At 60.7% G+C, this 55,030-nt stretch carries 53 protein-coding genes, 2 tRNA genes and 1 pseudogene (2 of these 56 running past the window's edge); 26 read left to right on the top strand and 30 right to left on the bottom strand.

Features of this window, described 5'->3' with window-relative positions:
- On the bottom strand, window positions 1-398 hold the 5' portion of the coding sequence (locus DM813_RS10270) for an FMN-binding glutamate synthase family protein (RefSeq protein WP_128323289.1). Its footprint begins 1,267 nt before the window's first position; only the first 398 of its 1,665 coding nucleotides appear in the window; the start codon lies at window positions 396-398; its stop codon lies beyond the left edge, outside the window.
- A 223-nt stretch (window positions 399-621) separates the two neighbouring features.
- Here DM813_RS10270 and DM813_RS10275 point away from each other — a divergent pair, with 223 nt between their 5' ends.
- On the top strand, window positions 622-1,818 hold the full coding sequence (locus DM813_RS10275; protein WP_128323290.1) for an MFS transporter: 1,197 nt from the start codon (window positions 622-624) through the stop codon (window positions 1,816-1,818).
- Window positions 1,819-1,878: 60 nt separating this feature from the next.
- Window positions 1,879-2,910, top strand: coding sequence for an ADP-glyceromanno-heptose 6-epimerase (gene rfaD / locus DM813_RS10280; protein ID WP_128323291.1), 1,032 nt, complete (start codon window positions 1,879-1,881; stop codon window positions 2,908-2,910).
- Here the strand turns inward: rfaD and DM813_RS10285 are convergent.
- The gene (locus tag DM813_RS10285; protein ID WP_128323292.1) at window positions 2,907-4,286 is read right to left on the bottom strand and encodes an NAD(P)-binding domain-containing protein; all 1,380 of its coding nucleotides are present in this window, start codon (window positions 4,284-4,286) and stop codon (window positions 2,907-2,909) included. The genes rfaD and DM813_RS10285 overlap by 4 nt on opposite strands.
- Before the next feature lie 588 nt (window positions 4,287-4,874).
- Window positions 4,875-4,950 (bottom strand) — tRNA-Thr (locus DM813_RS10290).
- Window positions 4,951-5,399: 449 nt separating this feature from the next.
- Between DM813_RS10290 and DM813_RS10295 the strand changes: the two genes are divergently transcribed.
- The gene (locus tag DM813_RS10295; RefSeq protein WP_128323293.1) at window positions 5,400-5,759 is read left to right on the top strand and encodes an SMR family transporter; all 360 of its coding nucleotides are present in this window, start codon (window positions 5,400-5,402) and stop codon (window positions 5,757-5,759) included.
- A complete protein-coding gene (mdtI, locus tag DM813_RS10300) occupies window positions 5,753-6,082 on the top strand; it encodes a multidrug/spermidine efflux SMR transporter subunit MdtI (protein ID WP_128323294.1) in 330 nt (109 codons plus the stop codon). The genes DM813_RS10295 and mdtI overlap by 7 nt, the downstream gene beginning before the upstream one ends.
- A 242-nt stretch (window positions 6,083-6,324) precedes the next feature.
- Here mdtI and DM813_RS10305 read toward each other — a convergent pair whose 3' ends face one another.
- From DM813_RS10305 to DM813_RS10325, 5 genes are read right to left on the bottom strand one after another with little or no spacing between them, the layout of a single operon-like run.
- Complete coding sequence (locus DM813_RS10305) at window positions 6,325-7,545, bottom strand: methyltransferase (RefSeq protein ID WP_128323295.1); 1,221 nt, start codon at window positions 7,543-7,545, stop codon at window positions 6,325-6,327.
- A gap of 46 nt (window positions 7,546-7,591) precedes the next feature.
- Window positions 7,592-8,281, bottom strand: a complete 690-nt coding sequence (locus DM813_RS10310; protein WP_128323296.1) for an ABC transporter permease — start codon at window positions 8,279-8,281, stop codon at window positions 7,592-7,594.
- Entirely contained in the window at window positions 8,278-8,973 is a 696-nt protein-coding gene (locus DM813_RS10315) for an ABC transporter permease (protein ID WP_128323297.1), read from the bottom strand. Before DM813_RS10315 ends, DM813_RS10310 begins: the two co-directional genes overlap by 4 nt.
- A 57-nt stretch (window positions 8,974-9,030) precedes the next feature.
- On the bottom strand, window positions 9,031-9,792 hold the full coding sequence (locus DM813_RS10320; RefSeq protein WP_128323298.1) for an ABC transporter substrate-binding protein: 762 nt from the start codon (window positions 9,790-9,792) through the stop codon (window positions 9,031-9,033).
- Window positions 9,793-9,805: 13 nt separating this feature from the next.
- The gene (locus DM813_RS10325) at window positions 9,806-10,579 is read right to left on the bottom strand and encodes an ABC transporter ATP-binding protein (RefSeq protein WP_128323299.1); all 774 of its coding nucleotides are present in this window, start codon (window positions 10,577-10,579) and stop codon (window positions 9,806-9,808) included.
- A 609-nt stretch (window positions 10,580-11,188) separates the two neighbouring features.
- Here DM813_RS10325 and gabP point away from each other — a divergent pair.
- A complete protein-coding gene (gene gabP, locus DM813_RS10330) occupies window positions 11,189-12,583 on the top strand; it encodes a GABA permease (protein WP_128323300.1) in 1,395 nt (464 codons plus the stop codon).
- Window positions 12,584-12,660: 77 nt separating this feature from the next.
- On the opposite strand, the gene DM813_RS10335 is transcribed toward gabP, so the two are convergent.
- On the bottom strand, window positions 12,661-13,101 hold the full coding sequence (locus tag DM813_RS10335; protein WP_128323301.1) for a hypothetical protein: 441 nt from the start codon (window positions 13,099-13,101) through the stop codon (window positions 12,661-12,663).
- Window positions 13,102-13,185: 84 nt separating this feature from the next.
- Window positions 13,186-14,208, bottom strand: coding sequence for a polyphosphate kinase 2 (gene ppk2 / locus DM813_RS10340; RefSeq protein WP_128323302.1), 1,023 nt, complete (start codon window positions 14,206-14,208; stop codon window positions 13,186-13,188).
- A 255-nt stretch (window positions 14,209-14,463) separates the two neighbouring features.
- Here ppk2 and DM813_RS10345 point away from each other — a divergent pair, with 255 nt between their 5' ends.
- The 3 genes from DM813_RS10345 (at window position 14,464) to DM813_RS10355 (ending at window position 18,598) form a co-directional block, all read left to right on the top strand.
- On the top strand, window positions 14,464-15,939 hold the full coding sequence (locus DM813_RS10345; RefSeq protein ID WP_128323303.1) for a DUF3300 domain-containing protein: 1,476 nt from the start codon (window positions 14,464-14,466) through the stop codon (window positions 15,937-15,939).
- Between the two features lie 26 nt (window positions 15,940-15,965).
- Entirely contained in the window at window positions 15,966-16,853 is an 888-nt protein-coding gene (locus DM813_RS10350) for a DUF2950 domain-containing protein (protein WP_128323419.1), read from the top strand.
- Window positions 16,854-16,933: 80 nt separating this feature from the next.
- Complete coding sequence (locus tag DM813_RS10355) at window positions 16,934-18,598, top strand: phosphoethanolamine transferase (protein ID WP_128323304.1); 1,665 nt, start codon at window positions 16,934-16,936, stop codon at window positions 18,596-18,598.
- Between the two features lie 102 nt (window positions 18,599-18,700).
- Here DM813_RS10355 and DM813_RS10360 read toward each other — a convergent pair.
- The 4 genes from DM813_RS10360 to DM813_RS10375 form a co-directional block, all read right to left on the bottom strand.
- Window positions 18,701-18,776, bottom strand: a tRNA-Phe gene (locus DM813_RS10360).
- A gap of 91 nt (window positions 18,777-18,867) precedes the next feature.
- Window positions 18,868-19,140 (bottom strand): oxidative damage protection protein, encoded by a 273-nt coding sequence (locus DM813_RS10365; RefSeq protein WP_128323305.1) that lies wholly within the window; start codon window positions 19,138-19,140, stop codon window positions 18,868-18,870.
- Window positions 19,137-20,204: an A/G-specific adenine glycosylase gene (mutY, locus tag DM813_RS10370; RefSeq protein WP_128323306.1), complete on the bottom strand. Its 1,068-nt coding sequence runs from the start codon at window positions 20,202-20,204 to the stop codon at window positions 19,137-19,139. The genes DM813_RS10365 and mutY overlap by 4 nt, the downstream gene beginning before the upstream one ends.
- Window positions 20,201-22,453 (bottom strand): AsmA family protein, encoded by a 2,253-nt coding sequence (locus DM813_RS10375; RefSeq protein ID WP_128323307.1) that lies wholly within the window; start codon window positions 22,451-22,453, stop codon window positions 20,201-20,203. The genes mutY and DM813_RS10375 overlap by 4 nt, the downstream gene beginning before the upstream one ends.
- Before the next feature lie 380 nt (window positions 22,454-22,833).
- Here DM813_RS10375 and DM813_RS10380 point away from each other — a divergent pair, with 380 nt between their 5' ends.
- The 6 genes from DM813_RS10380 to hisF all read left to right on the top strand — a co-directional run bounded on the left by DM813_RS10380 (window position 22,834) and on the right by hisF (window position 27,705).
- Complete coding sequence (locus tag DM813_RS10380) at window positions 22,834-24,495, top strand: OFA family MFS transporter (RefSeq protein WP_128323308.1); 1,662 nt, start codon at window positions 22,834-22,836, stop codon at window positions 24,493-24,495.
- A 157-nt stretch (window positions 24,496-24,652) separates the two neighbouring features.
- Window positions 24,653-25,246: an imidazoleglycerol-phosphate dehydratase HisB gene (hisB, locus tag DM813_RS10385; protein ID WP_128323309.1), complete on the top strand. Its 594-nt coding sequence runs from the start codon at window positions 24,653-24,655 to the stop codon at window positions 25,244-25,246.
- Window positions 25,246-25,884, top strand: a complete 639-nt coding sequence (hisH, locus tag DM813_RS10390) for an imidazole glycerol phosphate synthase subunit HisH (protein WP_128323310.1) — start codon at window positions 25,246-25,248, stop codon at window positions 25,882-25,884. The genes hisB and hisH overlap by 1 nt, the downstream gene beginning before the upstream one ends.
- On the top strand, window positions 25,884-26,144 hold the full coding sequence (locus DM813_RS10395; RefSeq protein WP_128323311.1) for a DUF2164 domain-containing protein: 261 nt from the start codon (window positions 25,884-25,886) through the stop codon (window positions 26,142-26,144). Before hisH ends, DM813_RS10395 begins: the two co-directional genes overlap by 1 nt.
- Window positions 26,145-26,186: 42 nt before the next feature.
- Window positions 26,187-26,924: a 1-(5-phosphoribosyl)-5-[(5-phosphoribosylamino)methylideneamino]imidazole-4-carboxamide isomerase gene (gene hisA / locus DM813_RS10400; protein ID WP_128323312.1), complete on the top strand. Its 738-nt coding sequence runs from the start codon at window positions 26,187-26,189 to the stop codon at window positions 26,922-26,924.
- A 10-nt stretch (window positions 26,925-26,934) separates the two neighbouring features.
- Window positions 26,935-27,705, top strand: a complete 771-nt coding sequence (gene hisF / locus DM813_RS10405) for an imidazole glycerol phosphate synthase subunit HisF (protein ID WP_038605774.1) — start codon at window positions 26,935-26,937, stop codon at window positions 27,703-27,705.
- A 79-nt stretch (window positions 27,706-27,784) separates the two neighbouring features.
- Here the strand turns inward: hisF and choV are convergent, their stop codons facing one another.
- The 3 genes from choV to DM813_RS10420 form a co-directional block, all read right to left on the bottom strand.
- Window positions 27,785-28,963 carry a choline ABC transporter ATP-binding protein gene (choV, locus tag DM813_RS10410; RefSeq protein WP_128323313.1) on the bottom strand — a complete coding sequence of 393 codons (1,179 nt, stop codon included), beginning with the start codon at window positions 28,961-28,963 and terminating at the stop codon, window positions 27,785-27,787.
- Window positions 28,960-29,808 (bottom strand): choline ABC transporter permease subunit, encoded by an 849-nt coding sequence (gene choW, locus DM813_RS10415; protein ID WP_197877513.1) that lies wholly within the window; start codon window positions 29,806-29,808, stop codon window positions 28,960-28,962. The genes choV and choW overlap by 4 nt, the downstream gene beginning before the upstream one ends.
- Window positions 29,809-29,873: 65 nt before the next feature.
- Complete coding sequence (locus tag DM813_RS10420; protein ID WP_128323315.1) at window positions 29,874-30,821, bottom strand: choline ABC transporter substrate-binding protein; 948 nt, start codon at window positions 30,819-30,821, stop codon at window positions 29,874-29,876.
- 450 nt (window positions 30,822-31,271) lie between these two features.
- Here DM813_RS10420 and DM813_RS10425 point away from each other — a divergent pair, with 450 nt between their 5' ends.
- Both DM813_RS10425 and DM813_RS10430 read left to right on the top strand, forming a co-directional pair.
- Window positions 31,272-32,648, top strand: coding sequence for an L-serine ammonia-lyase (locus tag DM813_RS10425; RefSeq protein ID WP_128323316.1), 1,377 nt, complete (start codon window positions 31,272-31,274; stop codon window positions 32,646-32,648).
- A gap of 400 nt (window positions 32,649-33,048) precedes the next feature.
- Window positions 33,049-34,155: a GlxA family transcriptional regulator gene (locus DM813_RS10430; RefSeq protein ID WP_128323317.1), complete on the top strand. Its 1,107-nt coding sequence runs from the start codon at window positions 33,049-33,051 to the stop codon at window positions 34,153-34,155.
- Between the two features lie 117 nt (window positions 34,156-34,272).
- Here the strand turns inward: DM813_RS10430 and DM813_RS10435 are convergent, their stop codons facing one another.
- From DM813_RS10435 to choX, 5 genes are all read right to left on the bottom strand, one after another.
- A complete protein-coding gene (locus DM813_RS10435) occupies window positions 34,273-34,530 on the bottom strand; it encodes a hypothetical protein (RefSeq protein WP_128323318.1) in 258 nt (85 codons plus the stop codon).
- Window positions 34,531-34,663: 133 nt separating this feature from the next.
- A complete protein-coding gene (locus DM813_RS10440; RefSeq protein ID WP_128323319.1) occupies window positions 34,664-35,131 on the bottom strand; it encodes a thioesterase family protein in 468 nt (155 codons plus the stop codon).
- A gap of 13 nt (window positions 35,132-35,144) precedes the next feature.
- On the bottom strand, window positions 35,145-36,110 hold the full coding sequence (locus DM813_RS10445; protein ID WP_128323320.1) for an L-carnitine dehydrogenase: 966 nt from the start codon (window positions 36,108-36,110) through the stop codon (window positions 35,145-35,147).
- Between the two features lie 15 nt (window positions 36,111-36,125).
- The gene (locus DM813_RS10450; RefSeq protein WP_128323321.1) at window positions 36,126-37,010 is read right to left on the bottom strand and encodes a 3-keto-5-aminohexanoate cleavage protein; all 885 of its coding nucleotides are present in this window, start codon (window positions 37,008-37,010) and stop codon (window positions 36,126-36,128) included.
- Window positions 37,011-37,126: 116 nt separating this feature from the next.
- On the bottom strand, window positions 37,127-38,071 hold the full coding sequence (choX, locus tag DM813_RS10455) for a choline ABC transporter substrate-binding protein (RefSeq protein ID WP_128323322.1): 945 nt from the start codon (window positions 38,069-38,071) through the stop codon (window positions 37,127-37,129).
- 170 nt (window positions 38,072-38,241) lie between these two features.
- Here choX and DM813_RS10460 point away from each other — a divergent pair, with 170 nt between their 5' ends.
- A complete protein-coding gene (locus tag DM813_RS10460; RefSeq protein WP_128323420.1) occupies window positions 38,242-39,201 on the top strand; it encodes a GlxA family transcriptional regulator in 960 nt (319 codons plus the stop codon).
- On the opposite strand, the gene DM813_RS10465 is transcribed toward DM813_RS10460, so the two are convergent.
- From DM813_RS10465 to DM813_RS10480, 4 genes are all read right to left on the bottom strand, one after another.
- Window positions 39,188-39,607, bottom strand: coding sequence for a DUF3010 family protein (locus DM813_RS10465; protein WP_128323323.1), 420 nt, complete (start codon window positions 39,605-39,607; stop codon window positions 39,188-39,190). The genes DM813_RS10460 and DM813_RS10465 overlap by 14 nt on opposite strands.
- A 7-nt stretch (window positions 39,608-39,614) precedes the next feature.
- Complete coding sequence (locus tag DM813_RS10470; RefSeq protein WP_128323324.1) at window positions 39,615-40,022, bottom strand: lysozyme inhibitor LprI family protein; 408 nt, start codon at window positions 40,020-40,022, stop codon at window positions 39,615-39,617.
- A gap of 137 nt (window positions 40,023-40,159) precedes the next feature.
- Window positions 40,160-40,786 (bottom strand): hypothetical protein, encoded by a 627-nt coding sequence (locus DM813_RS10475; RefSeq protein WP_128323325.1) that lies wholly within the window; start codon window positions 40,784-40,786, stop codon window positions 40,160-40,162.
- Window positions 40,787-40,854: 68 nt separating this feature from the next.
- Entirely contained in the window at window positions 40,855-41,571 is a 717-nt protein-coding gene (locus DM813_RS10480) for a hypothetical protein (RefSeq protein ID WP_128323326.1), read from the bottom strand.
- 312 nt (window positions 41,572-41,883) lie between these two features.
- On the opposite strand from DM813_RS10480, the gene DM813_RS10485 reads away from it, so the two are divergent.
- The 6 genes from DM813_RS10485 (at window position 41,884) to DM813_RS10510 (ending at window position 49,551) form a co-directional block, all read left to right on the top strand.
- Window positions 41,884-42,861 (top strand): dipeptidase, encoded by a 978-nt coding sequence (locus DM813_RS10485; RefSeq protein ID WP_128323327.1) that lies wholly within the window; start codon window positions 41,884-41,886, stop codon window positions 42,859-42,861.
- A gap of 75 nt (window positions 42,862-42,936) precedes the next feature.
- Complete coding sequence (locus tag DM813_RS10490) at window positions 42,937-43,467, top strand: DUF5943 domain-containing protein (protein ID WP_110972473.1); 531 nt, start codon at window positions 42,937-42,939, stop codon at window positions 43,465-43,467.
- Window positions 43,468-43,482: 15 nt separating this feature from the next.
- Window positions 43,483-45,543, top strand: coding sequence for a dimethylglycine demethylation protein DgcA (dgcA, locus tag DM813_RS10495; protein WP_128323328.1), 2,061 nt, complete (start codon window positions 43,483-43,485; stop codon window positions 45,541-45,543).
- Window positions 45,544-45,592: 49 nt separating this feature from the next.
- Complete coding sequence (gene dgcB / locus DM813_RS10500) at window positions 45,593-47,542, top strand: dimethylglycine demethylation protein DgcB (protein ID WP_128323329.1); 1,950 nt, start codon at window positions 45,593-45,595, stop codon at window positions 47,540-47,542.
- Window positions 47,542-48,765, top strand: a complete 1,224-nt coding sequence (locus tag DM813_RS10505) for an electron transfer flavoprotein subunit alpha/FixB family protein (RefSeq protein WP_128323330.1) — start codon at window positions 47,542-47,544, stop codon at window positions 48,763-48,765. The genes dgcB and DM813_RS10505 overlap by 1 nt, the downstream gene beginning before the upstream one ends.
- A 15-nt stretch (window positions 48,766-48,780) precedes the next feature.
- Window positions 48,781-49,551, top strand: a complete 771-nt coding sequence (locus tag DM813_RS10510) for an electron transfer flavoprotein subunit beta (protein ID WP_128323331.1) — start codon at window positions 48,781-48,783, stop codon at window positions 49,549-49,551.
- Between the two features lie 631 nt (window positions 49,552-50,182).
- Here the strand turns inward: DM813_RS10510 and gbcA are convergent.
- Window positions 50,183-51,475 carry a glycine-betaine demethylase subunit GbcA gene (gene gbcA / locus DM813_RS10515; protein ID WP_128323332.1) on the bottom strand — a complete coding sequence of 431 codons (1,293 nt, stop codon included), beginning with the start codon at window positions 51,473-51,475 and terminating at the stop codon, window positions 50,183-50,185.
- A 143-nt stretch (window positions 51,476-51,618) separates the two neighbouring features.
- The gene (locus DM813_RS10520) at window positions 51,619-51,762 is read right to left on the bottom strand and encodes a hypothetical protein (protein ID WP_197877506.1); all 144 of its coding nucleotides are present in this window, start codon (window positions 51,760-51,762) and stop codon (window positions 51,619-51,621) included.
- On the opposite strand from DM813_RS10520, the gene gbcB reads away from it, so the two are divergent.
- Window positions 51,761-52,858, top strand: coding sequence for a glycine-betaine demethylase subunit GbcB (gene gbcB / locus DM813_RS10525; RefSeq protein ID WP_128323333.1), 1,098 nt, complete (start codon window positions 51,761-51,763; stop codon window positions 52,856-52,858). The two genes, DM813_RS10520 and gbcB, sit on opposite strands and share 2 nt — an antisense overlap.
- Here the strand turns inward: gbcB and DM813_RS28985 are convergent, their stop codons facing one another.
- Both DM813_RS28985 and DM813_RS28990 read right to left on the bottom strand, forming a co-directional pair.
- On the bottom strand, window positions 52,859-53,731 hold the full coding sequence (locus tag DM813_RS28985; protein ID WP_420066456.1) for a methyl-accepting chemotaxis protein: 873 nt from the start codon (window positions 53,729-53,731) through the stop codon (window positions 52,859-52,861). It abuts the gene before it with no gap.
- Window positions 53,714-54,544 (bottom strand): annotated as a pseudogene (locus DM813_RS28990) (MCP four helix bundle domain-containing protein); the annotation flags it as partial. The gene DM813_RS28985 and the pseudogene DM813_RS28990, both read right to left, overlap by 18 nt.
- 214 nt (window positions 54,545-54,758) lie before the next feature.
- On the opposite strand from DM813_RS28990, the gene DM813_RS10535 reads away from it, so the two are divergent.
- Both DM813_RS10535 and DM813_RS10540 read left to right on the top strand, forming a co-directional pair.
- Entirely contained in the window at window positions 54,759-54,986 is a 228-nt protein-coding gene (locus tag DM813_RS10535) for a hypothetical protein (protein ID WP_128323335.1), read from the top strand.
- Window positions 54,983-55,030: the beginning of a cell division protein ZapA gene (locus tag DM813_RS10540; RefSeq protein ID WP_128323336.1), read on the top strand. 255 nt of this gene lie beyond the right edge of the window; only the first 48 of its 303 coding nucleotides appear in the window; it begins with the start codon at window positions 54,983-54,985; the stop codon falls past the right edge of the window. The genes DM813_RS10535 and DM813_RS10540 overlap by 4 nt, the downstream gene beginning before the upstream one ends.

Consider the following 55,030-nt stretch of genomic DNA (forward strand, 5'->3'; position numbering starts at 1 on the left):
GGCAGCATCGAATGGCTGATGAACTCGAAGCCCGGGCGGTAGACGTCATTGAGCGTGCCGAAGGCTTTTTCCGCGCTTTCATTCTTGGCGCGTGCGTACACCAGCGAGCGCTGGGCACGGGAGAAGGGCAGCTTGTCGTCATCGCCCTCCAGCAGGTACTGGCGAATTTCCGGGCGGATGGTTTCGATCAGGTAACGGATATTGCCCAGGATCGGGTAGTTGCGTCGCACTGCGTGGTGGCTTTGTCGAAGGTCATTGAGCCCCACCAGGCTGAGCAGGGTGCTGATCAGGGTGAAGGGCCAGAGCCAGGCGTGGCTCGACAGGTAGTTCAGGCTGATACCGGTAAAGAGCAGACAGCCGACCAGACAGGCGTAACGGCTGGGAAGCGAAGCTTTCATGAATCTTCCGCTGACATAAGAGATTCGCCCTAGGATAGGGTAAGCGTGCGCGCGGAAAACCCGTGAAATCGGTAAAAGACTTTTATCCCCGACGTGCTTGCAAAGGCGCGTTGCAGCGCGTTAGTTCGCTGTTGACTGAACCCAACTCCGGCAGTTGCATAACAGCCGCTCGGCAGCCCCGTGTTACAAGGCTTCTCCCGTAATTTTCAAGTGAATCCGCACGATGTCCGCACCGCGCACCGAAAACGCCGGGCAGGGGTTCGGCCTGCTCTGCCTGGCCAGCTACCTGCTGTCGTTGTCCTATGGCTCGACCTTTTTACTGTCACTGCTGGTCAGTAGCCGGGGCGGCAATGAGCAGGACGCCGGCCAGATCATTTCCCTGGCGATGCTCAGCACTGTGGTTGCAGTGCTCGGCAGCGGGCATCTGGCCGATCGCCTGGGGTCGGCCAGGGCCATCGCGCTTTCTGCGTTGTGTCTGGTTGGCGCCTGCCTGGGCTTTGCCCTGGTGCCCGGCACTGGCGGAGGGTTGATGCTGTGTGGCCTGGTTCTGGGGCTGGGGTGGGGCGCGTTCTATACCCTGGGGCCGATTCTGGTGGCCGAACGGGTCGATGCGCAGCGCCGCACCCACAGCTTTGCCCTGCTCTCGGGCAGCATGATGAGCGGTATCGGTTCCGGGCCCTTGGTGGGCAAGCTGGCCAGCTTCTTCGCCCTGCCTGTACAAACGGCGTTCTACACGGCGGCATTGGCTGCATTGATCGGTTTGGTGATATTCAACCACCTGGCACGCCAGCAGCGTCCGGCGAGCAGCCGGGTCAGCATCAGCCGTCGGGCAAGCATCCTGGTGCTGGGCTCGAAAGCACGCTGGCCGATTCTCATGGTGGGCCTGGGCGGCGCCATCTTTGGCGGTCTGGGCAGTTTTCAAACGTCTTATGCCGCCGGTCGTGGGCTGGACTACTCGCTGTTTTTCATCGGCTTCATGAGTGCTGCGATCAGCTGCCGTCTGCTGATCGCCGGCTGGGTGGTCAAGTGCGATGCTTATCGCGCCTCCTGCCTGCTTTCGGGGTTTATCGTGCTGGCGGTCGTGGCTTTGGGTTGGCAGGTGCAGGGTAATCTCGGCTACCTGCTGGCTGCAGCACTGCTGGGTGTGGGTTACGGCTTGAACTACTCGGTGATCAACGGCCTGGCCGCCAATCAGGCACCGCTCGGGCACACGCCGCAGGCGCTGTTGCTGTTCAGCCTGTCGTACTTCCTTGGTGTGTTCGGCTTTCCCTGGCTGGCCGGGCACCTGATCGTCAGTGGCGGCACCGAAGCAATGATGGTCTGTTTGCTGGTGGTCGCCCTGCTCAACTGGGCAATCAGCCTGAGTCGACTGCTGGGGCGCCGATTGGGGAAAACCAGTGGAATTATTGATCCTGGTTAATAGTTGTACAAAAAACACTCCCTAGAATGGTCGCTTCGCACCCTTACAGGGGGATTTGGCATGACGATTATCGTGACCGGCGCCGCCGGGTTTATCGGTAGTAACCTGGTTCAGGCCCTTAATCAGCGCAACGAAACCGACATCATCGCCGTCGACGACCTGACCGATGGCGACAAATTCAGCAACCTTGCCGACAGTGACATCGCTGACTACCTGGACAAGGATGATTTTCTTGACCGCTTCAGTCGCGGCCAGTTCGGCAAAGTGCGCGCCGTGTTGCACCAGGGCGCCTGCTCAAGCACCGTCGAAGGCGACGGGCGCTTCATGATGGACAACAACTACCGCTTCAGCCGCGACCTGCTCGATGCCGCCCAAGGCCTGCAGGTACCGATGCTTTATGCGTCGTCGGCGGCGGTGTACGGCGCCGGGCAGGACTTTCGCGAACAGCGCGAATGCGAGCGTCCGCTGAATGTCTACGGCTACTCCAAGTTTCTGTTTGACCAGCGTGTGCGCCGGCAGCTGCCGGTGGCGCGCAGCCAGATCGTTGGCCTGCGTTACTTCAACGTCTACGGGCCTCACGAGCAGCACAAAGGTGCCATGGCTTCCGTGGCCCTGCATTGCTTCAATCAGTACCAGGCCCATGGCAAGGTCAGCCTGTTTGGCAGTTATGGCGACTACCCCAGCGGCGGGCACCTGCGTGATTTTGTCTCGGTTGAGGACGTGGTCAAGGTCAACCTGTTCTTCCTTGACCGCCCGCGGTTGAGCGGCATTTTCAATGTGGGCAGCGGCCGGGCCCAGCCCTTCAACGATGTCGCCCTGGCGGTGATCAACCGCCTGCGTGAACAGCAGGGCCAGCCCCCGCTGTCACTGGAAATGGCCTTGCTCGAAGGTATTCTGGAATACAGTGAATTCCCTGATCACTTGCGTGGCAAGTATCAGTGCTATACCTGCGCCGACCTTGAGCGCTTGCGCGCTGCAGGTTTCATGGCACCAACACTGACAGTCGAGCAAGGCGTTGCCCGCTACTGCGACTGGTTGCAGGGAATACAAAGCCCGCCACCTGCTCCGTTCAAGCAAGCGGCGGCCGCTTAATTTTTATGCAGGGCTTTCACATCGCTCTTGGCTGAGGTCTCGCGCAGGTACTCCTCCAGCGAGTCATCCATGGCCTTCAGCCAGCGCGTGTGGTGGGGCACCGCTGCCGTCCCGGTAATCACCGAGCGGTAAGACTTGTCGCGGTAGCCCATGATGTCCTGCTTCTTGTCCGTCTTCCATTTCAGGAAGATGCGGTTTACTGCATCGATATCGAAGCGTGGATAGTCGGTCTGCTCGATCAGGTGCGCGATGTAACGCCCCTGGAACTCATACATCGATGCAGTGGTTTCCAGCGCTTCTTCTTGCGCGCGCCATTGGGCGTTGTCAGCCTGCATGTCGGCAGTAGTGGGCAGCGTGATGCGCCCGAACATGTAGTCGCGGGCAAACCAGGCCTGTGCGTCGAACAGGTTGAAGCTGTACCAGAGGTCCTGCATGCCGAGGTAGATTAGCTGCGGGTTGTGCTCCCAGATCACGCCCTGATACAGCCCCAGCGGCCACAGACGGTTGTCGGTCTTGAGCGTCAGCTCGTCCGGCAGGAAGGGGAAGTGATGCTGGTAACCGGTGCACAGAATGATCGCATCGATGCGCTTGCTGGAGCCGTCGGCGAAAAACGCCATGTCGCCTTCCACCCGCTGCAGTTGCGGGCGCTCTTCCCAGCCCTTTGGCCATTTGTAGCCCATCGGCTGGGTGCGATAAGCGCTGGTGATTGAGCGGGCACCGTACTTGAAGCATTGCGAGCCGATGTCTTCGGCCGAATAGCTGCTGCCCACGATCAGCACGTCCTTGCCCTTGAACTCCATCGCCTCGCGGAAATCGTGTGCGTGCAGAATGCGCCCGGAGAAGCGCTCGAAGCCTTCAAAATCCGGCACGTTGGGCGTAGAGAAATGCCCGCTGGCCACCACCACATAATCGAACACCTGCTCGATGCCTTCACCGCGTGCATAGTCGTAGGCATTGACCGTGAAGGTGCGGCTGGCCTCATCGAAGCGTACGGCTTTTACCGCCGTATTGAAGCGAATGTAATCGCGCACACCGGCTTTGATCACCCGGCCCTGAATGTAATCCCAGAGCACCTCGCGTGGGGGATAAGACGAGATCGGCCGGCCGAAATGTTCATCGAAACTGTAGTCGGCGAACTCCAGGCATTCTTTCGGCCCGTTCGACCACAGGTAGCGGTACATACTGCCGTGCACCGGCTCGCCGTGCTGATCCAGCCCGGTGCGCCAGGTGTAGTTCCACATCCCGCCCCAGTCGGCCTGCTTCTCGAAACACACCACCTCGGGCATGGCTGCGCCCTGGGCGTGAGCGGATTGAAAGGCACGCAGTTGCGCCAGGCCAGAGGGGCCCGCGCCGATAATGGCAACACGAATAGTCATAAGATTTCCTGACAGAAAACACTGAAAAAAGGCAAAGCGTCTCCAGCCCTGAACGGCAGAGCCGAGGGCGATGGAAAGCGAAGAACTTCAGGTGTCAGCGGGCAGGCGGAGGGACGGGTCGCTTGCGCTTATGCGCGAGAAGGATGTCGCGGGGTGGAATCGACAGCGTGTGGAACAGTGTCGAGAGGGGCGAGTGTGTGCTGGGCCCGATCGTCTTGCCGAACAGTGCGGCAAACGGGCCTTGGGGGCGAAAGATACGTGTGGTCTCGTTCATGACGGGCTGATTCTGCCTCTTTTGGTTATGGATGCCTTTTTAGCTATAACGGATGGGGGGTGGGATTACAAGGTTCACTGCTCCCTGTGGGGTAACAGTCTACGGCGCACCTGATAACGGTAGGAGCGAATTTATCCGCGAAAGTCGAAAGTGCGACACCAAACCGGGCCTGCTACGCAGTCCATCGCGGATGAATCCGCTCCTACAGGATTGCACTGACTTGCGAAGACACAAACCTGCGATCAAGCGCGCGGTGTTTTCCAGGCGAAAACAAAAAAGGCCCACCTTTCGGTGAGCCTCTTTTCTACTGCGTATGGTGCCGGCACCAGGAATCGAACCCGGGACCTACTGATTACAAGTCAGTTGCTCTACCATCTGAGCTATACCGGCACAGGGGCGTCATTATAGCGATCAGTTTGCGTCTGTAAACTACTTCTGCAATTTTCCTTTCAAGGCCCGAATTCAGCGGCTTTCCGGTAGTGATTTCTGCGATTCAGCCAAGAGGAAGAGGGCGCTCGCCTTGGTTTTTGAAGGCGACAAAAATAATTTACAACGCTTTCCGTCGCCTTTAAGGGCTTTCTCCTGAATCCATCCTGAAGGACGCGAGTTTTTATTAGTTATTTTCTATCGCTTTGACTTTGGCGATGCCTTGAGCTAATTTAGTGTCCATTATGTTGAACACTAAAGCGTTTCCGCTCTTCACCTCCCGCCTGGTTTCCCGTGAACGTCACTGGACCGGCGATCTGTAGCGCCTCCCCCGACAAACAGTCTTTCTTCTCTTTTTGTCTGTAGCCGACGCCGCGAGTGCGTTCGGATTGTGTCGCCCGTGGGAGGGCATCATGCGTTCCTGGATCTATCTGTTCATTGCCATCACCGCTGAGGTGATCGGTACCGCGTCGATGAAATTCGCCGCCACACATCACCCGATTCTTGGTCATGGCTTGATGTATGCCCTGATCGGCCTGTCGTATTTCTTCCTCGCCCTGGCGGTCAAGCGGGTGCCGGTAGGTGTTGCCTACGCGCTGTGGGAAGGTATCGGTATCGTCTTCATCACCCTGATCAGTGTCACTTGGCTGGGCGAAAGCCTGGGTCTGCTCAAGGCCGCAGGCCTGGGTGTGATGATCGCCGGTATCCTGCTGATCAAGTCGGGTACCCGCGCTGCACCTGCCCCGCGTAATACGGAGGCACTGCCATGCTAACCATGAACTGGATTCCCTTTGCCTGGCTGGGCCTGGCCATCGTGCTGGAAGTAATCGCCAACCTGTTGCTCAAGTACTCCGACGGCTTTCGCAAACGTGCGCTGGGTATCGCCTCGATTCTCTGTGTGCTGGCGGCCTTTACCGCGCTGGCGCAGGCTGTTCGCGATATTGAACTGTCGCTGGCATATGCCATCTGGGGCGGCTTCGGCATTCTCGCCACAGTGGCCATGGGCTGGGCCTTGTTCGGTCAGCGTCTGGCCGGGCGGGGCTGGTTGGGCCTGGTGCTGTTGCTGGCGGGCATGAGCCTGTTGAAACTGGCCTGATCAACGCCCTTAGAGCCATTCGCTGGAAAGCTTATGCACAAGGCGCATGCCAGGTATGTAGCGCGTACATCGGACCAACGCTTGCCGTTGGTCTTTGCGCAAATGGCTGTTTTTGCTGGCCCTAAACGGCTGAACAAAAAGCAGCCAGTCGCATAAAGCGCTTGGATCCAAGGTTTTTCAGGGTTTTTTCAAAAGGTTTCCCACAGACTTATCCACAGGCTGCGCACAGTTGCGCGGCAAGCCTAGTGACGCTCTGCCAGGAGCATCAGGTTGCGTGGTGTCAGTGGTTGTTCGCAGAAGACACCCAACTGTAGCTGGTAACCCTGTTCCTGCAAGTACAAAGCGCGATCCAGTACCAGCCACAGTTCCAGCGGGCGACGGAACAGGTTGCGCAGCAGCTCAAGGTTGCGCACCTGCGCCAGGCGCTGCCAGCCCTTGGTCTGAAGGGCATCCCAGTCAGGCTGTTGATCGATGTGCAGGCCCTTGAGGGCGGCCAGCTCCCGGCAATAGTCGGCATAGGGCTTGTGCAGCCAGCTGACCGGCAATGACGGCGTCGGCAAGTACTCATCCTCGCCGCGCAGCTGGCGTTGCAGCAGATCGAACCCCAGGCGCCTGGCCATCGACTCGTCGCGCTGCCGACGCACCCGGGCGCCGGCGGTAACGGTTTCGCTCAGTGGCAGGCCGAGGTCATCAACCGACAACTGCAAGCCGGAGGCAATGGCCGCCGCAGACAGCGGTTGATACACCGGCGCCTGAATGCGGTTGTAGCAGCACGGCGCAATCGCCAACTGACGGCAGCCCTGCTGACTGGCCAGTTGCATCAGGCGCACATGCAGATCGCCGCAGGCATGCAGGGCCACGGCGGTATGTTCCGGGCCCAGTTGCTGTGCGGCGTCGCCAGCGAGGACATCCTGCAGGCGGTGTTCGGCGTCCAGTTGGTGATGCAGGCTGAGTTCGCGGCCGGCTGCGACCAGCGTCGGGTCGAACTCCAGGCAGGTCAGGCGTTGCCGGTCGGCCTGCAACAGGCGCCGGCCCAGGTGGCCTTTGCCTGAGCACCAGTCCAGCCAGTGCTGCGGCGTACGGGTAAAGCCCAGATGGCTGGCAAAAGCCTCGATCTGCTGCCACTTGCGCCCCGGTACATCCACATTCAGGCGATGGCTCGCGGGTGCCAGGGCAATGCTGGGCAGTTCGCCGACTTCAGACAGTTGCCCGGCCTGTTTCGCCAGCAGTGGAAAAGGCGCGGGTGCCCCCAGCTGTTCAGGATGGTTGTGCGCCGCTTCGGCCTGCTCCAGCGAACGTTGCCGCAACCAGCTGGACAGCGCCGGGTGATCGGCCTCCCAGGGGAGTTGTAGCTGGGTAAAAGGGCGTGGTCGCCATAGCGCCTGATGCTCGCGCACAAAACCGTCCAGGGCCTGGAAGCGGCTGAGCAGTTGGTCGTTGGTGAGCGGGCGTGGGGTGGTCATGGGCAGGTAGAAAAAACGGGGCTGTGATCAGCCCCGTTATACAGGATCAACGACCCTGACAGGCGTCGACGCGCAGCCAGCGTTCAAGTTGCTTGAACGCTTGCACCAGCAGGAACGAGATCACCAGGTAGAACAGGCCGGCGGCGAAGAAGATCTCCACGGGCAGGTAGGTGCGGGCGATGATCGTCCGCGCCATGCCGGTCAGTTCCAGCAGTGTCACGGTGCTCGCCAGGGCACTGGCCTTGAGCATGAGGATCACTTCGTTACTGTAGGCCGGCAGGCCGATCCGCGCAGCGCGAGGCAGCATGATGTAGAACAGCGCCTTGGCCCTGGACATGCCCAGGGCACGCGCGGCTTCGATTTCACCGCGAGGGATGGCTTGCAGCGCGCCACGCAGGATCTCGGCGATGTAGGCGGCCGTGTGCAGGGTCATGGTCAGCACGGTGCACCAGAACGGATCGCGCAAGTACGGCCAGAAGGCGCTATTGCGCACCGCATCGAACTGGGCCAGGCCGTAGTACACCAGAAAGAGCTGGACCAGCAGCGGCGTACCGCGGAAGAAGAAGATGTAGCCGAACGGCAGTGCCCGCACATACCAGTGGCGCGACGAGCGCGCGATACCCAGCGGAATGGCCAGGATCAGGCCGGCAATCACGGCGATGGTGACCAGTTCAAGGGTCAGCGTGGCACCTTGGGCCAGACGCGGCAGCCACTTGATGATGACTTCCCAGTTCATTGGTTAGGCCTCGCGAAGCCGCGTGCGGCACGTTTTTCCATGAAGTACATGCCGGTCATGGCCAGCACGGTCAGGCCCAGGTAGATGACGGCGGCGACCATATAGAAGGTGAAAGGCTGCTTGCTCACCGTCACGGCGATCTGCGAATGACGCATGATCTCTTCCAGGCCGATTACCGACACCAGCGCGGTGTCCTTCATCAGGATCATGAACAGGTTGCCCAGGCCCGGCAGGGCGATGCGCCACATCTGCGGCAAAATCAGCCTGGAGAAAATCCGCCCTTTGGACAGGCCCAGGGCCAGGCCCGCTTCGCGGTGGCCTTTGGGGATGGCGAGGATCGCGCCGCGGAAGACTTCCGTTGCATAGGCGCCAAAGCACAGGCCCAGGGCGATCACGCCCGCAGCAAAGGCGTTGAGCTCCAGGCCGGGAATATTCAGAGCTTCGCCAAGCCGGTTCATCAGGCTGACGGTGCCAAAGTAAATCAGCAGCACCCAGAGCAGTTCGGGCACGCCGCGAACCAGGGTGGAGTAGAAACCACCCAGCCATTGCAGGGGTTTGTACGGTGAAGTTTTCGCCAGGGCGCCAAGCAGCCCCAGTACCAGCCCCAGACACAGGGCCGACAACGCGAGTTTGACGGTCATCAGCGTTCCGGCCACCAAGGCCGGACCGAATCCGTAGAGATCAATATTCATGGGCAGGTTTGTTCAAGGGACCGGCATCGCCGAAAGGGCGATACCGGTCGGGGCGAATCAATAGATGCTGAACGGGAAGTACTTGTCGTTGATCTTCTTGTAGGTGCCGTCGGCAACGATTTCCTTCAGAGCGGCGTTCAGCTTGTTGCGCAGTTCGTTGTCACCTTTGCGCACAGCGATACCGACCTTGTCGCTTTCGTTCACCGGCTCGCCTTTGAACTCGTAGTTCTGGCCGGCAGCAGACTTGAGCCAGTCGTAGTTGGCGTATTTGTCGGCCAGCAGGGCGTCGACGCGGCCCGAGGTCAGGTCCAGGTAGGCGTTTTCCTGGGTGTCGTACAGGCTGACCTTGAAGTCGCCGTCCATGCCGCCGTTATCGTCCAGCCAGGTAGCGGCCTGGGTGGCGCGCTGGGTGCCGAGGGTCTTGCCCTTGAGCGAGGCTTTGTCGGTTTTGAAGTCGACTTTTTTCGGGGCGATGAACTGTTGCTTGTTCGAGTAGTACGGGTCGGTGAAGTCCACCGCCTGCTTGCGCTCGTCGGTAATTGACAGCGACGAGACGATGAAATCGAACTTCTTGGCGTTCAGCGCCGGGATGATACCGTCCCAGTCGGAGGTAACGACTTCGCACTCGACCTTCATCTTGGCGCACAGGGCATCACCGATGTCCTTGTCGAAACCGACGACATTGCCACTGGCGTCCTTGTTGTTGAACGGCGGGTAGGCCGCCTCGATGCCCATCTTCAGTTTTTCTGCAGCCATGGCATTGGCCGAAAACACCAGCGCGGCGGCAGCTGCCAGGAGGAATTTCTTATAGGTCTGCATGCGTGTTGCTCCGTTAGCGGTTGCTGGACATGAATTGTTTACAACGCGCCGAGTTCGGGTTTTCAAAAACCTGCTGCGGCGTTCCCTGCTCTTCGACCAGCCCTTGGTGCAGGAAGATGACTTCGCTGGACACCTGGCGGGCGAAGCCCATTTCGTGCGTAACCAGTAGCATGGTACGGCCTTCTTCGGCCAGGGCGCGGATAACGTTAAGCACTTCCTGGACCATTTCCGGGTCCAGCGCCGAGGTCGGCTCGTCAAACAGGATAACCTTGGGCTTCATGGCCAGGGTGCGGGCAATCGCGGCACGTTGCTGCTGGCCGCCGGACAATTCGGCCGGGTAGCTGTGGCGCTTGTTGTGAATGCCGACCTTGTTGAGCAGCGCTTCGGCATGCTCGATGGCTTCGGCCTTGCTCTGGCCGAGCACGCGACGTGGCGCCTCGATGATGTTGTCGAGGATGCTCATGTGCGGCCACAGGTTGAAATTCTGGAACACAAAGCCGATCTCGCTGCGCAGGCGATTGATCTGCTTGTTGTCGGCGGCCACCAGTTCGCCGTTTTTCGCGGCTTTGAGCCGCAGCTCTTCACCGGCGACCAGGATCTGGCCCTGGTGCGGGTTCTCCAGCAAGTTGATGCAGCGCAGCAGGGTGGACTTGCCGGAGCCGGAAGATCCCAGGATCGAGATCACATCGCCATCGCGAGCGGTCAGCGAGATGCCCTTGAGGATCTCCTGGTCGCCGTAGCGTTTGTGCAGGTCGCGGATTTCAAGCGCGGGCGTGGCCTCAGCCATGTGCGGTCCTCATGTGTTCTGGTGCTCTCCTGCTGTTGGCGGCCTTCTTGGCGAGCGCCAAGCTAGCATAGCGGCGGAATGACAGCCAACAACGTCGGGCGGGGCAAGCGGCTGCCGGAAGGGCGGGTGTCGCATCGTTGCAGCGGACTGTCGCGCGGATGACCACTTGCCCTCGTTTCCGGGGCCGGAGCCTTGATGAAAAAAGGCGCGATGGTGCCAGTTTTGGCCAGTGCTGGGAAGTCGTTTCTGACCTTGCGCAGCGCTTGGGCGGCTCATTGCGGCCGCTGGTTGCTCCTTCGGGTTGCTCCTTTTTTGCCCTTGACGTGTGCGTCAGGTGTTACCGGTGCCGGGTTTTGGTGCGCCTGGGTAATTGTAAGTGGGTATTTCGGTAATTGAACGTTTGCGCGTATTTTACAGGGGCTTTCGGTCAGGTTGTGGCCGAAAGGCCTGTAAGCCTTGTTTTACGAGGGCGTGAGATATTTCGAACGAACGGTCATCGTGCTGGCGCGGATATTGCGACCAAGATCGGCAACAGGATGTAGCAAAATTTTTATCCAAGGCGCGCCTCAGGTCGCAGGGTTAAAACGCAATTCTTGCAAAGGTAGTTTTATGAGCGGTACGCACAATTCCAATGACCTCGCTCAGGGGCTCAAACAACGGCATGTCACCATGCTGTCCATTGCTGGTGTGATCGGTGCCGGCCTGTTCGTAGGTTCCGGCCACGCCATTGCTGCAGCCGGCCCGGCCGTTCTGCTGGCCTACGCCGCTGCGGGTACCTTGGTGGTACTGGTAATGCGCATGCTCGGGGAGATGGCGGTCGCTTCGCCGGACACCGGGTCGTTCTCTACATACGCCGATAAAGCCATCGGTCACTGGGCCGGCTTTACCATCGGCTGGCTGTACTGGTGGTTCTGGGTACTGGTGATTCCGCTGGAGGCCAACGCCGCGGCGACCATCCTGCATGCCTGGTTCCCTGATGTGGCCATCTGGGTCTTTACCCTGGTCATCACCTTGCTGCTGACCGCGACCAACCTGTTTAGCGTGAAGAACTACGGTGAGTTCGAGTTCTGGTTCGCCCTGCTTAAAGTCGTCGCGATCATTGGCTTCATCATTCTCGGCCTGGCAGCAGTGTTCGGTTTCCTGCCTAACAGCCAGGTTAGCGGTGTCAGCCACCTGTTCGATACCCAGGGCTTCATGCCTAACGGCCTGGGCGCGGTGCTGGCGGCGATGCTGACCACCATGTTCTCGTTCATGGGTACCGAGATCGTCACCATTGCCGCTGCCGAATCCAAGGATCCGGGCAAGCAGATCTCGCGGGCCACCAACTCGGTGATCTGGCGGATCTTCCTGTTCTACCTCGTGTCGATCTTCCTGGTGGTGGCCCTGGTACCGTGGAACAGCAGCGAACTGGCTGAAGTCGGTTCCTACCAGACCGTGCTGAACCTGATGGGCGTTCCCAATGCCAAACTGATCGTCGACATCGTGGTGTTGATCGCGGTAACCAGCTGCCTGAACTCGGCGCTGTACACCTCCTCGCGCATGCTGTTCTCCCTGAGCAAGCGTGGTGATGCCCCGGCCGTGGCCCAGCGCACCACCTCCAGCGGTACCCCGTATGTAGCCGTGGTGCTGTCGACCGCCGCTGCGTTCCTGACAGTAATTGCCAACTATGTGGCGCCTGCCGCGGTGTTCGAGTTCCTGCTGGCCAGCTCCGGTGCCATTGCCCTGCTGGTGTACCTGGTGATTGCCGTGTCGCAACTGCGCATGCGCCGTCAGCGCATGGCCCGTGGCGAGAAGATTGCCTTCAAGATGTGGCTGTTCCCGGGCCTGACCTGGGCGACCATCGTCTTTATCGTCGGTATCCTGACCGTGATGCTGATCCGTCCGGATCACCGTATCGAAATCATTGCGACGGGCCTGCTGTCCATCGCCGTGGTGGCGGCGGGGCTGTTGGTAGCACGCAAGCGCAAGGCCGAAGTGGCTGGGCGTGTGGCGTTGAACAACTGATTCAGTGCCGCTGAAATGAAAAGGCCGCGATCTGTGAGGATCGCGGCCTTTTTTGTTGCTGCCGGGGCAGTGTGGGCTCAGCCGAATTGCTTCTGTTGCTGCTTGGCCACTGCCTCGGAGGCCGAGATGTAGGCCGCCTGGAACTCATCGCTTTCCAGCCAGGCCATGGTGGTGGCCTCATCGGCACCGTCCAGCCATTTGCGGTAGGCGGTGAACACCATGACGATGTAGTCGGTGGCGTGTTCTTCCTTGTGGCCTTTAAGCACCAGGGCCAGCAGCGGGTCGACCAAAAACACCGAGATCAGGGCGACCAGGCCGTTTTCCTGGGCCCCCTTCATCTTCTCGAACAGGGCGTTGTAACTGCCCGAATCCATGGCCTTGTTGAACACCTGCTCGACGCTGGCGCTGGCGCTCTCGCCACTGCTCTTGACCGCCTGGCCGCTGCGCACCATGCGGTTTTCCCGGGCCTTGGTGGCGGCGCGCTTGGCGCGTTTTTGCTGTTTGCTGCTGGAGGCCATCGGTGAATCCTTGTGGTAAGCCGGAAAATGCTGCGTATTGAATCGCAGTTGGCCGGGAAACCCAAGTGCATCCGACGACCTCGATCAGGCAGGCTGGGCCAGTTCGCCGCGGTCCTCTTCCACCAGCACCCGTGAAGCCCGCTCTACCAGCAGCGGATCCGGCTGGTGGGCGACGCGCAGGTCTTTGCCCGGGTAGTCCAGCGAATGCAGGAAATGGCGTATGCAGTTGAGCCGCGCGCGCTTCTTGTCATCGGACTTGATCACCGTCCACGGTGCGTCGGCGGTGTCGGTATGGAAGAACATGGCCTCTTTGGCGGCTGTGTACTCGTCCCACTTGTCCAGCGACTTGATGTCGATGGGCGAGAGCTTCCAGTGCTTGAGCGGGTCGTCGCGGCGCGAGATGAAGCGGCGCAGCTGCTCTTCGCGGTTCACCGAGAACCAGTATTTGAACAGCAGGATGCCACTGTTGCAGAGCATGCGCTCAAGGTCTGGCGCCTGGCGCATGAATTCCAGGTACTGCAGGGGCGAGCAAAAATCCATCACCCGTTCAACGCCCGCGCGGTTGTACCAGGAGCGGTCGAAGAAGACCATTTCGCCGGCGGTCGGCAGGTGCTGGATGTAGCGCTGGAAGTACCACTGGCCCTTTTCCTGCTCGGAGGGCTTCTCCAGGGCGACAATGCGCGCCCCGCGCGGGTTCAGGTGTTCCATGAAACGCTTGATGGTGCCGCCTTTGCCGGCGGCATCGCGGCCTTCGAACAGCACGACGATGCGCTGGCCGGTTTCCTTGACCCAGCTTTGTACCTTGAGCAGTTCGATCTGCAGGTCGTGCTTGGCCCTTTCATAGTCGGCGCGGCGCATGCGCGTGCGGTACGGGTAATTGGCCGGCAGGGCGGCCGAGGTGCTGTCTTCGTTCGAGCCACGTGGCGCCGAGGCGACCTTCAGCGCTGCCGGTTGCTGGCTGATGGCGCTGATCTCGCCGTCGCGGGTGACCGGTGCAGGTTTGCGGGTGGAGCGGGGCCGCCGTGCACGGGTAGGGGCGGGTTTGGCGCTGGCCGACGTGTTTGGGGTTGGCGAAGGCAGAGGCAGGGCGTTGGATTCTTCGGTCATTGTAAAGGCCTGTTAGTGCTTGCGAGTGTCCTTCAGGCAGCTTACGGCGGTGCTGCCAGGGCACATTGACTGCGGTCAACTGCCCTGACGTTCGGGTGCGCAGAAGCAAAGTAATGCGCGAACCAATGGCAAAATTTTTAGCTTTGCTACTATTAACCAGCGGCCTTGAAGCTGGGATTTGCGGCTTGCAACGTCGGTTACGCTTACCTGATGGTGATCCATTCATTCAATCCGGCCTGAGCATATGGAGTTGCAATGCGCATTCCATTTTTTTACGCGCTGTCAGCTGTCCTGTTCCTGAGTGGAATTCACGGCGTAGCACTGGCGGAGGATGCCGCCGCGCCTGCACCAGCCAACACTGCCGCACCCGCACCCGCCGCGGCAGCGAACGACGTCGTCTTCACCGAAGAACAACTCGATCAGATGCTGGCGCCCATCGCGCTTTACCCGGACCCGTTGCTGGCCCAGGTGTTGATGGCCACCACGTATCCAGGGGAAATCGCCGAGGCTGTCACCTGGTCCAAGGCGCACCCGGATGCCAAGGGCGACGATGCTGTCAAGCAGGTGGCTAACCAGACCTGGGACCCTAGTGTGCAGGCACTGGTCGCCTTCCCGCAGGTACTGGCAACGCTTGGGCAGGATCCGGTCTGGGTGCAGCGCCTGGGCGATGCCTTTCTGGCCCAGCCAAACGATGTCATGAACGGCGTGCAGCGTTTGCGCCACCAGGCACAGGCGGCAGGTAACCTGCAAAGCAACCAGTATCAGAACGTGACCATTCAGAACGTCGCGCCAGCGGCGCCCGCCAAAGTGCCGGCTTCAGCGCCAGCCCCGGCGGCCGCTGCACCGGCCAGTAGCTCGACGATCATCATTCAGCCTGCTGACCCGCAGGTGGTGTACGTGCCCACCTACAACCCGACAACAGCCTACGGCACCTGGGCGTACCCGTCGTCGCCACCCGCGTACTACCCGCCGCCACCCGCCTATTACCCAGGCCAGGCACTGATGGCCGGGCTGGCGTTCGGTACTGGCGTGGCAATCATCGGCTCGTTGTGGGGTGAGTGTGACTGGGACGACCACGACGTCGACATCAACGTCAATCGCTACAACAGCATCAATTCCAACAACCGTATCGCCAACAACCAGACCAAATGGCAGCACAACCCGGTGCATCGCAATGGTGTCCCCTATCGCGACGCCAGGAGCCGTGAACAGTTTGGCCGCCAACTCAATGGTGCCGCTCAGCGCGAGGCGTATCGTGGCGACACGGCCCAGCGTGCCCAGGCGCGGGAAAAAGCCCGCAGCTCAATGGAGCAGCACGGCTTCGAACGCCCGGCCACCAGTAATCGCCAGGCCCGTGACCAGATGCGCGAAGCCCGCTCCGCCCCCGGCGGCAATCGGTTGCAGGCAGGTGCCGAGAGGCCAAAGGCGGCCGACCGTAGTCAGAATGCGGCCAAAGCTGCCCGCGAGCGGCAGAATGCGCAAACCACGCAGCGCCGCGAGCACCAACCACAAGCGCGCCAAACTGCAGCCAAACGGCCTGCGGCCAAAGCCAGCGGTGCTCGTAACAACGCTTTCGCCGGTGCACGCTCGCCCTCCCAGTACAATGCACAGGCCAATCGCGGCCGGACCAGCCTGGCCTCCGCGCAACGCCCACACGCTTCTCGATCCGCCGGGCACCAGATCAGTCGTCCATCCAGCCCACCAGCACGTTCACGAGGAGGCCGTCGTTGAATATCAAACCTGGTGTGAAGGCGTTAATGGGCTCGCTGTGCCATGCCCTGGCGATAACCATCGGCCTTGGCTGGTCATGCCTGGTGGCGGCGCAGGAGGAGTTTGCGACGCCAGAGAAGGCTGCGCAGGCGTTTGTCGAAGCCCTGGGAACCGAGCAGGCCGATCAAGCGCGCCTGACTTCGCTGCTTGGCAACGACTGGCACAGCTTCATTCCCCGTGCAGGCTCGCAGCGCAAAGACGTGGAGGCTTTTTTAAAGCAATACCACGAGCAAAACCGCATCGAGAAAGTCAGTGACAAAAAGGCCGTGCTGTCAGTCGGCAGCAACAACTGGACACTGCCTATACCCATCGTAAAAGGCCCGAAGGGTTGGCATTTCGATGTAAAGGCCGGTAGCGATGAGGTGCGTGCGCGTCGAATCGGCAGCAATGAGCTGTCGGCGGTTCAGGCGGTGCTGGCGTACCACGATGCGCAGATGGACTACGCCGCCGTAGACCGTGACGGGGACGGTGCACTGGAGTATGCGCAAAGAATTTTCAGTACCCCGGGCCAGCACGACGGGCTCTATTGGGCGGACGATGACAGCGGCCAGATCAGCCCGCTGGGCCCTTCGTTCGGCAATACCATTGCCGGCGAGGGCTGGCATGGCTATCACTTTCGCATCCTTGAAGGGCAGGGGCCTTCTGCACCCGGTGGTGCCTACAGCTACCTGATCGGTGACAAGATGAGCCGCGGCTTTGCCCTGATCGCCTGGCCGGAAAAATACAAAGATACGGGCGTGATGAGCTTCATGATCAGTCACGACGGGCAGGTATTCGAGAAAGACCTGGGCCCGGAGAGCGAAAAACTGGCGAAGGCAATGAAGCAGTTCGATCCGGATGACAGCTGGAGTGAAGTGACTGTCGATCAGGATTAGGCAGGGACGCTGAATGGCGCGACCCACCAGGCAAAGCTACGCTTGCGGCATGGGTGGGTCGCCTTGAGAAAAACTATAAAATGAAAACCTTTTCAGCGTTTCGCGATGGGGTGTCGACGGTATTCAAATCAGAATGGCCAACTCTGGTGTTGTGGTCATTTCTGTTGTCGCCGTTGTTCTTCAGGATTCTGGTCAGTTACCGCTATTCGAAAATCGATCTACTGGTTTTTTACACCATCGCCATTTCACTTTTATGGCTGTTGGCAATCCGATTCGTTTCGTCCAACCAATTCAAAGTGCATCTCCTGCTGCTGCCGTTTTACCTGGTGGCAAGCATCGACCTGTTTCTGGTACTGAATTTTGGCTCACGGTTGACGGCGGCCTACCTGTTCATCGGGCTGACCAACTACAAAGAGGCCGGGGACTTTCTCGCCACCTACTGGCAGTCAATCACAGCTGTGCTGGCGGCTTTTTTCATTTGCTACGGGCTCGGCCTGGCAGGCCTGTACAAGCGTAGGCTGTATAGAAACAAGGCGCTGTTACTGCTGGCGTGCAGTGGCTTGCTGCTGGGGTATGGCGCGTATTTCTATAAAACCGTGAAGATGAATTCGTTCGGGCGAGGGGCTGTGCTCGACCTGGTGGCAAAAGACCAAAGCACGCCCGTGGGCTATTTGTCGCAAATGGGCCTGACGGCCACCTTGTACCTGGAGTCGAAAAAGCACATCAAGCAACGCCTGGAATCTGAAGTCCAGCTCACCAGCGTCTCGGACCAATCGGACATCGATACCCTTGTGTTTGTGATCGGCGAGTCATCGCGGCCGCACAACTGGTCGCTGTACGGCTATCACAAGGAAACCACCCCGAACCTGGCCAGGCATACTGGGATTTTCAAGTTCAACAGCATGTGCACGACAGCGCCTTATACATCGGTTGCCGTGCCGTCGTTGCTCAGCCTCGAGCCGATAGAAGACTGGGATGCAATTGCCTCGAAAAAATCACTGGTGGGTATCTACCGCGCCGCCGGGTACGCGACCTATTGGTTGTCTTCGCAGGAAGTCGACAGTTTCGGCGGGATCATTCCGCAGATCGCAGCCGAGGCCCAGCATCGCCAGTATTTTGAGCGCAGCTATGACGGTGCACTGATTCCGGAATACGAGCGGATTCTTGAGCAGAAGGGCGCGCAAAAGCAGGCGATATTTGTGCATATCAAGGGCAGCCACTTTGAGTATTCGCGGCGCTACCCCGGCGAATTTGCCAAGTTCACTCCGGCATCCGGTAGTGCAAAAGACAAGATGGTCGCCGAGTACGACAACGCTGTTTTCTACACCGACTGGTTGTTGGGTACGTTCATCGAGAGACTGAAGGCAAGCAACAGAAAAGCCGTTCTGGTGTACGTGTCGGACCATGGTGAAAACCTCATGGATGACAGTCGAGGCCTGCTGGGGCATGGCATGGGTAATGAGTACGACCTGGCGGTTTCGTCATTTGTCTGGGCGTCGAGCAATATTTCCGCGCCGCAAACGCACAAGCTCTCGACATTGAAGGCACGGGAAGATCAGCGCATCAGCACCGCATCCTTGCCACATACGCTGTTGAGCCTGACCGGGATCGCCATGCCGGGGTATGACAGCGCGCAGGATCTGCTGAGCAACGACTTTGTCTCGTCGCAATGTCCGCATCTGCTTGGCACCGGGTATGTACCGTCGTTCGATTTTGATGCCAGCAAACTGGTGCTGGCAAAATAGCCTGTCGATCGCTGGCGCGCAGGTAGGTGTCGGCTGGCGACTAAATCGCAGGCAATAAAAAACCCCAAGGACATGAAGTTCCTTGGGGTTTTTCGGTATTAGTGGTGCCCAGAGACGGAATCGAACCGCCGACACGGGGATTTTCAATCCCCTGCTCTACCGACTGAGCTATCTGGGCAACGGGGCGCATTAAAAGGCTTTTTCAGGTTTGCGTCAACGACTTTTTAAAAAATTATCAAATTAATTCCGTCGCTTACGAATTTCCGGGCTCATTCCGTTGGCGGGACGTAGCCTTCGGCCTTTTCGTATTCCTGACCGGAGAAGAATTTGTCCATCTCGCCCTGGAGGAATTTGCGGTCCTCGGCGTTCATCATGTTCAAGCGCTTCTCGTTGATCAGCATGGTCTGCTCTTTCTGCCAGTCGGCCCAGGCCTTCTGCGAGATGTGATCAAAGATGTCCTGACCCTTGGCACCCGGGTAAGGGGGACGGTCCAGGCCTGGCAGTTCTTCTTTGTACTTGCGGCACATTACGGTGCGGGTCATCGCGACTCTCCTGCAATCAAAACGTCGGCCGCGCGTTTGAGCAATTTCTTGACCGGGGCAGCAAGGCCCAAGCGCGGCGGGGTGGCGAGGTTATACCAGAGCCAGTCGGCCTCGGCCACGTGGGCCTGGCGCTCGTCGACCCGAACCAGCCAGGGTTCGATGGCCAACTGGAAGTGGCTGAAGGTGTGCGTCAGGCGGTCCAGTGCCTGGCTCCCGGCAAGGCTCAGCCCGTGCTGATCGGCCAGGTCATCGACTTGCTCCAGGTTGTCCAGCTCCGGCAGGCTCCACAAACCGCCCCAGAGCCCCTCTGAAGGGCGACGGTAAAGCAGGATGGCGCCCTCGTTATTGGCTAGCAGCGGCATCAGTGTGCGGCGCTGGGGCAACTCTTTGCGCGGCTTGGGCACCGGGTAGCGGATTTCCTGGCCGAGCATGTGGGCTTCGCAGCCGAGTTTCAGCGGGCACAACAGGCAGCTGGGTTTACTGCGGGTACACAGCGTCGCGCCAAGGTCCATCATCGCCTGGGTGTAGTGATTGACCCTGGAATGTGGTGTGTAGCGCTCGGCATTGGCCCACAGGGCCTTGGCCACTTTCGGCTCGCCCGGGTAGCCTTCCTGCGCGGTGTAGCGGGCCAGCACGCGCTTGACGTTGCCGTCGAGAATCGGTGCGCGCAGGCCCATGCTGATACTGGCGATGGCACCGGCGGTCGACAGGCCGATGCCGGGCAAGTCGGTGAGCTTTTCCACATCCCGGGGAAACTCGCCACCGTACTGCTCGACAACGATCTTCGCGGTCTTTTGCAGGTTGCGCGCCCGGGTGTAGTAGCCCAGGCCCGTCCACAGGTGCAGCACTTCGTCCTCGGGCGCGGCAGCCAGTGCTTCCACGGTCGGCAGTGCTTCCATGAAGCGGCCAAAATAATTGAGCACGGTGCTCACCTGGGTCTGCTGCAGCATGATCTCCGAGACCCACACCCGGTACGGGGTGATGCCCTGTTGCCAGGGCAGGTCATGACGGCCATTGAGGTCGTACCACTCCAGCACGGCGCTGGAAAACTGCTCGGGGCTCATTTTTTGAACAACCCCTTGAGTGCATCCTTGAGTTCCGGGCTGACCTTGTCTCCGAGTTTCTGGTCGATCTTGTCGCTGAGTTTTTCGCTGACTTTGTCGCCTGCCAGTTTGGCGGCCACCTTGCCCAGGCCGTCCTTGTCCAGGCGGCAGGCCTTGGCGCCCAGTTCAAGCGGGCCACGGCAGCGTAGCGGCAGTTCAAGGCCGGCATAACGCTCGCCTACCTGGCAGGCCGGGTCTGGCATGTCGCGCTTGTCGCCCTCGACGATCACGCCGATCCGATAGTCCATGCCCAGCACGCGCAGGTCGAGGTCACCCTGGCCGTTGACGCTCAGGCCGGGAATACGAGCCTTCAGATCCGGGTTGCTGGCAACGCCGTTACGCAGCACCAGGCTGCCCTTGAGCTCCTGGAACGGCGTGTCCTTGCCGCGTGGTTCGCCGCTCAGGTCCTTGCGGTTGAGGGTGGCGATGGCCTGGCAGAGCTGTTGCTCAAGGTTGGCGTTTACCAGGATGCCGTCGTTGATGACGAAGCTGGCGTTACCGTTAAGCGTATCGACCAGCGCCTTCTGGCTGTTGCCGGTAGCGGTCAGGTCACTATTGAGGGTGAGCAGACCTTTGACCGGTGGGGTGCTGCTTTCGCTCTTGATGAAGTGCTCGACTGGTACCCGGTTGATCTTGGTGTTCAGACCGATCTGCGGGACGGCGGGGCGCACGTCGAGGGTGCCCTTGGCTTCGAAGCTGCCGTCGTAAAGGCCGCCGCGCAGGGTCTCGAGGGTGATAAGGCCCGCTTGCCCCTGAGTCTTCAGGTTGGCGTTTTCGATAGGCAGTTTATCCAGGGTCAACAAGCCGAAATTCAGATCGGCTTGCAGGTCGAGCTGGCGCAGGCGGTCGACCGGCAGCAGCTTGTCGCTGCTCCAGGCTACCTGGGTCGGAGCGTCCGGCAGCGGCGTGGTGCCGGCACTGGCCAGTGCGCTCTGCTCCTTGCTCTTGACCTCAGCCTGGCGTGCCGCGGTGGTGCTGGCGGCTGCTTCGCTTTTGGCCAGCAGGTAGCGGTCGGCGTCGAACTTGTCAGCCTTGAGCTGGATGCGCAGGGCCTGCTTGGCGAAATCCTCTACGGCCACGCGGCCGCTGAAGGTGCTGTCGTCGAGTTTCACCGCCAGGTCTTCCAGGGCCAGGCTGGTGGGGCTGCCTTGCAGACGGCTGACCATTTCGAACTTGCTCAGGCTGGTGGCGTCCGCCGAAGCGGGCAGCGGGTGGCCGATGCTGTCGAGGAAGGTGCGCAGGTCGAGCTGGGCGATGGACAGGCCACCGGTCAGCTGCGGGGTTTTGTCCAGGTCGCGCACATTCAGCTCGCCCAGGGCGCGCAGCTGGTTGGCCGACAGCTTAAGGCCATTCCATTCGGCAACGTTGGCGGCGAGATCGGCAAGCAACTGGCCCTGGGCGGCGAACGTCAGGGTCTTGCCCTGCAGCGGCTCGCCCGAGGCTTCGCCGCTGAGCTTCATGTCTTCGAGCTGGTAGCGCTTGAGGCGACGGTCGAAACGCAGTTCGCCACTCAGTTCAGTACGCGCCTTGAGCACCGGTTGTCCGGTGCTGATGAACGCGGTCATTTTCAGCGGTACGTTCACCCCTTCGTGCACGGCACCGGTGCTCAGCTGGATGCTTTCGGCGCTGAAGGTCTGGCCGCTGCGGGCGTCGTTGTACTGTACGCGGGCGTTGTTCACCGTCAGGCTGTCGATATCCAGCTTGACCGGCCGCGCTGCGGCGTCTTCCTTGCGTTCAGCCTTGGCGACGGCATCGTCGGCAGGGGCGGGGGCTGCACCATCGGCAGGTGCAGGTGTGGCCACCGGTAGCGGTTTGCCGATGTCCTGCCAGTTGCCGTGGCCGTGTTCGTCGCGACTAAGGATCAGGTTCAGGCCTTCGACCCGGACGTCGCTCATCTGTACTTCGCGGCGCAGCAGTGGCAATACGCGCACCGACAGGCCGAGCATCTGCAGGTCGGCAAACGGTACTTTCGGGTTGTTCAGGGTGGCGATGCTGGCTTCATGCAGCTCCAGCCCCAGCCAGGGAAACAGGCTCCAGCCAATGTCGCCATTGAGCGTCAGCTCGACGTGGGCTTTGTCGCGTGCCAGCTGGCGAATCTCGTCTTTGTAGTCGTTGGGATCGAAGAGGTGGGTCAGGGCAAAGCCCAGAGCCACAATGATCAGCAACAGCCCGAGAAGCACCAGCCCCAGGATTTTGCCGAACGCTTTCATGGGCGAGTCCTTGTAGTTCAATTCAAAATTCAGCCACGGAGTATAGCGCTGTGGCCGTTGTCGCTGGGGGTGACTAAGGATTACTGCGGATAACTCCTACAGCATTGCCAGAAGTAAACACGCACCTTGCTGGCGTGAGTGCGTCAGTTTTCGACAACGATCGTCACCACAGTTCCTTGCGCATTGAGGATCAGATATCCCGGAAGAAACGATATCAGTTTGCTTTCAAGCACGAACGCAAATGCTACTCTCTCGCCGCTCACTGGCCCTGCTGCGGCGATTTGTCGCGATTTTCAGGGCAATAGTGCCAAAAAACGATCAGTGCCAAGAGGCCAAGGTCGTGGGCCGTGAGCTGACCATCTCTACGAGGGAATACAATAATGAATAGCAGCATCACGGCAGGTGCCTTGGCCGGTAGGCCTGGCTTTCTGTCCAAGGAGCGCATTGTCGCCGCCCCCGGCTTCAACCGCTGGCTGGTGCCACCTGCGGCATTGGCCATTCACCTGTGTATCGGCATGGCCTATGGTTTTTCGGTGTTCTGGCTACCGTTGTCCCAGGCGCTGGGGATCACCGCGCCGATTGCCTGTGCGCCGGACATGGGCTTTTTCGCCCGTCTGTTCAGTGCCGAGTGTGACTGGCAGATCTCGATGTTGAGCTGGATCTACACCCTGTTCTTTGTGTTTCTGGGCTGCTCGGCGGCGATCTGGGGCGGCTGGCTGGAACATGCGGGTCCGCGCAAAGCGGGGCTGGTGTCTGCGCTTTGCTGGTGTGGTGGCCTGCTGATCTCGGCGTTTGGTATCTATACCCACCAGTTGTGGCTGATGTGGCTGGGCTCTGGTGTCATCGGTGGCATCGGCCTGGGCCTGGGCTATATCTCGCCGGTATCGACGCTGATCAAATGGTTTCCCGACAAGCGCGGCATGGCTACCGGCATGGCAATCATGGGCTTTGGCGGCGGCGCCATGGTCGGTGCGCCACTGGCGGCAGCGCTGATGAACCATTTCGCCAGCGCCGAGGGCGTGGGTGTGTGGCAGAGCTTTGTGGTGATGGCAGCGATTTACTTCGTGTTCATGATCGGCGGCGCCCTGGCCTATCGCGTGCCACCTACCGGCTGGAAGCCGGAGGGCTGGACGGCACCGTTGAAAAAAGCCAGCAACGCGATGATTACCCACCGTCACGTGCATGTCAGTGTGGCGTGGAAAACTCCGCAATTTATATTGATCTGGCTGGTTCTGTGCCTGAACGTGTCGGCCGGTATCGGCATTCTGGGCATGGCCTCGCCGCTGCTGCAGGAAGTGTTCGCGGGCAAGCTGCTCGGTAACGACCTCAGCTTCAGCGAACTCAGCACCGCTCAACTGGCTCAGATCGCGGCTATCGCTGCCGGTTTTACCGGTTTGTTGAGCCTGTTCAACATCGGTGGGCGTTTCTTCTGGGCCTCATTCTCCGACTACATCGGGCGCAAGAACACCTACTTTGCCTTCTTTGCCCTCGGTGTTGCCCTTTATGCACTGGTGCCGAACATGGGCCACCTGGGCAATGTGGCGCTGTTCGTGGCGGCATTCTGCATCATCCTGTCGATGTACGGCGGTGGTTTTGCCACGGTGCCGGCTTACCTGGCCGACCTGTTCGGCACGCAAATGGTCGGGGCCATTCATGGTCGTTTGCTCACCGCGTGGGCGGCGGCCGGCGTGCTCGGCCCGGTGTTGATCACCTACCTGCGTGAGTACCAGTTGTCGATCGGCGTCGAGCGGGCTGCGGCCTACGACATCACCCTGTACATCCTCGCCGGCCTGCTGGTGCTGGGTTTTATCTGCAACGCCCTGGTCCGTCCGGTGGCCGACAAGTACTTCATGACCGACGCGCAACTGGCTGCCGAGCAGGCCCTGAGCCATGACCAGACCAGCGGCAGCGCGCGGGTGCTGGAGTGGCATGCGGCCCCCGGCAGCCTGCCGCTGGTGATTGCCGCCTGGCTGGTAGTGGGGATTCCACTGGCCTGGGGCATCTGGGTGACGCTGCAGAAGACCGCGGTGTTGTTCAACTGACGCGGTGGCGCCGCAATGTTCAACTCACACGGCAAGATTGTGTGAGTTGGGCATTTTCCAGGTAAATCCCCTGCCACATGTCATCTTCGTTTCAAGCCACGCGCTTCTAGGCCTATAATGATCGCCTTTTTCGCCCAATGATTTTGCGGAGCTGGTGATGGTCGAACGTATGGCTTCCGTCGAGCGCAATACTCTGGAAACCCAGATTAAAGCCTCGATCAACCTGGATGGCAGCGGCAAGGCCCGATTTGATATCGGTGTGCCTTTCCTTGAACACATGCTCGACCAGATCGCCCGGCATGGGCTGATCGACCTCGACATCGAGTGCAAGGGTGACTTGCATATCGACGATCACCATACCGTCGAAGACGTCGGCATTACCCTGGGCCAGGCCTTCAACCAGGCCATCGGCGACAAAAAAGGCATCCGCCGTTACGGCCATGCCTACGTGCCGCTGGATGAAGCGCTGTCGCGCGTCGTCATCGACTTCTCCGGTCGTCCGGGCCTGCAGATGCACGTGCCGTACACCCGCGCCTCGGTGGGCGGCTTCGATGTTGACCTGTTCCAGGAGTTCTTCCAGGGCTTCGTCAACCACGCCAACGTCACCCTGCACATCGACAACCTGCGTGGGCACAACACCCACCACCAGATCGAGACCGTGTTCAAAGCTTTCGGTCGTGCCCTGCGCATGGCCATTGAGCTGGACGAGCGCATGGCCGGGCAGATGCCATCGACCAAGGGTTGCCTGTAATGCAGACAGTTGCCGTTATCGACTATGGCATGGGTAACCTGCACTCGGTGGCCAAGGCACTGGAGCATGTTGGCGCCGGCAAGGTACTGATCACCAGCGATGCCGCGGTGATCCGCGAAGCTGACCGCGTGGTATTCCCGGGCGTCGGCGCGATTCGCGACTGCATGGCCGAAATTCGTCGCCTGGGCTTCGACAGCCTGGTGCAGGAAGTCAGTCAGGACCGCCCGTTCCTCGGCATTTGCGTGGGGATGCAGGCGCTGCTCGATCACAGCGAAGAGAACGACGGTGTCGACTGCATCGGCATGTTCCCCGGCCAGGTGAAGTTCTTCGGCAAAAACCTGCACGAAGACGGCGAGCACCTGAAGGTGCCGCACATGGGCTGGAACGAAGTGACCCAGTCCATCGAACACCCGCTGTGGCACAACATTCCTGATCTGGCGCGTTTCTACTTCGTGCACAGCTACTACATCACCGCGGCCAAGGCCGTGCAGGTGGTGGGGCGTGGTCACTACGGCGTCGACTTTGCTGCCGCACTGGCCGAAGGCTCGCGGTTTGCCGTGCAGTTCCACCCGGAGAAAAGCCATACCCATGGCCTGCAGCTGCTGCAGAACTTCGCTGCCTGGGACGGACGCTGGTAATGAGCAAATCCAGGACCAAGGCACCGATCCTCACCCTTGCACCGGAACAGGAGCGCGAGGCGCTGGATGTACTCAAGCGCTTCCTCGAAGACCGTTTCGAGCTGCAACTGGGTTCGTTCGAGGTCGCCGAGGTGCTGGACGTGTTCACCAAAGAGATTGCCCCGCACTACTACAACAGGGCGATTTTCGATGTGCAGAACCACCTCAAAGAGCGGTTCGAGAGCATCGAAAGCGACCTGTGGGCGCTCGAGAAGAACTGACTTCTCGAGCATCACTGTTTACCGAATAGACAGGTTTTCCAGATGCTGATTATCCCCGCTATCGATCTCAAGGACGGTGCTTGCGTACGTCTGCGCCAAGGCCGCATGGAAGATTCCACCGTTTTCTCCGATGACCCGGTGAGCATGGCCGCCAAGTGGGTCGAGGGCGGCTGCCGTCGTCTGCACCTGGTTGACCTCAACGGTGCTTTCGAAGGCCAGCCGGTCAACGGTGAAGTGGTAACCGCCATTGCCAAGCGTTACCCGAACCTGCCGATCCAGATCGGCGGCGGTATTCGCTCGCTGGAAACCATCGAGCACTACGTCAAGGCGGGTGTCAGCTACGTGATCATCGGCACCAAGGCGGTTAAAGAGCCTGAGTTCGTCGCCGAGGCGTGCCGCGCGTTCCCGGGCAAGGTGATTGTCGGCCTGGACGCCAAAGACGGCTTCGTCGCCACCGACGGCTGGGCTGAAGTCAGCTCGGTGCAGGTCATCGACCTGGCCAAGCGTTTCGAAGCCGATGGCGTCTCGGCCATCGTCTACACCGACATCGCCAAAGACGGCATGATGCAGGGCTGCAACGTACCGTTCACCGCCGCCCTGGCCGCCGCCACCAAGATCCCGGTCATTGCCTCTGGCGGTATCCACAACCTGGGTGACATCAAGGCCCTGCTTGACGCCAAGGCGCCTGGCATCATCGGCGCAATCACTGGCCGTGCCATCTACGAAGGCACCCTGGATGTCGCCGAGGCGCAAGCCTTCTGCGACACCTACAAAGGCTGAGGAGAACGCCATGGCCCTGGCCAAACGCATCATCCCTTGCCTGGACGTCGACAACGGCCGTGTGGTCAAGGGCGTCAAGTTCGAGAACATCCGCGATGCCGGTGACCCGGTTGAAATCGCCCGGCGCTACGATGAACAGGGTGCTGACGAAATCACCTTCCTCGACATCACCGCCAGCGTCGATGGCCGCGATACCACGCTGCATACCGTCGAGCGCATGGCCAGCCAGGTGTTCATCCCGCTGACCGTGGGCGGTGGCGTACGCACCGTGCAGGACATCCGCAACCTGCTCAATGCCGGTGCCGACAAGGTTTCGATCAACACCGCTGCCGTGTTCAACCCGGAGTTTGTGGGTGAGGCCGCTGCGCATTTCGGTTCGCAGTGCATCGTGGTCGCTATTGATGCCAAGAAAGTTTCTGGCCCGGGCGAAACGCCGCGCTGGGAAATCTTCACCCACGGCGGTCGCAAACCGACCGGCCTGGATGCGGTGGAGTGGGCGAAGAAGATGGAAGGCCTGGGGGCGGGCGAGATTCTGCTGACCAGCATGGACCAGGACGGCATGAAGAATGGCTTCGACCTGGGCGTAACCCGGGCGATCAGCGATGCCTTGGGCATTCCGGTGATCGCTTCAGGTGGTGTGGGCAACCTGCAGCACCTGGCCGACGGCATTCTTGAAGGCCACGCCAGCGCAGTGCTGGCGGCGAGCATCTTCCACTTCGGTGAGTACACCGTACCGGAAGCCAAGGCCTTCATGGCCAAGCAAGGCATCGTCGTTCGCTGAAGCTTGTGTAGGAGCGGATTTATCCGCGATGGACTGCTCTAGTCCATCGCGGATAAATCCGCTCCTACACACACACACGTCACCCCAGGTTCTTGCCCAGCAGGGCGTGGTACAGCTCGCTGTCGCCGAGAATGCCCACCACCGAATTGCCTTCCTGCAGCACCAGCTTGTTACCGGTCTGATAACGGATCTGCAGCGCTTCGCGCATGCCGATGCTGGCGCTGACCAGGGTGGGTTTGCGCGCCAGTCCTTCTACCGCCTCACCCGGTGCCCAGTTCTGCAGATCCATCCCCGTGCCGCCCTGACGCGCGCCTTTGATAGTGTTGCCTTCAGCCAGGTCCAGCCAGGAATCACCGCCCGGGTCGATGCACACCGAGCCATTGATGCGCTTGCACTTGTCCAGCGTGCGCATCAGGCTGCGGCCGCACAGCACATTGAGCGGGTTGGTGTGGGCGACGAAGGTGCGCACGTATTCGTCGGCCGGGTTGAGGACGATTTCTTCCGGCTTGCTGTACTGAATGATCTTGCCGTCTTTCATGATGGCGATGCGGCTGCCCAGCTTCAGTGCTTCGTCCAGGTCGTGACTGACGAACACGATGGTCTTGCTCAGCTTGCGTTGCAGTTCCAGCAACTCATCCTGCAGGCCCTGACGGATCAGCGGGTCGAGGGCGGAGAAAGGTTCGTCCATCAGCAGGATGTCGGCATCCATGGCCAGGGCGCGGGCCAGGCCAACACGCTGCTGCATGCCGCCTGAGAGTTCATCGGGTTTTTTGTTGCGCCATTGCGTCAGGCCGACCAGTTCAAGCTTTTCCTCAACCAGCTTGCGTCGCTCTTTCTCCGGGCGACCCTGCATTTCCAGGCCGAAGCTGATGTTCTCGCGCACGGTCAGCCAGGGCATCAGGGCGAATTTCTGAAAGACCATGGCGATGCGCTTGGTGCGCATCATTTTCAGTTCTGCCGGGGTGCAATGGGCGATGTCGATATGCGAGCCCTCGTGCTCGACGAACAGCTTGCCGCGGCTCACGGTGTTAAGGCCGTTGATGCAACGCAGCAAACTCGACTTGCCCGAACCGGAAAGGCCCATCAGCACGCAGATCTCGCCTTTGTTGATGTCCAGGTTGGCCTTTTCGACGCCGACTACCAACCCGGTTTTCTTCAGGATCTGCTCCCGCGAAAGGCCTTGGTCGAGCAGGCTGAGGGCCTCACGCGGTCGGCTGGAGAAGATAACGTCTACATCTTCGAAGCGAATAATGCTCATGCTTCACTCCTTACCGGTACGTCAGGTTGTTTGCAGATACGGTCGAGCATGATCGCCAGCAGCACGATTGCCAGGCCGGCCTCAAAGCCCAGGGCAATATCGGCAGTGTTCAGTGCGTTGACCACAGGTTTGCCCAGGCCGTCGGCACCCACCAGGGCGGCGATTACCACCATCGACAGCGACAGCATGATGCATTGGGTAACACCGGCGGCGATGCTCGGCATGGCGTGTGGCAGTTCAATGCGCGACAGCAGCTGACGCTTGGAGCAGCCAAAGGCTTTGCCGGCGTCGAGCAGTTCCTGGGGCACGTCACAGATGCCCAGGTAGGTCAGGCGGATCGGCGCGGCAATGGCGAACACCACCGTAGAGATCAACCCGGGGACCACACCCAGGCCGAACAGGGTCAGGGTCGGGATCAGGTAAACGAAGGTGGGCACCGTCTGCATCAGGTCGAGGACCGGGCGCATGGCGGTATAGAACATCGGTTTGTGCGCGGCAAGAATGCCCAGCGGCACGCCGATGGCCACGCAGACCAGGGTGGCGAACAGCACCTGGGCCAGGGTTTCCATGGTCTCCTGCCAGTAACCGAGGTTGAGGATCAGCAGGAACGACAGGACACAGAAGATTGTCAGCGCCCATTTGCGCTGGATCAGGTGCGCGATCACTGCAATCAGGCCGATCAGGACGAAGGGATTGAACCAGGTCAGTGCCCCGGTTACACCGTGGATCATGTATTCCAGTGCCGCAGCGAAAGCATCGAAGTAGTTGGCACCGTGTTGCGTCAACCATTCAACGAAGCCTGCGATGTACTGGCCCAGAGGGAGTTTTTCATCGATCAGCATGATAGCGAGCGTCCACCTGCAAAAAATTGAAGACAGCCTGCGGCGGGCGAGCCCGCCGCAGGCAGTGCTTACTGCGTCAGTTTGGCCTTGGCTGCCTCCAGGCCCGGTTTGCCATCAACGGTGTTGACCCCTGCCAGCCAGGTGTCGAGGATTTGAGGGTTTTTCTTCAGCCAGGCTTTGGCGGCTGCATCGGGTTTCATCTTGTCGTCCAGGACGTTGCCCATCAGGGTGCTTTCCATGTCCAGGGTGAAGGACAGGTTCTTCAGCAACTGGCCGACGTTGCTGCATTCCTGCACATAACCCTTGCGGGTATTGGTGAGTACCGTGGCTTTGCCGTATTCGGGGCCGAAGAAGTCATCGCCGCCGTCCAGGTACTTCATCTTGAAGCGGGTGTTCATCGGATGCGGCTCCCACCCCAGGAACACCACATCGGTACCGCGCCGCTCGGCACGATCAACCTGGGAAAGCATGCCGGCCTCGCTGGACTCGACCACCTTGAAGCCGGCGTCCTTGAGGCCGAAGGCGTTCTTGTCGATCATGCTCTGGATCGTGCGGTTGCCGTCGTTGCCCGGCTCGATGCCATAGATCTTGCCGTCCAGTTCCTTCTTGAACTTGGCAATGTCGGCGAAGTTTTTCAGGCCCTTGTCGTACAGCGCCTGCGGTACGGCCAGGGTGTACTTGGCGTTTTCCAGATTGGCGCGCACGGTTTCCACGGTGCCGGCATCACGGTACTGCTTGATGTCGTTTTCCATGGTCGGCATCCAGTTGCCGAGGAACACGTCCATGTTCTTGCCATCAGCCAGCGACTTGTAGGTCACCGGCACCGAGATCATGGTGGTTTTGGTTTTGTAGCCCAGCGATTGCAGCACCACGCTGGTCACCGCGGTCGTCACGGTGATATCGGTCCAGCCGACATCGGAGAAGTTGACGGTATGACACTGCTCAGGCTCTGCAGCCTGGGCCAACAGCGGCACACTCAGTAGCGCGGTCAGCAATAGCGAGGGTGAACCTTTCATGCGATGGACTCCTGATGTTTTTTCTCGGATGTCCCACGGGACCGCCGTGCTTTATGGTTTGCATTCGGTCGGACCTGACTATCTGGCGATAGCGGGACAGGTGCCGTGCAATCGAGTCGATACCGATCATCTAACAGCGAAAATCAAACGCCTACAGGGTGCGTCGTATCCAGTACAGACAGGGTCGCATCCAGTGTCGATGAGGTCGTTTACAGAGTTTTCTCGGCCCGTAAACGCGATTTTGCTGCTTCTGCACCGCAAAAAAACGGCGCAGAAACGGTCGTGACAGCTGGCGGCGTTGCTGGGCACGAACGCGTCGGTTGTAGACGTCAGACGTCCGCTTAAAAGCCTGATGATGCGCGAATTCGGCGGATTGCCGCCTATTAAGCGTAGCAGTTGCGGGGCCCTCGGCTTGGGCGTGGCGGGCTGCTCCATCAGGAGGTAGGTGGCATGGCCATCAGTGTGTTCGATCTGTTCAAGATTGGCGTCGGCCCATCCAGCTCGCATACCGTCGGGCCCATGCGGGCCGCGGCGCTGTTCGTGCAAGGCCTGCGTGAACGCGGTGAGCTCGAACAGGTGCAGCGCATCGAGGTGCGCCTGTACGGCTCGCTGTCGGCCACGGGCATCGGTCACGGCAGCGACAATGCGGTGATCATGGGCCTGATGGGTGAGTGGCCGGACGTTATCGACCCGTCTCAAATCGCTTCACGCATCGCTGCACTGCGCGAAACAGACACCTTGCTGCTCGATGGCCGCCTGCCAGTTGGCTTTGTCTGGGCGCGCGACATGCTGTTGCTCGACGAGAACCTGCCGTACCACCCCAACGCCATGACCCTGATCGCTGATGGCACGGTGGGCGAGCTGCATCGCGATACCTATTACTCGGTCGGCGGTGGCTTTGTGGTGGATGCGGCCCAGGCCGCCAGCGGCGTGCTCGACGCCGACAACACCGTGCTGCCGTACGACTTCAACAGCGCCGTGGAACTGCTGGCGCTGTGCAAGCAAAACGACCTGCGCGTGTCGCAATTGATGATGGAAAACGAAAAGGTCTGGCGCAGCGAGGCTGAAATTCGGGCCGGATTGCTCACCCTCTGGCAGGCGATGCAGGCCTGTGTCGAAAACGGCCTCAAGTACGAGGGCACACTGCCGGGCGGGCTGAATGTGAAGCGCCGTGCGGCCAAGTTGCATCGCAGCCTGCAGGAGCTGAACAAACCCAATGTGATCGGCTCCACCTTGAGCGCCATGGAGTGGGTCAACCTTTATGCCCTGGCGGTCAACGAGGAAAACGCCGCCGGTGGGCGCATGGTCACGGCACCGACCAATGGCGCGGCCGGGATCATTCCGGCGGTGTTGCACTACTACATGCGCTTCAGTGATCAGGTCAGTGAAGCCTGCGTGGTCGACTTCTTTCTCGGCGCGGCAGCCGTGGGCATCCTGTGCAAGAAGAACGCCTCGATTTCCGGTGCCGAGGTTGGTTGCCAGGGCGAGGTGGGTTCTGCCTGCGCGATGGCGGCGGCAGGCCTGGCCGAGGTGCTCGGAGCGACCCCGGCGCAACTGGAAAATGCCGCCGAGATCGGCTTGGAACACAACCTGGGGCTGACCTGCGACCCGGTCGGTGGGTTGGTCCAGGTGCCGTGTATCGAGCGCAATGCGATTGCTGCGGTCAAGGCCATCAATGCCGCACAGATGGCGCTGCGTGGTGACGGTGAACACTTCATCTCGCTGGACCGGGTGATCCGCACCATGCGCGATACCGGTGCCGACATGCACGACAAATACAAGGAGACCTCACGCGGTGGCCTGGCCGTCAACGCCATCGAGTGCTGACTGGGTACTGCGTCGTTTTTGCCCGTCTTTGGCACCGGCGCCACCTTATAGTGCGCGACGCTGTCGCCCCGGTGTATTCGCCCGTCACCCCGGCCATTTGTGCCTGGGGTGACAGTCGCACATGTCGCTTCTGGGCATCCTTCCCACAAGTGCTACCGAATTGCTCACGTTGCCTGCGCAAAGGCACTAGAACGGTCGTTCCGCTTTGAAAAAGCACCCTGGAGCAGCGGCTATATAGACGCTGCGCGACGTCGTTTTTGGGTTTTATTGAATGCGCATTCAATTTCAGGCATGGCATTTGCGTTGTGATTGGCAAAGCCCCTGCATTCGAATCGGGGCCGTGACAAAAAAGCCCGTGCCTGCCTGAGGCGCACCCTGCATTGTGTGAGGAGATACCGCGATGACGTCGTACAACTCCGGGACCCCAACCCAGAACCGCACAACCCCCCAGTCCATCGGTTTTCTGCTGCTGGACAACTTCACCCTCATCTCTCTGGCGTCGGCAGTCGAGCCGCTGCGCATGGCCAACCAGCTGTCGGGCCGCGAGCTGTATCGCTGGAGCACCTTGAGTGTGGACGGTGGCCAGGTCTGGGCCAGTGACGGCCTGCAGATTACCCCCGACGCATCGATGCACAAGGCACCGCCGATGGACACGGTAATTGTCTGTGGCGGCATCGGCATTCAGCGCACGGTAACCCGTGAACACGTCACCTGGTTGCAGAGCCAGGCGCGCCAGTCACGCCGTCTGGGCGCGGTGTGCACCGGCAGCTGGGCGCTGGCCTGTGCCGGTTTGCTCGATGGTTTTGATTGCAGCGTGCACTGGGAATGCCTGGCCGCGATGCAGGAAGCCTTCCCGCGGGTGAGCATGAGCACGCGCCTGTTCACCCTAGACCGTAACCGCTTCACCAGCTCCGGCGGTACCGCGCCACTGGACATGATGCTGCACCTGATCAGCCGTGATCATGGCCGTGAGCTGTCGGCGGCGATCTCCGAAATGTTTGTCTACGAGCGAATCCGCAACGAACAGGACCACCAGCGTGTGCCGCTCAAGCACATGCTCGGTACCAACCAGCCGAAGCTGCAGGAAATCGTCGCGCTGATGGAGGCCAACCTTGAGGAGCCGATCGATCTGGACGAATTGGCGGTGTATGTCGCGGTATCACGGCGCCAGCTTGAGCGCCTGTTTCAGAAATACCTGCATTGCTCGCCGTCGCGCTACTACCTGAAGCTGCGCCTGATTCGTGCCCGGCAACTGCTCAAGCAGACGCCGATGTCGATCATCGAAGTGGCGTCGGTGTGCGGGTTTGTTTCAACGCCGCACTTCTCCAAGTGCTACCGCGAGTATTTCGGTATTCCACCGCGTGATGAGCGTGTGGGCTCCAACACTGCGCAGCAAGTGGCCATGATGCCGATCCCGCAGGCGCTGGTGCTGTCGCCACTGGCCGGGCCGATGTCGGCGCTGAGCCAGGCGCGCAACGAATCGACGTTTGCCAGTGTGAGGCTCTGATACCGAGTCGCCTATTTCGCGGGCAAGCCCGCTCCCACAGGATCACCGCGGGGTCAGGCTCAGCGGGTGACTTGTGGGAGCGGGCTTGCCCGCGAAGAGGCCGGTACAGAACGTTGGTCAGGCGCGTTTGTTGAACTGCGCCAAGGCCGGCAACAACTGCTGTTCGATGGCCTGGCGCACGGCCGGCAAAATGGTCGCATTGCCGGTGTACATCTGCTCGACCATGCCCTTGAGGGCCTTGGCCCGTGGTTCGCTCAAGCCGCGTACGGCACATTCACAGGCTTGCTCGGCGCTGGCGTCGGACGGCATCTCGAAACCCAGGGCGCGCAATTGGCCCAGCAGGTCGTCCTGATCAATCAAGTCCGCATGCATCATGGTGGTAGTCCTTGTTTGCAGGTGTGATCGCTCATCGATTCTGTGGGCGTATGGCACGTGCGGCAAGGGCAGATTGTCGCCATGACTGCATTACCTAAGCACAGGTCGTTTTCGGCTAAATCAACAGGGCGGGCTACGGCAAACCTATCACCTGGCCAATGTACGTCGGCGCTGGCAAATCGCGCTGATCATCGACAATCGCTTGCAGGCGTTCCACGGTGTCGGCAGCAAAGGGCGCCGATCGAGGCCCCGCCAGGTCCACATGCAAGAGCATCTGCTCACTGGCGGCCAACGCCTCATCAAAGCCTGCACGGTGCAGGCTGTGATACAGGTGAAGGCGCTTGCGATCAAAACCTACGACCTGGCTCTGCACCCACACCGGCGTGCCAAGCTTTACCTCATGCAGGTAATTCAGGTGACACTCCAGGGTGAACAGCGAGTGGCCACTGGTACTGCGGTTGTCGCTGTCCAGGCCGATGCGGTCCATGAAGGCATCGGTGGCGTAGCTGAAAATCAGCAGGTAAAAGGCATCGCGCAGATGCCCGTTGTAGTCCACCCAGTCCGCCTGGACTGGGGTTTCATAAGTGATCAATGCAGGCATTTCCAGGCTCCGGTCAGTCGCTGAAGGCCATGCCGTGCTTGGCTTTGGTGGCTTTTACCGCCTCCAGCACAGCCAGCAGGCAATCATCACGATAGCGCTCCAGCGCGCTGATGCTGCGCTCGCCCAATTGCTCGCTGGTGCCGTCGACAACCGCGTCGATCAGCCCGTCGGTCAGTGCTGGCGCCGGCAGGTAAGTCCAGGGCAGTTGCAGGGCCGGCCCGAACTGCGCCATGAAGTGGCGCATGCCGGCATCGCCACCGGCCAGGGTGTAGGTCAGGAAGGTGCCCATGAACGACCAGCGCAAACCGGCACCAAAGCGAATGGCGTCATCGATCTCGCCGGTGGTCGCCACGCCGTCGTTGACCAGGTGCAGGGCCTCGCGCCACAAGGCTTCGAGCAGGCGGTCAGCAATGAAACCGGGCACTTCCTTGCGTACATGCAGTGGGCGCATCCCGAGGTTGGTATAAACGGTTTTCGCCGCCTCGATCGCTTCGGGGGCAGTCTTGTTGCTGCCGACGATTTCCACCAGTGGCAGCAGGTAGACCGGGTTGAACGGATGGCCGACCACGCAGCGCTCAGGGTGCGTGGCCGACTCATAAAACTCGCTGGGCAACAGGCCCGAGGTACTGGAGCCGATCAGCGCATTGGGCTTGGCCGCTGCGCTGATCTTGCTGTGCAGCTCAAGCTTGAGGTCGAGGCGCTCCGGGGCGCTTTCCTGAATGAAATCGGCATCGCGTACACATTCCTCGATAGTGGTGACGAAGCGCAGGCGCTCTTGTGCGGCACCTGGCGCCAGGCCTTGTTGCTCCAGCGCCGGCCAGGCGTTGGCGATGCGTTTGCGCAGGGCCGCTTCGGCGCCGGGCGCCGGGTCCCAGGCTACTACGTCGAGGCCGTGGGCCAGGGCGCGTGCCACCCAGCCGCTGCCGATTACGCCACTGCCCAGGGCGGCAAACGTCTTGATCTCGGTGATAAAGCGCATGGTCAACTCCTCGGATCAGCGTCGGGTCAGGTTCATTTTGGCGCGACCTTCGGCAGGGCTAAGCACCCGTGCGCCGAGGCGGCTGAGAATTTCGCAAGCGCGTTCCACCAGCTGGCCGTTGCTAGCCAGCACGCCTTTGTCCAGGTACAGGTTGTCTTCAAGGCCGACCCGTACGTTGCCGCCGAGCAGTACGGCTTGCGCGGCCATCGGCATTTGCATGCGGCCGATGCCGAAGCCCGCCCAGGTGACGCCGGCTGGCAGGTTATCGACCATGGCTTTCATGGTGGCAGTGTCGGCTGGCGCGCCCCAGGGAATGCCCAGGCACAGCTGGAACAGCGGGTCATCGAGCAGACCTTCCTTGATCATCTGCTTGGCGAACCACAGGTGTCCGGTGTCGAAAATTTCCAGTTCGGCTTTTACCCCAAGTTCAGTGATGCGCTTGGCACCGGCGCGCAACTGCGACGGTGTCGAAACATAGATGCTGTTGCCATCGCCAAAATTGAGGGTGCCGCAGTCCAGGGTGCAGATCTCCGGCAGTAGCGCCTCGACGTGGGCCAGGCGCTCGAGGGGGCCGATCAGGTCGGTGCCCGAGCCGAACTCCAGCGGGGTTTCGCCGGGGCCGATCTCAAGGTCGCCGCCCATGCCGGCAGTGAGGTTGACGATGATGTCTACGTCGGCCTCGCGGATACGCTCCATGACCTCACGGTAAAGGTTCACGTCGCGGCTGAAACGGCCGGTCTGCGGGTCGCGGACGTGGCAGTGGACGACGGTGGCGCCGGCTTTGGCGGCTTCTACGGCGGATTCGGCAATTTGCTTGGGAGTGACCGGGACCAGGTGGCTTTTGCTGGCGGTGTCGCCGGCGCCGGTGAGTGCACAGGTGATGATGACGTCGTGGTTCATGGTGCAAATCCTTGATGTCGGTGTTGTATTTTTCGCGGGTAAACCCGCTCCCACAGGATCAGCAAGGACCCTGAGACATGCACTGTGGGAACGGGTTTACCCGCGAATAGGCCGGATCAGTTGGCGCTGAGCTGGAGGTTGTCTGCCGCCGGCTTGCCATCGAATGTGGTCACGCCTTCAAGCCAGCGCTTCTGGTCTTCAGGGTGATCCTTGAGCCACTGGCGGGCCGATGCCAGGGCGTCCTTGTGCTCGAGCAGCGGTTGCATCATGCGGCTCTCGTCTTCGGCGGTGAATTTCAGGTTGGTCAGCAGGCGGTGGGCATTCGGGCAGCGTTCGGCGTAGTCGGGCGCAGTGACGGTCCACACCGTGGCGCGGCCTTCATCCGGGCCCAGGGCGTCTTCGCTGCCGCTCAGGTAGGCCATGTCGATGTTGACGTTCATCGGATGTGGCGCCCAGCCGAAGAACACCACGGCTTCATTGCGCCGAACCGCGCGGTCGACGGCGGCAAGCATTCCGGCTTCACTGGACTCGACCAACTGGAACTTGCCCAGGCCGAACTGGTTCTTGCTGATCATTGCCTTGATCTGGGTATTGGCCCCGGAGCCGGGCTCGATACCGTAGATCTTGCCGCCCAGTTCCTTCTCGAACTTGTGAATGTCGGCAAAGGTCTTCAGGCCCTTGTCGGCCAGGTATTTCGGCACAGCCAGCGTTGCCCGGGCATCGTCGAGGCTGGGCTGGTCGAGCACCTTGACCTGTTTGCTGTTGATGAACGGGGTGATGGTCTGGGTCATGATCGGGTTCCAGTAGCCAAGGAACATGTCCAGGCGCTGGTCGCGAATGCCGGCGAAGATGATTTGCTGGGAGGCACTGGTCTGCTTGGTCTTGTAGCCCAGGCCGTCGAGCAGTACCTGGGTCATGGCGCTGGTGGCCATGACATCGGTCCAGTTGACCACGCCGAGGCGCACGTTCTTGCATTCGGCCGGTTCGGCGGCCATTACATGGGTGCTGAGGATTGCGGTACCGACGAGCGTCAGCAGGCTACGGCTGATCAATCTGTTCATGGTGGCTCCTCCAACGGCAGTTCTAATTGTTATAGGGGCGGCCTCTGCGTGCCGTGGTGTTCAAACTACGCGCAGCGCCCGCGCAAAATGCGCACCCTGGCGACCAGCACTTGCACAGTGGCGACCTGCAGGGTATTAACCGCAGACCCCTGGCCGTCGAGTCGTTCGCTATGCCCCAGGATTTCTACTTTCTGTTGCTCCCCGGTTTTTCCGCCATCGGCTTCATCTCGGCGATCGAACCGCTGCGGGTGGCCAACCGTTTTCGCAGCGGGTTGTACCGCTGGCAGGTGTTGAGCATAGAGGGCGGGGCGGTGCAGGCCAGTAATGGCATGTCGGTCAATGTCGACGGTGCGCTGCAGCCACTGGCCAAGGGTGCAACCCTGCTGGTGGTCGCCGGGTTCGAACCGCTGGGCAGTTACAGCCAGGCGCTGCAACACTGGCTGCGCAAGCTCGATCACGAAGGCGTGGTACTCGGCGGCATCGACACCGGTAGCGTGGTACTGGCCGAGGCCGGCCTGCTCGATGGGCACCGGGTGACGCTGCACTGGGAAGCGCTAGAGGCGTTCAAGGAGTCTTATCCACAACTGCAGGCGACCCAGGAGCTGTTCGAGGTCGACCGCCGACGTATTACTTCGGCCGGCGGTACGGCATCCATCGACCTGATGCTCGACCTGATCGCTCAGGCGCACGGCCCGGAACTGGCGATTCAGGTATCAGAGCAGTTTGTGCTGGGGCGCATTCGCCCACGCCAGGATCACCAGCGCATGCAGATCGCCTCACGGTATGGCATCAGCAACAAGAAACTGGTGCAGGTGATCGGCGAGATGGAGCGCAACACCGAGCAACCGCTCAACACTCTGGTGCTGGCCGAGTCAGTGCAGGTCACCCGGCGTCAGCTGGAGCGCTTGTTCCGCTTGTATCTGCATGACACGCCCAGCGGCTTTTACCTGCGCTTGCGCCTGGACAAGGGCCGGCAACTGCTGCGCCAGACCGATATGAGCGTGCTGGAGGTGAGCATTGCCTGCGGCTTCGAGTCGGCGTCGTATTTCACTCGCTGTTATCGGGGGCGTTTTGAGCGCTGCCCACGGGAAGACCGCAACACGCGGGCGACGCACCTCAGCGGCGCTTGAGCAGCACCGCACAAGCGCTCTTGAAGGCCTCATGCTGGTACTTGTTCAACGAGGCGGGCAGTTCGATGTTGTGTTTCTTGGCCTGAGCGCTGACGGTCTGTGGTGACACCAGTTCCACTTCGCAGTTGTCCAGCAGCTGCAGCACGCCTTCGATCTTGAAGGTGGTCGGGCCACCGGCGAAATCGCCTTTCTTGCTGCGCTTCTTGATCGCCAGGTGGCTGATGCCGTGTTCAGCAATGAACTGCCGGGCCTGGCTGGCGAAGGCCTTGACGTTGTCGGCCTGTTCGTCGTCGTCCAGGCCGATCTTTTTCGTTGCCAGGGCAATATGTACCGGGCTTGCACCGTCCAGTGTGGCGACGGCGAGCAGTGCTTCGCTGCCTTTGATTTCAATTCCGCAGATTTTCATGCTGTTCTCAATCGGAGTTTTGCAGCCCCAGGGACTGCAGGTATTCGGAGCGGTCGTCACTGCGTTGGGCCAGGCAGGTGTTCAACGCCGCATCGAAGGCCTTGCCGGGTTTTTCGTCGAAGGTTTCCACCTTGCAGTCGGCGTCACGCAGCTGTTTCCACAAGGTTTCGGCGACGTTCAGGCGCTTGCTGACTTCGCTGATCTTCGCGTCCTGCCCGGCATACTGCTCCTTGATGCGATCGAGCAGGTCGCTGAATGCGGCGTCGAGCTCGCGTTCGGCGGTGGTGCGGCTGAACAGTGCACAGTCGTAGTTCTGCTGGTCGGTTTCGACGTTATCGCACGGCGTACTGTCTTCTTCACTGGCGTGGGCACCCAAGGCCAGCGTAGCCAGGACCAGCCAAACCATCGTTCTCATGCAGTCATCCTCCCCGGGGAACATGGGCGCCGATTCTCGCTCAGCGCCGCAGCAAAGAACAGGGTAGCTGCTTGCCTCGTACCCTCCGAATGAAACTTGCCATGGCATCTTCGCTACTACCGGCGTCGAATAAGGGGTTACTGAAGGTTGGCAAACGCATTGAGCTGGGCTTGTACGCTTTCGCGGTGAGTGTGAAACGCCATGCTGTCGAACACAGCCCCTAGGTGATCGAGTTCCAGCCTCAGTCGGGTCTTCGGTGCGTTCGGATCCTGCGTGCACAAGACATGAAACAGAATTGCCACGAGGGTCTCGCCATCGTCGGTATCCAGGGTGACATTCAGGTGCGAAGAGGTGCTGTACTTTCGATACAGTCCCCGTTCCGGCGCATGCAGTACATTGATGACTTCAGTTGCCACTGACTTGAAGCGTGCGTTTGGGGCCTGTGGTGCAGGCAGCCAGCCATTGAAGACATCCTTCAACACATCGTCGGAAGGGGTATAGGGAATGGTTTTCCTGGTATGTTCGATCAATTTGAAATCGAGCGCTACCAGGGTTTCGAGGACGCTGGCAAACCACTCCTTGGCTTGCTTCTCTCTGGAAAAACGTTCATTGGCGATCAATTGCGCCAAGCGCAAACATTGATGGATGTCCTCTGCCGCATTTTTGAGTAGCACCGGGTTTCGGGTGATTGTCATAGGTGAAGCAAAGAGTGCCGTTTGGGGTGTTTCATTGTCTGCAGATTCAGTAGAAACATCATCCGTCATGGTGTCACCTAAGGCCCTTTGGGGTGGCTCGCGGCCAGGCACCGGTGAATGGGCACCTGGCCCGGACTTCAGATATCCAGGTCGAGGATATCGTTAGCCTGGCTGGCCAGCTTTTCGGTTACGGCCTTACGCATGGCTTCGAACTGACGAACACTGAAGCTGCCCTGTTGAGCGGCACGGTAGACGCGGGTGTTGGACTTGTTGATGGTGCGTGCCATCGATCCTTCAACCTTTTCTGCCTTGTCGTAGCTCAACTGTACGCTGGTCATATGCATGATCGGTAAACCTTGCGCAGTCATCTCGCAGGCTGCCACCTGAACGGTACTCGATTTACCCGAAACGCTCAGGCTGCTTTCCTCCAGCAACTTTTGCGCTTTGGGTGTTTGCAGAGTGACCTCGAAGGCGCGCTTCGCACAACGAGACATGTGCGCGTTATGGCCCCAGCTACCGGTGACCAGATGGGTGGTCAGGGTTGCCGGGGTGTAGTCATCCTTGTCAATCGCCTCCTCGGTGTGGGCCGCACCCGTCAGCGTCCAGCCGAACTTGCCAAGGCCGTTGTTGTAGAAGTTGTACCACTCACGCTGCTGGGTTTCTTTGTCGAACTTTTTGTTGGCCGACAGGTTCATCAGTCGCATGCTGGCCAGAACATCTTCCGCCACTCCGGCAGGCACATTGGGAGCGAAGATGCAGACTGTGTTGGCAACCATCAGAACGCGATCCTCGCCTTCTTTTTTCAGTGCCTGGATCGCTTTGTCCATGTCTGCTTTGCTAATGCTGGTGCTCATACATCCGTTTCCTTACGCCAGGTTCAAGGCCAACCCCTGGTTGAGGAAGGCTCTGAAGCAGACTTTGGTGGAAGTCGACGAACGAGATCAGCAGCACAGGCTTCCATGGGGCAAGAGTGCTGTTGAGCAGGGCAGCCGCAAGCCCCGTGACCCTCCGAATGAAACTTGCCATGGCCCTTTGTCGCGGTTTGACGCTTTCGGCAATTCCCCTGTCGTTTTTGCATCTTAGCGACCAGGCCCCTAGGCATATGCTGGCTCCAAAGCGCCGGCAGACGATTCGGCGCAGGTAATGCCAATAAAGGGGACAGCCTGATGAGCCCAGCCGAATTACACGCCGACAGCATCGTTATCGACGGGCTGATCATTGCCAAATGGAACCGCGAGCTGTTCGAAGACATGCGCAAGGGCGGCCTGACCGCAGCCAACTGCACCGTCTCGGTGTGGGAAGGCTTCCAGGCCACGGTCAACAACATTGCCGCCAGCCAGAAGCTGATCCGCGAAAACGCTGACCTGGTGATGCCGGTACGCACCACCGCCGACATCCGCAAGGCCAAGGAGCGGGGCAAGACCGGCATTCTCTTCGGTTTCCAGAACGCTCATGCCTTCGAAGACCAGATCGGTTATGTCGAAGTGTTCAAGCAGCTCGGCGTGGGCATCGTGCAGATGTGCTACAACACCCAGAACCTGGTGGGCACCGGGTGCTATGAGCGTGATGGCGGCCTGTCGGGCTTCGGTCGCGAAATCGTCGCCGAAATGAACCGCGTCGGCATCATGTGCGACTTGTCCCATGTCGGTTCCAAGACCTCGGAAGAAGTCATCCTCGAATCGAAAAAACCGGTGTGCTACTCCCACTGCCTGCCTTCCGGGCTCAAGGAGCACCCGCGCAACAAGTCCGATGAAGAATTGAAGTTCATTGCCGACCATGGCGGTTTCGTTGGCGTGACCATGTTCGCGCCGTTCCTGGCCAAGGGCATCGACTCGACCATCGACGACTACGCCGAAGCCATTGAATACACCATGAACATCGTCGGCGAAGACGCCATCGGCATTGGCACCGACTTCACTCAAGGCCATGGCCAGGACTTCTTCGAGTACCTGACCCATGACAAGGGCTACGCCCGGCGTCTGACCAACTTCGGCAAGATCATCAACCCGCTGGGCATCCGCACCGTGGGCGAGTTCCCCAACCTCACCGAAACCCTGCTCAAGCGCGGCCACAGCGAACGCGTGGTGCGCAAGATCATGGGCGAGAACTGGGTCAACGTGCTCAAGGATGTCTGGGGCGAATAAGCCGCCAGTCACCGTCTTCCGACCCCTGCCACAGGCGCAGGGGCAGCCAACAAAAATTTCTGGAGTTGAGTTTCCATGGCCAAGATCGCCCCGCAATTGCCTATCGAAGTCGACAGCGAGACCGGTGTCTGGACCAGCGATGCCCTGCCGATGCTGTACGTGCCGCGGCATTTCTTCGTCAACAACCACATGGGTATCGAGGAGGTGCTGGGCGCCGAGGCCTATGCCGAGATCCTCTACAAGGCGGGCTACAAATCGGCCTGGCACTGGTGCGAGAAAGAGGCTGAATGCCACGGCCTGGAAGGCGTGGCGGTGTTCGAACACTACATGAAGCGCCTGTCGCAACGGGGCTGGGGCCTGTTCAAGATCCAGGACATCGACCTGGAAAAAGGCACCGCCAGCGTCAAGCTCGAGCACTCGGCATTCGTGTACGTGTACGGCAAGGTCGGGCGCAAGGTCGACTACATGTTCACCGGCTGGTTCGCCGGCGCCATGGACCAGATTCTCGCCGCGCGCGGCAGCTCCATCCGTACAGTCGCCGAGCAGGTCTACGGCGGTTCGGAAGAAGGCCACGACGATGGCCTGTTCATCGTCAAGCCGCTGTAAGTCGAGGATCCCGCCATGGCTTTTGAAGCAATGTTCCAGCCGATCCAGATCGGCAAGCTGACCATCCGCAACCGGGTACTGAGCACGGCGCACGCCGAGGTGTATGCCACCGATGGCGGCATGACCACCGAGCGCTACGTCAAATACTACGAAGAGAAAGCCAAAGGCGGCCTGGGCCTGGCCATCTGCGGCGGCTCGTCGGTTGTCGCCATCGACAGCCCGCAGCAATGGTGGGCCTCGGTGAACCTGGCCACAGATCGCATCATCCCGCACTTCCAGAACCTGGCGGACGCGATGCACAAGCATGGCGCCAAGATCATGATCCAGATTACCCATATGGGTCGCCGCTCGCGCTGGGACGGGTTTAACTGGCCCACCCTGATGTCGCCATCGGGCATCCGCGAACCGGTACACCGCGCGACCTGCAAAACCATCGAGCCGGAGGAAATCTGGCGGGTGATCGGCAACTACGCGCAAGCCGCGCGCCGGGCGAAAGAAGGTGGGCTGGACGGCGTCGAGCTGTCGGCGGTGCACCAGCACATGATCGACCAGTTCTGGAGCCCGCGGGTCAACAAACGCACCGACGAATGGGGCGGCACTTTCGAAGGCCGGATGAAGTTCGGCCTGGAAGTGCTCAAGGCTGTTCGTGCCGAAGTGGGCCCGGATTTCTGCGTCGGCATGCGTATCTGTGGCGACGAATTCCATCCCGATGGCCTTAGCCACGAGGACATGAAGGAAATCGCCAAGTACTACGACGCCACCGGCATGGTCGACTTCTTCGGCGTGATCGGCTCGGGCTGCGATACCCACAACACCCTGGCCAACGTTATCCCCAACATGAGTTATCCACCGGAGCCGTTCCTGCACTTGGCCGCCGGCATCAAGGAAGTGGTCAAGGTGCCGGTGCTGCATGCGCAGAACATCAAGGACCCGAACCAGGCCACTCGCATCCTCGAGGGCGGTTATGTCGACATGGTCGGCATGACGCGCGCGCATATCGCCGACCCGCACCTGATCGCCAAGATCAAGATGGGCCAGGTCGACCAGATCAAGCAGTGCGTCGGTGCCAACTACTGCATCGACCGCCAGTACCAGGGCCTGGATGTATTGTGTATCCAGAATGCGGCCACCTCGCGTGAATACATGGGGGTGCCGCACATCATCGAAAAATCCACCGGGCCCAAACGCAAGGTGGTTGTGGTCGGGGCCGGCCCTGCCGGGATGGAGGCGGCGCGGGTGTCGGCCGAGCGTGGCCACGACGTGACCCTGTTCGAGAAAAAGGACGCCATTGGCGGCCAGATCAGCATCGCCGCCAAGGCGCCGCAGCGCGACCAGATTGCCGGCATCACCCGCTGGTATCAGCTGGAGCTGGCGCGGCTGAAAGTCGACCTGCGCCTGGGCACTGCCGCCGACATCGACACCATCAAAGACCTGCGGCCTGACGTGATCGTACTGGCAGTGGGCGGCCATCCGTTCCTGGAGCAGAACGAGCACTGGGGGGCGGCCGAAGGCCTGGTGGTCAGCAGCTGGGACGTGCTCGACGGCAAGGTGGCGCCGGGCAAGAACGTGCTGGTTTACGACACCATCTGCGAGTTCACCGGAATGTCGGTGGCCGACTTCATTGCCGACAAAGGCAGCCAGGTCGAGATCGTCACCGACGACATCAAGCCGGGCGTGGCGATTGGCGGTACGTCGTTCCCCACCTACTACCGCAGCATGTACCCCAAGGAAGTGATCATGACCGGCGACCTCGCGCTGGAAAAGGTCTACCGCGAGGGTGACAAGCTGGTGGCGGTGCTGGAGAACGAATACACCGGTGCCAAAGAAGAGCGGGTGGTCGACCAGGTGGTGATCGAGAACGGCGTGCGGCCGGACGAAGCCCTCTACTACGGGCTCAAGGAAGGTTCGCGCAACAAAGGCCAGATCGATATCGAGGCACTTTTTGCGATTCAGCCGCAGCCGATCCTTGGTCAACCCGGCGAAGGCTATCTGCTGTATCGCATCGGTGACTGTGTGGCGCAGCGCAACACCCATGCGGCGATCTACGACGCCTTGCGCCTGTGCAAGGACTTCTGATCACTGGCCCCGCAGGGTCCCAAGCATTCAGCTGTTGTGGGAGCTTCCCATGTTGAACACCCTTTTACCCATCCTGCTGTTTGCTGCCCTTGGCCTGGCGGTGCTCGGCGCCTTGCGCCGGGTGCGTCTGTGGCGCCAGGGCCGACCGTCAAAGGTCGATCTGCTGGCGGGCCTGCTGGCCATGCCGCGGCGCTACATGGTCGACCTGCACCACGTGGTTGCCCGCGACAAGTACATGGCCAACACCCACGTCGCAACAGCAGGCGGATTCGTCCTGGCGGCCGTGCTGGCCATCCTCGTGCATGGTTTTGGCTTGCACAACAAGGTGCTCGGATACGCTTTGCTGTTCGCGACGGTGCTGATGTTTGCCGGTGCGCTGTTCGTCTACAAACGCCGCCTCAATCCGCCTTCGCGTCTGTCGAAAGGGCCGTGGATGCGCCTGCCGAAAAGCCTGCTGGTGTTCGCCGCAAGCTTTTTCATTGCCACCTTGCCGGTGGCCGGCATTCTTCCGGAAGGTTTCGGCGGCTGGTTGCTGGTCGCTTTGCTGGGTGTCGGCGTGCTGTGGGGCGTGTCCGAGTTGTTCTTCGGCATGACCTGGGGCGGGCCGATGAAGCACGCCTTTGCCGGTGCCCTGCACCTGGCCTGGCACCGCCGTGCAGAACGCTTTGGCGGTGGCCGTTCCACCGGGCTCAAACCCCTGGACCTGGAAGACCCGCAAGCGCTGCTGGGGGTCGAGAAGCCCAAGGACTTCACCTGGAACCAGCTGCTTGGTTTCGACGCGTGCGTGCAGTGCGGCAAGTGTGAAGCCGCGTGCCCGGCCTTTGCTGCCGGCCAGCCGCTTAACCCGAAAAAACTTATCCAGGACATGGTCGTTGGCCTGGCCGGCGGTACCGATGCCAACTTCGCCGGCAGCCCTTACCCTGGCAAACCGATCGGCGAGCATGGCGGTAACCCGCACCAGCCGATCGTCAATGGCCTGGTCGATGCCGAAACCTTGTGGTCGTGCACCACCTGCCGTGCCTGCGTGGAGGAGTGTCCGATGATGATCGAGCACGTCGATGCCATCGTCGACATGCGCCGTCACCTGACCCTGGAAAAAGGCGCGACGCCGAACAAAGGCGCCGAAGTGCTGGAAAACCTGATCGCTACCGATAACCCCGGCGGCTTCGCCCCGGGTGGGCGGATGAACTGGGCGGCGGACCTCAACCTGAACCTGCTCGGTGACACCAAAACCACTGACGTGCTGTTCTGGGTGGGTGATGGCGCCTTCGATATGCGTAACCAGCGCACCCTGCGTGCCTTCGTAAAAGTGCTGAAAGCGGCTCAGGTGGATTTTGCCGTGCTCGGCCTTGAAGAGCGTGACAGCGGTGATGTGGCGCGTCGTCTGGGCGACGAAGCCACCTTCCAGCAATTGGCCAGACGCAATATCCAGACCCTGGCCAGGTACAGCTTCAAGCGCATTGTTACCTGCGATCCGCATAGCTTCCACGTGCTCAAGAACGAGTACGGCGCCTTTGGTGGCGAATACCTGGTGCAACACCACAGCACCTACATTGCCGAGCTGATTGGCGCTGGCGCGCTGAGCCTTGGGCAACACAAGGGCGGCAGCGTCACCTACCACGACCCGTGCTACCTGGGCCGCTACAACGGTGAATACGAGGCACCCCGCGAGGTACTGCGCGCCCTGGGTATCGAGGTGAAGGAAATGCAGCGTTCGGGCTTCCGTTCCCGTTGCTGTGGCGGTGGCGGCGGTGCGCCGATCACCGACATTCCCGGCAAGCAGCGGATTCCCGACATGCGCATGGACGACATCCGCGAGACCGCCGCCGAGCTGGTTGCCGTGGGGTGTCCACAGTGCACGGCGATGCTCGAAGGTGTGGTTGAACCGCGACCCATGATCAAAGACCTGGCCGAGCTGGTCGCTGATGCGCTACTCGAAGATCAGGCCCCGGCGAACAAAACCGCTGCGGCCAAGCGTGAACCTGCGGAGGTGCACTGATGAGCGACATCATTCGCCGTGATCCGCGTGCCGAGTGGATTGCCCGTAACCGTCTGCACCCGCTACACGCCGCCATGCAACAGGGCCAGCAACACAGCTGGATGGGCCCCAACGGCGTCATGCGCAAGAACCCCCATGGCGTCGGTTTCATCGGCCCGAACGGCATCAAGCGCATTGACCGCAGCGGAGCCCAGCAGGGCACCAGCAACAAGCGCAGTGCAGCGGCGGTAGTCGAGTTGCCGCTGCATCAAGTGTTGCAGCCTGCGTTCTACATCGCCGTGGTTCCGGACATGGTTGGCGGCCGCCTGGGCAGTCACGACCGCGACCTGCTCGGCCTTGCCCATGGCCTGGCAGGCAGCGACGGTGCCGTTCTGGCGGTGGTGTTTGGCGAACATAAGGAAAACAACTTTTCTACAGCCGGTGTTGATCGCCTGCTGGTCATCGAGGGCGATGAGTTCGACGGTTATGCACCGGAACAACGGGTGCAGGGCCTGCGTGCTGTGGATAACCAGTTCAGCCCGCGCCACTGGCTGTTGCCGGACAGCCGCAACGGTGGTGGTGAACTGGGTCGACGCTTTGCTGCAGCGATCAATGAACGCCCGGCTACACGGGTCTGGCAGGTCAAGGATGGTCAGTGCAGCGGTCGTGCAGGTGCTGGCCAGCAGGACCTGATTCGCTGTCTGCCACGGGTGATCCTGGCGGCAGCCGAATGTGCCGAGCCGGTCAGTGAAACACGTCACGAAGCCTTGCCTGAGCAGTTATCCACAAGCGTAGCGCGCAGCCTGCCGCGTATTGAAGACCTCGGCCCGGTGGCCGTGGATCCGGCGGCGATTGCCATGGCGGAAGCCGAATTTATTGTGTCGGGGGGCAATGGCGTCAAGGACTGGGAGCTGTTCCACCGTGCCACCGTGGCCCTGGGCGCCACCGAGGGCGCTTCGCGGGTGGCGGTGGACGACGGCTTCATGCCGCGCAACCGCCAGGTCGGCGCCACCGGCACCTGGGTCACCGCGCGGGTATATGTGGCTGTGGGTATCTCCGGGGCGATCCAGCACCTGCAGGGCATTGGCGCGTGCGACAAGGTAGTGGCGATCAACATGGACCCAGGCTGCGACATGATCAAACGTGCCGATCTGTCTGTGATCGGCGACAGTGCGGCGATCCTCCAGGCGCTGATCGAGGCTGTGGAAAACTATCGCAATGGCGCCAAGCGCGACGCGGCATAAGGGCAGGGGGCAACTATGAACACCAAGGTCATCAGTCTGGTTTCGGTCGGTGCTCACCCAAGCTCCGGGCGTTCCCGGCGTGCCGAGCAAGATGCACGGGCAGTGGAACTGGGCCTGCAGCTGGCTGGGGATAACTTGCAGGTGCTGCATGCCGGCGACCCCCGCGAACCTGCGCTGCGTGCCTACCTGGGCATGGGCCTGGAACAACTGGATGTGCTTGAACAACCCTTGGGTGCCGACGCGTTGGGCGTACTGGGCGATTATCTGCGCGATGCCGGTGCGCAGCTGGTGCTGACCGGCAGCCAGGCGGAAACCGGTGAGGGCTCGGGCATGTTGCCGTTCCTGCTTGCCGAACGGCTGGGGTGGCCGCTAGTGGTTGGCCTGGCTGAAGTTGAATCTATCCACAACGGGGTGGCGCAGGTGCTGCAGGCGCTGCCACGCGGCCAGCGGCGTCGCCTCAAGGTACGTCTGCCATTGTTGGCCACTGTGGATAACGCCGCGCCCAAGCCGCGTCAGAGCGCCTTTGGCCCAGCGCGCCGGGGCGTGTTGGCGGCACGCCAGGTACAGATCGTCGAAGATGAGTTATTCACAAGCGCCGAGCTGCAACCGGCAAAGCCCAGGCCCAAGCGCCTGAAGGTGATCAAGGCCAAAAGCGGCGCCGACCGCATGAAAGCAGCCACGGCCAAGGCTACTGGTGGGGGTGGGCAAGTGCTCAAGGACGTCAGCCCGCAAGCCGGTGCCGAAGCAATCCTCAAGCTGCTGGTTGAGGAAGGTGTGCTGCGCTGAACAATTGCTCACAAAGTCTGTTGGCTGATCTGTGGATAAAGTGTTTGCGTATGGCTGCAAGGCACGCACTGCGTGCCTTTCGGCGTTGTGGTCAAAAAACGATCAAACTAAGTAACGGATTTTTCGGGCTTTTTTCTCAGCCGCAGCGATCACATTGCCCACAATCGCTGTTGGCGGGTCTGTGGATAATATGTTCGCCCATGGCTGAGAGGCCCGTGTAGCAAGGGCTGTGTCAAGTTGATCAAAAAACGTTCAATTGCTGCTTTTACACCTGGCAAAACCCCGCATCTGGAGCGCTTGAAGCGTTATCCACAACCGTTTTCCAGGCTTGTGACTTTTGCACACAAAGTCTGTTGGCGTCTCTGTGGATAAGGTGTTTGCCTTCTGCTGGAAGCTACGTGGTTAAAGGCTTACAGAGATTTGGTCGTTTTTTGATCAATATTTTTTGCAGGGAAAAACAATGACTTGCCCACATTAGCTGTGGGTTGCCCTGTGGATAAAGTGTTTGCTGTATGGAGGGGCCCAGCGGGGCCGGGGCATTGCGGCGAGTGGTTAAAAATCGTACAGAGCCTGATATTTCTTTCAGTTTCGGTATCGCGCCATGCGTGCACATGGCGCGATCTTAAAACAGCTACTGCGTCTTCACCTCCTTCAGGTAAGGCGCTGGCGCGGCCCCCAGGTTGCTCAACATGCGCTCGCTGTACCAGTCGACAAAGTTCACCACGCCAAACTCGTAGGTCTTGGAGTACGGCCCGGGCTGGTACGCCGTGGAGTTGATGCCGCGCTGGTTCTCTTCGGCGAGGCGCCGGTCCTGGTCGTTGGTGGCGTCCCACACCTGGCGCATGCGGGCCGGGTCGTAGTCGACCCCTTCCACGGCATCCTTGTGCACCAGCCATTTGGTGGTGACCATGGTTTCCTGCGCGCTGATCGGCCACACGGTGAAGACGATCATGTGATCGCCCATGCAGTGGTTCCAGGAGTGCGGCAGGTGCAGGATGCGCATCGAGCCCAGGTCCGGGTTCTTGATGCGCCCCATCAGCTTCTGGCAACCCTGCTTGCCATCCAGGGTCATCGACACCGTACCCTTGAGCAGCGGCATGCGCACGATGCGGTTGCGCAGGCCAAAGCTGGCGTGGGCGTAGGGGATTTTCTCGGCGTCCCAGGCGGCTGCAGAGGCGGCGACGTGGTCCTTGAAGGCCTGGTCGGCACGCGGGTCGGTGACGTCGTCCCATTCCAGCAGGGTTTTCAGCAGCTCCGGGTGCGAACCGCCGCAGTGGTAGCACTCGCGGTTGTTCTCCAGCACCAGCTTCCAGTTGGCCTTTTCCATCAAGGTGGTTTGCACCGCCACCTTGGTGTTTTCCATGTCGTAAGGCTCCATGTAGTGAGCCAGGGTCGCGAGGAAATCGTCGATGGCTGGCGGGTTTTCGGCCAGACTGATGAAGATGTAGCCGCCGGCAGTCTTCACGTTCACCGGCTTGAGCCCGTACTGCTTCATGTCGAAGTCGGCGCCCATCTCGGTGCCGGCGAACAGCAGGCGGCCATCGAGTTCATAGGTCCACTGGTGGTAATGGCAGACCAGCTTGGCGACCTTGCCCTTTTCGCTGGTGCACAGGCGCGAGCCACGGTGCCGGCAGACGTTATGGAAGGCATGCACCTGCCCTTCGGCGCCGCGTACGACCAGGATCGGATTCTTGCCGATCTGCAGGGTGAGAAAGTTGCCCTTGGCGGGAATTTCGCAGGTCATCCCGGCGATCAGCCATTCCTTCTGGAAGATCTCTTCCATGTCGATCTGGAACAGGCGCTCGTCGCAGTAGAACGGCTGCGGCAGCGAGAAGGTGCGCTCGCGGCTCTGCAGCATTTCGGCGGTGGCCTTGCGCGCAGGTTCCAGTGGATCGCCCAGACTCAAAGTTGCGGTGACGTCCATCGTGTAGGTCCTCATGGCCGGTGCTGGCGGCCGGTGAAAGTGGCTAATCGTTGTTATGGCGACGCAAGACGCAGTACAGCAGGATCATGTGCGGTGGAGTGTGCGTTCGAAGCCGCCGAGAACCATATCCATGGGCGACATGATCAGATCCGTTTCCGACGCGCCAGCCCTTGCGGCCGGGGGCTGGTCGCGATAAGCACGCCGATGTCGCGGATAGGAAAGTGTCCGCCCCACAGCTTGAGCAGAATCGCAGCTATCAGGCCGCAGTCGGCCGTGGAGACGAGCATGTCCAACTTCCTCAATCCGGTCAGCACCCAGACCTGGGCCAACGGCCGCCACATCGTCCGTTGCGTCAAGGTGATCCAGGAAACCTGGGATGTGCGCACCTTCTGTTTCATGGCCGACCAGCCGATCATGTTCTTCTTCAAGCCCGGGCAGTTCGTGACCCTGGAGCTGGAGATCGACGGCCAGCCGATCATGCGCTCGTACACCATCTCTAGCTCGCCTTCGGTGCCTTACAGCTTCTCGGTGACCATCAAGCGGGTACCGGGCGGCAAGGTTTCCAACTGGCTGCACGACACCCTCCACGAGGGCCAGGAACTGGCGGTGCACGGACCGGTCGGGCTGTTCAATGCCATCGATTTTCCCAGCCCCAAAGTGCTGTACCTCAGCGGCGGTGTCGGCATCACCCCGGTGATGTCCATGGCCCGCTGGTTCTATGACACCAACGGCAATGTCGACATGGTCTTTGTCCACAGCGCGCGCTCGCCCAAAGACATCATCTATCACCGCGAGCTGGAGCACATGGCGTCGCGGATCGACAACTTCAGCCTGCACATCATTTGCGAGAAGCATGGCCTCGGCGAGCCGTGGGCAGGCTACCGGGGTTACTTGAACCAGAAGCTGATGGAGTTGATTGCCCCCGACTACATGGAGCGGGAAATCTTCTGCTGCGGCCCGACGCCGTACATGACCGCGGTCAAGCGCCTGCTGGAGAGCAGCGGCTACGACATGAGCCGCTACCACGAGGAGTCGTTCGGCGCGACCCCGGCCGAGGTCAAGGCCGACGCCGTCGAGCTTGCCGAGCAGGCCGCCGAGGCGCCGGAAGTCGACAACGCCGACCTGCACCAGGTGGAGTTCACCGCCACTGGCAAGAGCATTCGCGTGGCCCCGGGCGAGACCGTGCATGCGGCAGCGGCCAAACTCGGTCTGATGATCCCCAAGGCCTGCGGCATGGGCATCTGTGGTACCTGCAAGGTGCTCAAGCTGAGCGGTGAGGTAGAGATGGAGCACAACGGCGGCATCACCGATGATGACGTCGCCGAAGGTTACATTCTGTCGTGCTGCAGCGTGCCCAAGGGCGACGTGCGCATCGAGTTCTGATCAGACGCTGAAGCGCGCCACCAGGCCGTTGAGGTCAACGGCCAGACGCGACAGCTCGGCACTGGCCGCGCTGGTCTGGTGGGCGCCGGTGGCCGACTGTACCGACAGGTCGTTGATATTGACCAGGTTGCGGTCCACTTCGCGGGCCACCTGGGCCTGCTCTTCGGCGGCGCTGGCAATCACCAGATTACGCTCGTTGATTTCGGCAACCGCACCGGTGATGGTGTCCAGCGCCAGGCCCGCGCCACGGGCGATGTTCAAGGTCGACTCGGCGCGCTCGGTGCTGTTTCGCATGGAGTTCACCGCCTGCTCGGTGCCACCCTGGATGCTGCCGATCATCCGCTCGATCTCGCTGGTCGATTGCTGGGTGCGATGTGCCAAGGCTCGCACCTCGTCAGCCACTACGGCAAAGCCACGGCCGGCTTCACCGGCACGGGCCGCCTCGATGGCCGCGTTAAGTGCCAGCAGGTTGGTCTGGTCAGCCAGGCCGCGAATCACATCCAGTACCTTGCCGATATCGCGCGACTCTTCCGCCAGGTTGCCGATCAGATCGGCGGTGCCCTGCACGTCAACACTCATGCGTTCGATGGCGTTGACGGTCTCCAGTACCAGGTCACGGCCATCGCCTGCCGAACGGGTGGCTTCCTTCGACGCTTCGGAGGTACTCACGGCATTGCGTGCCACTTCTTCAACCGCGCTGGTCATCTCGGTGACGGCGGTGGCGGCCTGTTCGATCTCGTTGTTCTGTTGCTGCAGGCCCCGGGCGCTTTCGTCGGTGACGCTGTTGAGCTCTTCGGCGGCCGAAGCCAGTTGCGTGGCGGAGCCGGCAATCAGCTGCAAGGTGTCGCGCAGCTTGTTCTGCATCTTGGCCATGGCGCGCAGCAAGCGGGCTGCTTCATCCTGGCCCTGGGCTTCGATACGGCGGGTGAGGTCGCCTTCCGCGATGCGTTCGGCGGCCTGCAGCGCCTCGTCGATCGGCTTGACGATGCTGCGCGTCAGCAGCAACGCACAGATCAGGGTCAACGCCGTGGCGGCCAACAACAGGCCGATCACCAGCGTGACCGCGTTGTCGTACTGATCGGCAGCGGTCTGGTTGACCTCGCGGGTTTGTTCGGTGTTGATGGTGACCAACTGATCCATGATGCTGTTGATCTGCTCGGAGTTATCGAGCATGTCACGGTTGATCAGGCTGCGCAGGGTGTCCAGGTCGTTGCTTTGCGAGGCCTGGCGCATGCGGCTTTCCAGCTGGCGGTACTGGCTGAGCAGCTGCACATACTGGTTATAGGCCCCCTGTTCCTGCGCCCCGTAGATCAGCGGCTCGTAGACTTTGCGCGCCTCGTCGATCTGCTGGTTGCGCTGGTCGATCAGCCGCAGGGTGTTCTGCACGGTGTCGGTTTCGCGGTTGAGCAGCAAACGGTAAGACAAGGTGCGCAGGCGCAGGGTCAACTGCGACAACTGGTCGAGGTTGGTGATGCTGGGCACTGTGGAGTTTTCGATGATTTCGCCGGCCTGGCGAATCTTGCTCATCTGGTTCAGGGCAAACAGCCCCAGGGCCAGCATCAGCGCACCGATAAGGGCAAACCCCAGGAGCGCGCGCGGGGCGATGTTCATATTGCGTAGGGACATGGTGAAGTTCCGCAGGAGGGGGAGAGGCGCGCGTCCATGCGCCAGATTCAGCAATGCCATGCCTATCGGTCGGTGGGTGGAAGACTTGAGCGACACAAGATGAAACGATGCACCGGTGTCCGGTTTTCCTGACAAACGGGCACCATCAGGGGGAACCGGACCGTCATCGATGGGTCAATCTGCACCAGGCCGAAGCGTCTACTCCGATATCCCTGGCGACCACGCGGACTTTTCTTTATCGTGTGCGCCCCCTGAAAAACCCGAGAAGGCAATCATGTTGGAAACTTCCCTCAGTCAATTGGAACAACTCGTCAGCGACCTGGTACAGAAGAATCAGGAACTGGCCGAGCGCAACGAACAGATCAGCAGTGAACTGGCCCAGGCCAAAGACGAAAACGAAAGCCTGCAACTGGCCCTGATGGAACAGGAAGAGAAGCAGGGCGCCACCGCTGCGCGCATTCAGGCGCTGGTCGAGCGTGCCGGTGGTACCGTTAGCGCATGAGCACTTCAGCACAGCCGATCAATGTCGTGTCGATTCTTGGCAGC

This window comes from Pseudomonas alkylphenolica, assembly GCF_004025535.1.
Taxonomy (GTDB): domain Bacteria; phylum Pseudomonadota; class Gammaproteobacteria; order Pseudomonadales; family Pseudomonadaceae; genus Aquipseudomonas; species Aquipseudomonas alkylphenolica_A.

What these genes read in the sequence shown, in the direction of transcription:
- DM813_RS10275 (WP_128323290.1), top strand. Translation starts at nt 622, where the DNA reads ATGTCCGCACCGCGCACCGAAAACGCCGGGCAGGGGTTCGGCCTGCTC.
- rfaD (WP_128323291.1), top strand. Translation starts at nt 1,879, where the DNA reads ATGACGATTATCGTGACCGGCGCCGCCGGGTTTATCGGTAGTAACCTG.
- DM813_RS10285 (WP_128323292.1), bottom strand. Translation starts at nt 4,286, where the DNA reads ATGACTATTCGTGTTGCCATTATCGGCGCGGGCCCCTCTGGCCTGGCG.
- DM813_RS10295 (WP_128323293.1), top strand. Translation starts at nt 5,400, where the DNA reads ATGCGTTCCTGGATCTATCTGTTCATTGCCATCACCGCTGAGGTGATC.
- mdtI (WP_128323294.1), top strand. Translation starts at nt 5,753, where the DNA reads ATGCTAACCATGAACTGGATTCCCTTTGCCTGGCTGGGCCTGGCCATC.
- DM813_RS10305 (WP_128323295.1), bottom strand. Translation starts at nt 7,545, where the DNA reads ATGACCACCCCACGCCCGCTCACCAACGACCAACTGCTCAGCCGCTTC.
- DM813_RS10310 (WP_128323296.1), bottom strand. Translation starts at nt 8,281, where the DNA reads ATGAACTGGGAAGTCATCATCAAGTGGCTGCCGCGTCTGGCCCAAGGT.
- DM813_RS10315 (WP_128323297.1), bottom strand. Translation starts at nt 8,973, where the DNA reads ATGAATATTGATCTCTACGGATTCGGTCCGGCCTTGGTGGCCGGAACG.
- DM813_RS10320 (WP_128323298.1), bottom strand. Translation starts at nt 9,792, where the DNA reads ATGCAGACCTATAAGAAATTCCTCCTGGCAGCTGCCGCCGCGCTGGTG.
- DM813_RS10325 (WP_128323299.1), bottom strand. Translation starts at nt 10,579, where the DNA reads ATGGCTGAGGCCACGCCCGCGCTTGAAATCCGCGACCTGCACAAACGC.
- gabP (WP_128323300.1), top strand. Translation starts at nt 11,189, where the DNA reads ATGAGCGGTACGCACAATTCCAATGACCTCGCTCAGGGGCTCAAACAA.
- DM813_RS10335 (WP_128323301.1), bottom strand. Translation starts at nt 13,101, where the DNA reads ATGGCCTCCAGCAGCAAACAGCAAAAACGCGCCAAGCGCGCCGCCACC.
- ppk2 (WP_128323302.1), bottom strand. Translation starts at nt 14,208, where the DNA reads ATGACCGAAGAATCCAACGCCCTGCCTCTGCCTTCGCCAACCCCAAAC.
- DM813_RS10345 (WP_128323303.1), top strand. Translation starts at nt 14,464, where the DNA reads ATGCGCATTCCATTTTTTTACGCGCTGTCAGCTGTCCTGTTCCTGAGT.
- DM813_RS10350 (WP_128323419.1), top strand. Translation starts at nt 15,966, where the DNA reads ATGGGCTCGCTGTGCCATGCCCTGGCGATAACCATCGGCCTTGGCTGG.
- DM813_RS10355 (WP_128323304.1), top strand. Translation starts at nt 16,934, where the DNA reads ATGAAAACCTTTTCAGCGTTTCGCGATGGGGTGTCGACGGTATTCAAA.
- DM813_RS10365 (WP_128323305.1), bottom strand. Translation starts at nt 19,140, where the DNA reads ATGACCCGCACCGTAATGTGCCGCAAGTACAAAGAAGAACTGCCAGGC.
- mutY (WP_128323306.1), bottom strand. Translation starts at nt 20,204, where the DNA reads ATGAGCCCCGAGCAGTTTTCCAGCGCCGTGCTGGAGTGGTACGACCTC.
- DM813_RS10375 (WP_128323307.1), bottom strand. Translation starts at nt 22,453, where the DNA reads ATGAAAGCGTTCGGCAAAATCCTGGGGCTGGTGCTTCTCGGGCTGTTG.
- DM813_RS10380 (WP_128323308.1), top strand. Translation starts at nt 22,834, where the DNA reads ATGAATAGCAGCATCACGGCAGGTGCCTTGGCCGGTAGGCCTGGCTTT.
- hisB (WP_128323309.1), top strand. Translation starts at nt 24,653, where the DNA reads ATGGTCGAACGTATGGCTTCCGTCGAGCGCAATACTCTGGAAACCCAG.
- hisH (WP_128323310.1), top strand. Translation starts at nt 25,246, where the DNA reads ATGCAGACAGTTGCCGTTATCGACTATGGCATGGGTAACCTGCACTCG.
- DM813_RS10395 (WP_128323311.1), top strand. Translation starts at nt 25,884, where the DNA reads ATGAGCAAATCCAGGACCAAGGCACCGATCCTCACCCTTGCACCGGAA.
- hisA (WP_128323312.1), top strand. Translation starts at nt 26,187, where the DNA reads ATGCTGATTATCCCCGCTATCGATCTCAAGGACGGTGCTTGCGTACGT.
- hisF (WP_038605774.1), top strand. Translation starts at nt 26,935, where the DNA reads ATGGCCCTGGCCAAACGCATCATCCCTTGCCTGGACGTCGACAACGGC.
- choV (WP_128323313.1), bottom strand. Translation starts at nt 28,963, where the DNA reads ATGAGCATTATTCGCTTCGAAGATGTAGACGTTATCTTCTCCAGCCGA.
- DM813_RS10420 (WP_128323315.1), bottom strand. Translation starts at nt 30,821, where the DNA reads ATGAAAGGTTCACCCTCGCTATTGCTGACCGCGCTACTGAGTGTGCCG.
- DM813_RS10425 (WP_128323316.1), top strand. Translation starts at nt 31,272, where the DNA reads ATGGCCATCAGTGTGTTCGATCTGTTCAAGATTGGCGTCGGCCCATCC.
- DM813_RS10430 (WP_128323317.1), top strand. Translation starts at nt 33,049, where the DNA reads ATGACGTCGTACAACTCCGGGACCCCAACCCAGAACCGCACAACCCCC.
- DM813_RS10435 (WP_128323318.1), bottom strand. Translation starts at nt 34,530, where the DNA reads ATGATGCATGCGGACTTGATTGATCAGGACGACCTGCTGGGCCAATTG.
- DM813_RS10440 (WP_128323319.1), bottom strand. Translation starts at nt 35,131, where the DNA reads ATGCCTGCATTGATCACTTATGAAACCCCAGTCCAGGCGGACTGGGTG.
- DM813_RS10445 (WP_128323320.1), bottom strand. Translation starts at nt 36,110, where the DNA reads ATGCGCTTTATCACCGAGATCAAGACGTTTGCCGCCCTGGGCAGTGGC.
- DM813_RS10450 (WP_128323321.1), bottom strand. Translation starts at nt 37,010, where the DNA reads ATGAACCACGACGTCATCATCACCTGTGCACTCACCGGCGCCGGCGAC.
- choX (WP_128323322.1), bottom strand. Translation starts at nt 38,071, where the DNA reads ATGAACAGATTGATCAGCCGTAGCCTGCTGACGCTCGTCGGTACCGCA.
- DM813_RS10460 (WP_128323420.1), top strand. Translation starts at nt 38,242, where the DNA reads ATGCCCCAGGATTTCTACTTTCTGTTGCTCCCCGGTTTTTCCGCCATC.
- DM813_RS10465 (WP_128323323.1), bottom strand. Translation starts at nt 39,607, where the DNA reads ATGAAAATCTGCGGAATTGAAATCAAAGGCAGCGAAGCACTGCTCGCC.
- DM813_RS10470 (WP_128323324.1), bottom strand. Translation starts at nt 40,022, where the DNA reads ATGAGAACGATGGTTTGGCTGGTCCTGGCTACGCTGGCCTTGGGTGCC.
- DM813_RS10475 (WP_128323325.1), bottom strand. Translation starts at nt 40,786, where the DNA reads ATGACGGATGATGTTTCTACTGAATCTGCAGACAATGAAACACCCCAA.
- DM813_RS10480 (WP_128323326.1), bottom strand. Translation starts at nt 41,571, where the DNA reads ATGAGCACCAGCATTAGCAAAGCAGACATGGACAAAGCGATCCAGGCA.
- DM813_RS10485 (WP_128323327.1), top strand. Translation starts at nt 41,884, where the DNA reads ATGAGCCCAGCCGAATTACACGCCGACAGCATCGTTATCGACGGGCTG.
- DM813_RS10490 (WP_110972473.1), top strand. Translation starts at nt 42,937, where the DNA reads ATGGCCAAGATCGCCCCGCAATTGCCTATCGAAGTCGACAGCGAGACC.
- dgcA (WP_128323328.1), top strand. Translation starts at nt 43,483, where the DNA reads ATGGCTTTTGAAGCAATGTTCCAGCCGATCCAGATCGGCAAGCTGACC.
- dgcB (WP_128323329.1), top strand. Translation starts at nt 45,593, where the DNA reads ATGTTGAACACCCTTTTACCCATCCTGCTGTTTGCTGCCCTTGGCCTG.
- DM813_RS10505 (WP_128323330.1), top strand. Translation starts at nt 47,542, where the DNA reads ATGAGCGACATCATTCGCCGTGATCCGCGTGCCGAGTGGATTGCCCGT.
- DM813_RS10510 (WP_128323331.1), top strand. Translation starts at nt 48,781, where the DNA reads ATGAACACCAAGGTCATCAGTCTGGTTTCGGTCGGTGCTCACCCAAGC.
- gbcA (WP_128323332.1), bottom strand. Translation starts at nt 51,475, where the DNA reads ATGGACGTCACCGCAACTTTGAGTCTGGGCGATCCACTGGAACCTGCG.
- gbcB (WP_128323333.1), top strand. Translation starts at nt 51,761, where the DNA reads ATGTCCAACTTCCTCAATCCGGTCAGCACCCAGACCTGGGCCAACGGC.
- DM813_RS10520 (WP_197877506.1), bottom strand. Translation starts at nt 51,762, where the DNA reads ATGCTCGTCTCCACGGCCGACTGCGGCCTGATAGCTGCGATTCTGCTC.
- DM813_RS28985 (WP_420066456.1), bottom strand. Translation starts at nt 53,731, where the DNA reads ATGGCCAAGATGCAGAACAAGCTGCGCGACACCTTGCAGCTGATTGCC.
- DM813_RS10535 (WP_128323335.1), top strand. Translation starts at nt 54,759, where the DNA reads ATGTTGGAAACTTCCCTCAGTCAATTGGAACAACTCGTCAGCGACCTG.